The organism is Erwinia sp. CGal63 (genome assembly GCF_037026505.1).
Classification (GTDB): domain Bacteria; phylum Pseudomonadota; class Gammaproteobacteria; order Enterobacterales; family Enterobacteriaceae; genus Erwinia.
In genome coordinates this window covers 227215-284474 of the sequence record NZ_JAKUMN010000002.1, presented here as the reverse complement: position 1 = coordinate 284474, position 57260 = coordinate 227215, and the positions used below count along the sequence as shown (strand labels likewise).

The 57260-nt window shown below is 57.0% G+C and carries 55 protein-coding genes and 1 pseudogene (2 of these 56 only partly in view); 33 read left to right on the top strand and 23 right to left on the bottom strand.

Features of this window, described 5'->3' with window-relative positions; all coding sequences use genetic code 11:
• Positions 1-156: the 3' portion of a fimbrial protein gene (locus MKZ79_RS10080; protein WP_336141677.1), read on the top strand. 996 nt of this gene lie to the left of the window's left edge; only the last 156 of its 1152 coding nucleotides appear in the window; the start codon falls outside the window, past its left edge; its stop codon occupies positions 154-156.
• 51 nt (positions 157-207) lie between these two features.
• Positions 208-849 carry a helix-turn-helix domain-containing protein gene (locus MKZ79_RS10075; RefSeq protein WP_336141676.1) on the top strand — a complete coding sequence of 214 codons (642 nt, stop codon included), beginning with the start codon at positions 208-210 and terminating at the stop codon, positions 847-849.
• A 39-nt stretch (positions 850-888) separates the two neighbouring features.
• On the opposite strand, the gene MKZ79_RS10070 is transcribed toward MKZ79_RS10075, so the two are convergent.
• The 5 genes from MKZ79_RS10070 to MKZ79_RS10050 form a co-directional block, all read right to left on the bottom strand.
• Complete coding sequence (locus tag MKZ79_RS10070) at positions 889-1989, bottom strand: NADH:flavin oxidoreductase/NADH oxidase (protein ID WP_336141673.1); 1101 nt, start codon at positions 1987-1989, stop codon at positions 889-891.
• Between the two features lie 159 nt (positions 1990-2148).
• Positions 2149-2862: a fimbrial protein gene (locus tag MKZ79_RS10065; RefSeq protein WP_336141672.1), complete on the bottom strand. Its 714-nt coding sequence runs from the start codon at positions 2860-2862 to the stop codon at positions 2149-2151.
• A gap of 290 nt (positions 2863-3152) precedes the next feature.
• Entirely contained in the window at positions 3153-5708 is a 2556-nt protein-coding gene (locus MKZ79_RS10060) for a fimbria/pilus outer membrane usher protein (RefSeq protein WP_336141671.1), read from the bottom strand.
• 15 nt (positions 5709-5723) lie between these two features.
• Positions 5724-6416: a fimbrial biogenesis chaperone gene (locus tag MKZ79_RS10055; protein WP_336141670.1), complete on the bottom strand. Its 693-nt coding sequence runs from the start codon at positions 6414-6416 to the stop codon at positions 5724-5726.
• A 57-nt stretch (positions 6417-6473) separates the two neighbouring features.
• Positions 6474-7040: a fimbrial protein gene (locus MKZ79_RS10050; protein WP_336141668.1), complete on the bottom strand. Its 567-nt coding sequence runs from the start codon at positions 7038-7040 to the stop codon at positions 6474-6476.
• 673 nt (positions 7041-7713) lie between these two features.
• Here MKZ79_RS10050 and mrdA point away from each other — a divergent pair.
• The 5 genes from mrdA (at position 7714) to MKZ79_RS10025 (ending at position 12868) form a co-directional block, all read left to right on the top strand.
• Positions 7714-9609: a penicillin-binding protein 2 gene (mrdA, locus tag MKZ79_RS10045; protein ID WP_336141666.1), complete on the top strand. Its 1896-nt coding sequence runs from the start codon at positions 7714-7716 to the stop codon at positions 9607-9609.
• A 104-nt stretch (positions 9610-9713) separates the two neighbouring features.
• Positions 9714-10004: a SelT/SelW/SelH family protein gene (locus MKZ79_RS10040; protein ID WP_442897144.1), complete on the top strand. Its 291-nt coding sequence runs from the start codon at positions 9714-9716 to the stop codon at positions 10002-10004.
• A 192-nt stretch (positions 10005-10196) separates the two neighbouring features.
• A complete protein-coding gene (locus MKZ79_RS10035; protein WP_336141665.1) occupies positions 10197-11414 on the top strand; it encodes an MFS transporter in 1218 nt (405 codons plus the stop codon).
• Positions 11415-11571: 157 nt separating this feature from the next.
• Positions 11572-12420 carry a DUF3289 family protein gene (locus MKZ79_RS10030; protein ID WP_336141664.1) on the top strand — a complete coding sequence of 283 codons (849 nt, stop codon included), beginning with the start codon at positions 11572-11574 and terminating at the stop codon, positions 12418-12420.
• A complete protein-coding gene (locus tag MKZ79_RS10025; protein WP_336141663.1) occupies positions 12404-12868 on the top strand; it encodes a DUF943 family protein in 465 nt (154 codons plus the stop codon). Before MKZ79_RS10030 ends, MKZ79_RS10025 begins: the two co-directional genes overlap by 17 nt.
• Positions 12869-12897: 29 nt before the next feature.
• Here the strand turns inward: MKZ79_RS10025 and MKZ79_RS10020 are convergent, their stop codons facing one another.
• Positions 12898-14073: an MFS transporter gene (locus MKZ79_RS10020; RefSeq protein WP_336141662.1), complete on the bottom strand. Its 1176-nt coding sequence runs from the start codon at positions 14071-14073 to the stop codon at positions 12898-12900.
• Between the two features lie 107 nt (positions 14074-14180).
• Between MKZ79_RS10020 and MKZ79_RS10015 the strand changes: the two genes are divergently transcribed.
• Positions 14181-15146, top strand: coding sequence for an AraC family transcriptional regulator (locus MKZ79_RS10015; RefSeq protein WP_336141660.1), 966 nt, complete (start codon positions 14181-14183; stop codon positions 15144-15146).
• Here MKZ79_RS10015 and MKZ79_RS10010 read toward each other — a convergent pair.
• Positions 15137-15886: a molybdate ABC transporter permease subunit gene (locus MKZ79_RS10010; protein ID WP_336141659.1), complete on the bottom strand. Its 750-nt coding sequence runs from the start codon at positions 15884-15886 to the stop codon at positions 15137-15139. The genes MKZ79_RS10015 and MKZ79_RS10010 overlap by 10 nt on opposite strands.
• Position 15887: 1 nt before the next feature.
• A complete protein-coding gene (locus tag MKZ79_RS10005; RefSeq protein WP_336141658.1) occupies positions 15888-16826 on the bottom strand; it encodes an extracellular solute-binding protein in 939 nt (312 codons plus the stop codon).
• 371 nt (positions 16827-17197) lie between these two features.
• Here MKZ79_RS10005 and MKZ79_RS10000 point away from each other — a divergent pair, with 371 nt between their 5' ends.
• From MKZ79_RS10000 to pqqF, 9 genes are all read left to right on the top strand, one after another.
• A complete protein-coding gene (locus MKZ79_RS10000; RefSeq protein WP_336141657.1) occupies positions 17198-17458 on the top strand; it encodes a hypothetical protein in 261 nt (86 codons plus the stop codon).
• Between the two features lie 151 nt (positions 17459-17609).
• Complete coding sequence (locus MKZ79_RS09995; RefSeq protein ID WP_336141656.1) at positions 17610-18398, top strand: alpha/beta fold hydrolase; 789 nt, start codon at positions 17610-17612, stop codon at positions 18396-18398.
• 199 nt (positions 18399-18597) lie between these two features.
• Entirely contained in the window at positions 18598-19638 is a 1041-nt protein-coding gene (locus MKZ79_RS09990) for a dipeptidase (RefSeq protein ID WP_336141655.1), read from the top strand.
• Positions 19639-19801: 163 nt separating this feature from the next.
• Positions 19802-19873, top strand: coding sequence for a pyrroloquinoline quinone precursor peptide PqqA (gene pqqA, locus MKZ79_RS09985; RefSeq protein WP_071789594.1), 72 nt, complete (start codon positions 19802-19804; stop codon positions 19871-19873).
• A gap of 51 nt (positions 19874-19924) precedes the next feature.
• Positions 19925-20836, top strand: coding sequence for a pyrroloquinoline quinone biosynthesis protein PqqB (gene pqqB, locus MKZ79_RS09980; RefSeq protein ID WP_336141654.1), 912 nt, complete (start codon positions 19925-19927; stop codon positions 20834-20836).
• Positions 20837-20843: 7 nt separating this feature from the next.
• A complete protein-coding gene (gene pqqC, locus MKZ79_RS09975) occupies positions 20844-21596 on the top strand; it encodes a pyrroloquinoline-quinone synthase PqqC (RefSeq protein ID WP_336141652.1) in 753 nt (250 codons plus the stop codon).
• Positions 21596-21880 carry a pyrroloquinoline quinone biosynthesis peptide chaperone PqqD gene (gene pqqD / locus MKZ79_RS09970; protein ID WP_336141651.1) on the top strand — a complete coding sequence of 95 codons (285 nt, stop codon included), beginning with the start codon at positions 21596-21598 and terminating at the stop codon, positions 21878-21880. The genes pqqC and pqqD overlap by 1 nt, the downstream gene beginning before the upstream one ends.
• On the top strand, positions 21867-23000 hold the full coding sequence (gene pqqE / locus MKZ79_RS09965) for a pyrroloquinoline quinone biosynthesis protein PqqE (RefSeq protein ID WP_336141650.1): 1134 nt from the start codon (positions 21867-21869) through the stop codon (positions 22998-23000). The genes pqqD and pqqE overlap by 14 nt, the downstream gene beginning before the upstream one ends.
• Positions 22997-25321: a pyrroloquinoline quinone biosynthesis protein PqqF gene (gene pqqF / locus MKZ79_RS09960; protein ID WP_336141649.1), complete on the top strand. Its 2325-nt coding sequence runs from the start codon at positions 22997-22999 to the stop codon at positions 25319-25321. Before pqqE ends, pqqF begins: the two co-directional genes overlap by 4 nt.
• Positions 25322-25386: 65 nt before the next feature.
• Here the strand turns inward: pqqF and MKZ79_RS09955 are convergent, their stop codons facing one another.
• Entirely contained in the window at positions 25387-25629 is a 243-nt protein-coding gene (locus MKZ79_RS09955) for a helix-turn-helix domain-containing protein (RefSeq protein ID WP_336141648.1), read from the bottom strand.
• 487 nt (positions 25630-26116) lie between these two features.
• Between MKZ79_RS09955 and ftnA the strand changes: the two genes are divergently transcribed.
• Positions 26117-26623 carry a non-heme ferritin gene (gene ftnA / locus MKZ79_RS09950; RefSeq protein ID WP_336141647.1) on the top strand — a complete coding sequence of 169 codons (507 nt, stop codon included), beginning with the start codon at positions 26117-26119 and terminating at the stop codon, positions 26621-26623.
• Between the two features lie 33 nt (positions 26624-26656).
• On the opposite strand, the gene MKZ79_RS09945 is transcribed toward ftnA, so the two are convergent.
• The 3 genes from MKZ79_RS09945 to MKZ79_RS09935 all read right to left on the bottom strand — a co-directional run bounded on the left by MKZ79_RS09945 (position 26657) and on the right by MKZ79_RS09935 (position 29162).
• The gene (locus MKZ79_RS09945) at positions 26657-27148 is read right to left on the bottom strand and encodes a GNAT family N-acetyltransferase (RefSeq protein WP_336141646.1); all 492 of its coding nucleotides are present in this window, start codon (positions 27146-27148) and stop codon (positions 26657-26659) included.
• 15 nt (positions 27149-27163) lie between these two features.
• Positions 27164-27598, bottom strand: a complete 435-nt coding sequence (locus tag MKZ79_RS09940; RefSeq protein ID WP_336141645.1) for an SRPBCC family protein — start codon at positions 27596-27598, stop codon at positions 27164-27166.
• 661 nt (positions 27599-28259) lie between these two features.
• On the bottom strand, positions 28260-29162 hold the full coding sequence (locus MKZ79_RS09935; protein WP_336141644.1) for a LysR family transcriptional regulator: 903 nt from the start codon (positions 29160-29162) through the stop codon (positions 28260-28262).
• Positions 29163-29288: 126 nt separating this feature from the next.
• Here MKZ79_RS09935 and MKZ79_RS09930 point away from each other — a divergent pair, with 126 nt between their 5' ends.
• The 3 genes from MKZ79_RS09930 to MKZ79_RS09920 all read left to right on the top strand — a co-directional run bounded on the left by MKZ79_RS09930 (position 29289) and on the right by MKZ79_RS09920 (position 32966).
• Positions 29289-30602 carry a M20 family metallo-hydrolase gene (locus tag MKZ79_RS09930; protein ID WP_336141643.1) on the top strand — a complete coding sequence of 438 codons (1314 nt, stop codon included), beginning with the start codon at positions 29289-29291 and terminating at the stop codon, positions 30600-30602.
• 152 nt (positions 30603-30754) lie between these two features.
• Positions 30755-32281: a p-aminobenzoyl-glutamate transporter gene (gene abgT, locus MKZ79_RS09925; protein WP_336141641.1), complete on the top strand. Its 1527-nt coding sequence runs from the start codon at positions 30755-30757 to the stop codon at positions 32279-32281.
• Positions 32282-32447: 166 nt separating this feature from the next.
• Complete coding sequence (locus MKZ79_RS09920; protein ID WP_336141640.1) at positions 32448-32966, top strand: hypothetical protein; 519 nt, start codon at positions 32448-32450, stop codon at positions 32964-32966.
• A 48-nt stretch (positions 32967-33014) separates the two neighbouring features.
• Here MKZ79_RS09920 and MKZ79_RS09915 read toward each other — a convergent pair whose 3' ends face one another.
• The 3 genes from MKZ79_RS09915 to MKZ79_RS09905 all read right to left on the bottom strand — a co-directional run bounded on the left by MKZ79_RS09915 (position 33015) and on the right by MKZ79_RS09905 (position 36766).
• Positions 33015-34286, bottom strand: coding sequence for an acid phosphatase (locus MKZ79_RS09915; protein ID WP_336141638.1), 1272 nt, complete (start codon positions 34284-34286; stop codon positions 33015-33017).
• Between the two features lie 133 nt (positions 34287-34419).
• Positions 34420-35646 carry a cupin domain-containing protein gene (locus tag MKZ79_RS09910; RefSeq protein WP_336141636.1) on the bottom strand — a complete coding sequence of 409 codons (1227 nt, stop codon included), beginning with the start codon at positions 35644-35646 and terminating at the stop codon, positions 34420-34422.
• A 535-nt stretch (positions 35647-36181) separates the two neighbouring features.
• A complete protein-coding gene (locus MKZ79_RS09905; RefSeq protein ID WP_336141634.1) occupies positions 36182-36766 on the bottom strand; it encodes a hypothetical protein in 585 nt (194 codons plus the stop codon).
• Between the two features lie 339 nt (positions 36767-37105).
• Between MKZ79_RS09905 and MKZ79_RS09900 the strand changes: the two are divergent.
• Positions 37106-37421, top strand: a pseudogene (locus MKZ79_RS09900) (winged helix-turn-helix domain-containing protein); the annotation flags it as partial.
• A 194-nt stretch (positions 37422-37615) separates the two neighbouring features.
• Here MKZ79_RS09900 and MKZ79_RS09895 read toward each other — a convergent pair.
• Positions 37616-38572: a hypothetical protein gene (locus MKZ79_RS09895; protein ID WP_336141633.1), complete on the bottom strand. Its 957-nt coding sequence runs from the start codon at positions 38570-38572 to the stop codon at positions 37616-37618.
• A 552-nt stretch (positions 38573-39124) separates the two neighbouring features.
• Here MKZ79_RS09895 and MKZ79_RS09890 point away from each other — a divergent pair.
• A complete protein-coding gene (locus tag MKZ79_RS09890; RefSeq protein WP_336141632.1) occupies positions 39125-39607 on the top strand; it encodes a YlaC family protein in 483 nt (160 codons plus the stop codon).
• Between the two features lie 3 nt (positions 39608-39610).
• Here MKZ79_RS09890 and MKZ79_RS09885 read toward each other — a convergent pair whose 3' ends face one another.
• Together MKZ79_RS09885 and MKZ79_RS09880 are read right to left on the bottom strand one after the other, a co-directional pair.
• On the bottom strand, positions 39611-41038 hold the full coding sequence (locus MKZ79_RS09885) for an aminotransferase-like domain-containing protein (RefSeq protein WP_336141630.1): 1428 nt from the start codon (positions 41036-41038) through the stop codon (positions 39611-39613).
• A gap of 57 nt (positions 41039-41095) precedes the next feature.
• A complete protein-coding gene (locus MKZ79_RS09880; RefSeq protein ID WP_336141629.1) occupies positions 41096-43213 on the bottom strand; it encodes a putative bifunctional diguanylate cyclase/phosphodiesterase in 2118 nt (705 codons plus the stop codon).
• A gap of 540 nt (positions 43214-43753) precedes the next feature.
• Here MKZ79_RS09880 and MKZ79_RS09875 point away from each other — a divergent pair.
• From MKZ79_RS09875 to MKZ79_RS09845, 7 genes are all read left to right on the top strand, one after another.
• The gene (locus MKZ79_RS09875; RefSeq protein WP_336141627.1) at positions 43754-44320 is read left to right on the top strand and encodes a spore coat protein U domain-containing protein; all 567 of its coding nucleotides are present in this window, start codon (positions 43754-43756) and stop codon (positions 44318-44320) included.
• Between the two features lie 56 nt (positions 44321-44376).
• Entirely contained in the window at positions 44377-44874 is a 498-nt protein-coding gene (locus tag MKZ79_RS09870; RefSeq protein ID WP_442897145.1) for a Csu type fimbrial protein, read from the top strand.
• A gap of 18 nt (positions 44875-44892) precedes the next feature.
• Positions 44893-45600: a fimbrial biogenesis chaperone gene (locus MKZ79_RS09865; protein ID WP_336141625.1), complete on the top strand. Its 708-nt coding sequence runs from the start codon at positions 44893-44895 to the stop codon at positions 45598-45600.
• Positions 45601-45603: 3 nt separating this feature from the next.
• The gene (locus tag MKZ79_RS09860) at positions 45604-48006 is read left to right on the top strand and encodes a fimbria/pilus outer membrane usher protein (protein WP_336141623.1); all 2403 of its coding nucleotides are present in this window, start codon (positions 45604-45606) and stop codon (positions 48004-48006) included.
• Positions 48003-49004 (top strand): Csu type fimbrial protein, encoded by a 1002-nt coding sequence (locus MKZ79_RS09855; RefSeq protein ID WP_336141613.1) that lies wholly within the window; start codon positions 48003-48005, stop codon positions 49002-49004. Before MKZ79_RS09860 ends, MKZ79_RS09855 begins: the two co-directional genes overlap by 4 nt.
• A gap of 160 nt (positions 49005-49164) precedes the next feature.
• Positions 49165-50484, top strand: a complete 1320-nt coding sequence (locus tag MKZ79_RS09850) for an MFS transporter (protein WP_336141612.1) — start codon at positions 49165-49167, stop codon at positions 50482-50484.
• A gap of 110 nt (positions 50485-50594) precedes the next feature.
• Positions 50595-51233, top strand: coding sequence for a helix-turn-helix domain-containing protein (locus tag MKZ79_RS09845; RefSeq protein ID WP_336141609.1), 639 nt, complete (start codon positions 50595-50597; stop codon positions 51231-51233).
• A 10-nt stretch (positions 51234-51243) separates the two neighbouring features.
• Here the strand turns inward: MKZ79_RS09845 and MKZ79_RS09840 are convergent, their stop codons facing one another.
• From MKZ79_RS09840 to exbB, 4 genes are all read right to left on the bottom strand, one after another.
• Positions 51244-51810 carry an RES family NAD+ phosphorylase gene (locus MKZ79_RS09840; protein WP_336142176.1) on the bottom strand — a complete coding sequence of 189 codons (567 nt, stop codon included), beginning with the start codon at positions 51808-51810 and terminating at the stop codon, positions 51244-51246.
• A 9-nt stretch (positions 51811-51819) separates the two neighbouring features.
• Entirely contained in the window at positions 51820-51951 is a 132-nt protein-coding gene (locus tag MKZ79_RS09835) for a hypothetical protein (RefSeq protein ID WP_336141608.1), read from the bottom strand.
• A 115-nt stretch (positions 51952-52066) separates the two neighbouring features.
• Complete coding sequence (exbD, locus tag MKZ79_RS09830; protein WP_336141607.1) at positions 52067-52489, bottom strand: TonB system transport protein ExbD; 423 nt, start codon at positions 52487-52489, stop codon at positions 52067-52069.
• Positions 52490-52494: 5 nt separating this feature from the next.
• On the bottom strand, positions 52495-53226 hold the full coding sequence (exbB, locus tag MKZ79_RS09825) for a tol-pal system-associated acyl-CoA thioesterase (protein ID WP_336141604.1): 732 nt from the start codon (positions 53224-53226) through the stop codon (positions 52495-52497).
• A gap of 242 nt (positions 53227-53468) precedes the next feature.
• On the opposite strand from exbB, the gene metC reads away from it, so the two are divergent.
• Positions 53469-54668 (top strand): cystathionine beta-lyase, encoded by a 1200-nt coding sequence (gene metC / locus MKZ79_RS09820; protein ID WP_336141603.1) that lies wholly within the window; start codon positions 53469-53471, stop codon positions 54666-54668.
• Positions 54669-54758: 90 nt separating this feature from the next.
• On the top strand, positions 54759-55421 hold the full coding sequence (locus MKZ79_RS09815) for a DedA family protein (protein WP_336141602.1): 663 nt from the start codon (positions 54759-54761) through the stop codon (positions 55419-55421).
• Here MKZ79_RS09815 and MKZ79_RS09810 read toward each other — a convergent pair.
• Positions 55418-56329 (bottom strand): AraC family transcriptional regulator, encoded by a 912-nt coding sequence (locus MKZ79_RS09810; protein ID WP_336141600.1) that lies wholly within the window; start codon positions 56327-56329, stop codon positions 55418-55420. The genes MKZ79_RS09815 and MKZ79_RS09810 overlap by 4 nt on opposite strands.
• A 269-nt stretch (positions 56330-56598) precedes the next feature.
• Here MKZ79_RS09810 and dkgA point away from each other — a divergent pair, with 269 nt between their 5' ends.
• A protein-coding gene (gene dkgA, locus MKZ79_RS09805; RefSeq protein WP_336141598.1) for a 2,5-didehydrogluconate reductase DkgA crosses the window boundary here: on the top strand, positions 56599-57260 show its 5' portion. 163 nt of this gene lie beyond the right edge of the window; the window shows 662 of its 825 coding nt (coding positions 1-662); it begins with the start codon at positions 56599-56601; the stop codon falls past the right edge of the window.

The following is a 57260-nucleotide window of genomic DNA, read 5'->3' as shown; positions in this document are numbered from 1 at the left end:
CTGGTTGATTTCAGCAACAGTAAAAATTACGTGATGCAAAGCGATACGGCGACCACGCAGTCGATGCCGCTTATCGCTCGCTATATCCAAACTGACTCGGCCGTTACCGCAGGGAAAGCAGATGCGACCGTTACCTTTACCATCAGCTACTACTGAAAAAGGAGAAGTATTTTTCAGGCGTAACAGGGACAAAATAAAGAGGGAATTATGTGCATATATGTTATTTCTGACGATATCTATTTTGTGGCCGGATTGAAATATTTCCTGGCCGCAAACGGTATCGAAATGAGAGGATTCAGCTATGAAAGCTGGCTGAATGAATTTCAACCCGGCGACCTGACAAAAGAAGACACTGTAATTATCGACGTCAATTTCACCAACTGCCATACCAAACTCGGCATGGCAAAAAACATTGACTATTTCGGCATTAATATCGTATTTATTGTCGACCTGCCGTTGCAAAACGAGCATAAAGGCTTTCACCCTTACTGGCTTATTTCCAAGAAAAGTGCTTTTAAGAAATATATTCCGTTATTAAAAGCGACACCCAGTGATGAAGCATTGCACTATAACCAGCTATCAAGAAAGGAAACGCTTATTCTGAAGGAGCTTGCCTCCGGAAATTCCGCAATATTTATTTCGCGCAAGCTAAACATTTCCGTTAAAACCATCAGCTCGCACAAGCAGAACGCCGTGCGCAAACTGGGAATGGTGCATATGAACGATATGGCGCTGGTTTGTTATAAAGAGATCCTTAATCTCTATTCCGGCTTTAACAGCCGCTATCAGGGGGCGCGCAACGCGCCGTCATGGAGGAGCGCTTCGCCGCCCTGTTCCCGTTTGCAGTAAGAAAAAACAGGCAGGAGGCCGCAGACCTCCTGCTCCGGGTTATTCGCTTACGCGATAGCGCTCAAGCCAGTGCGCGTAAGGCGCCGGCAATACCCACGACGGCTGCTCTTTTTTCAGTGCGCGCGCGGCCTGATAGGACCAGTTAGGATTTGCCAGGTGCGCCTTGCCGACCATAACCAGATCCAGCTGGCCGTTCTCGATGGTTTCGTTGGCGATCGCCGGCGCGTCAATTCCCCAGGCGGAGGCCACCGGAATAGCCGCTTCGCGACGCACCCGCTCGGCGATCGGCGCCAGGAAAGCCGGGCCCCAGGGAATATTCGACTCCGGCGTGGAGAAACCGATGCTGACGCTCAGCAGATCGAGGCCGCCTTCGCGGAATTTTTTCGTCAGCGTGATCGCTTCTTCCAGCGTCTCCTCGTCCCGACCGTCATATTCAATCACGCCGAAACGCGCCGTCAGCGGCAGATTTTGCGGCCAAACCTCGCGTACGGCGGCCAGCGTTTCCAGCAGGAAGCGGCTGCGTCCTTCCAGGCTGCCGCCATACTCGTCCTGACGCTGGTTGGCGTGCACGGAGAAAAAGCTTTGCGCCAGGTAGCCATGAGCGAAATGCAGTTCCAGCCACTCAAAACCGGCATCGCGTGCGCGCTGCGCCGCCACGGCAAAATCGTTGCGGACGCGAGCGATCTCTTCCAGCGTCATTTCGTGCGGCACCTGAGGCAGATTAGCACCAAAAGCGGTAGCGGATGGCGACAGCGTTTCCCAGCCGCGCGGGTCGGTTTTGGCAATATGATCGTCGCCTTCCCATGGACGGTTGGCGCTGGCTTTACGGCCCGCGTGGGCAATCTGAATGCCCGGTACCGCGCCGGCGGCTTTGATGTCGCGCGCGATAATTGCCAGCTTCTCGGCCTGCTCGTCATTCCAGATGCCCAGGCAGCCGGGCGTGATGCGCCCTTCCGGCGCTACCGCCGTCGCTTCAACAATCACCAGTCCGGCACCGCCGCGCGCCAGGCTGGCGTAGTGCACGCGATGCCATTCATTGCTCAAGCCCTCTTCAGCGCTGTACTGGCACATAGGCGGCACGGCGATACGGTTACGTAGCGTCACGTCTTTTAACGTAAAGGGGGAAAATAGTCCTGACATAAAAACCTCTTGATTGAGTAAAACTGCCGGTTCACGTCCGGCCGCAAAGATGCTGTCAGGAAATTATTGCCTCGATAGCGGCTTTAGAGATAAGCGGTTGATGCTGGCGATGAACAAATGCGGCTACGGATGTTTACCCGCAGCCGTGTTTTACTTCGATTATTCATACCAGGTATAAAAGACCAGGGTAGAATTAGCCGCGCCGGGCTGTACGCTATCGGCGACCTGATAGTAACGCGCGCTAAAGGGAATGGTGGTGACGCCTTTCTGGAACGGCCAGGTCAGGTGTTCCGCATTGCCGTTGATTTTTTGGCCATTTAACAGCAGCTGTATGCCTACGCCGGAAGCCGCGCCTTCTTCATCGCTTAGCGCGATAACGCCGTTGTTTTTATCCGCATAACCGTAAGTAGGTTCCAGATCCAGCAGCACGTTGACGGCGTCGCCTTCACATTCAGAGAGCGTAATCGTAAAAGGCATCTCCGCTCCGACGCTGCCCACGCCTTTGAAAGTTTTGGTTGAAACGTTTCCCATATCGACAGCCTTATGCGTTTCCACCGAGCAACCGCCTTTGCTTAACTCTATATCGCCATGAAAGTAAATGCTGTAGAGATCGCCCATGATAGTGTTATCTGGATCGCCTTCAGAGAGATATATCGATTGTTCTATCTGGCCAACTTTCCCGTAATCAATATCACTACTTGTTTTTATGATATAAAAATTATCTGTGATGACGGCTGTGCCATTACGTTTTAATCCCCGCCTGGTACCATTAGCGTTCATGCCGGGAAAATAGTTTGACATGCAGCCCCAGGTTCCTGCAGAAGAGTTAAAATTTGTCCAGACAATTCCCAATCCTAATTCACTCAACCCCATATCAGTATCCAGAATAGCGCAGCTTATACCATCAACCTGCGCTGTTCTGCCTGTCCGGATCCAGTTTGGATGACTGACTCTTGATATTTGCTGGTTACGAACCTCATTGCCGCAGGTTATATTAACCGTATTGCTGACAATTTTAAGGATATCGCCTACCTGCGCGCCTGGCGGCACGAAAACGGTTTGCAGGTCAACGTCATAAGTCGATCTGTCCGAGGTACAAACGCTTTCCGCTTTCGCTCCCCACGGCGCCAGAAAAAGTCCCAGTACCGCGATAAAAATAATAGTTAATTTTTGCACGTCAGCTCCGCCATAATAATACCGTTATGCGCCACACCGTTATGCAGATTAAACGCTGTTTTGCATTGTTGATTGCCCGGCAGGGAAACCAGCAGATCGCTTTTTTCCGGTACGCCGGTCAAATACACCTGCCCTTTTTCATCCGCAATACCGCTGATTTCGCCAACGCTGACCACGGCGCCGAGCGGCAGCGGCCTGCCGTTATAGGTAATTTTAAGAAATGTTCGGTAGCCAATCCGGGTTTGATAATCCATTACCACCAGCGCTTCCCGCGTCGGCACGCTTTTTTGTACCGGATTGACTAAGTCGATTTCGTCGCTCAGCGTAGAGGTATCAAGCGCGATTTCATTTTCCTGATAGGCCGCCAGGGAAGGGACGATAGCGTAGCCTCTGCTGTCCGTGGCCGTGCCGCTACGGTTAGTGATGCCGACATTACTCGCGCCCGGCGCGCGCACCAGCGCATAGCCGCTTCCTTCCAGTAAAGGCTGCGAGAGCGTGACGCCATAAGGATGAGCCACTACAGCGCCCCGAGCGGCCCAGTTAACGCGCTGATTCTGCCCATAATAGTTGGTATAGCCGAGGCTGACGGTGGAGCTGGCGCCCTGCAAACTGGCAGACAGGGCCGTACTCTCATTTACTCTGCCGCCGCGCTGGCTGCGCGCCTGCGCGGCAGACCAGGAGAGGTTATGGCTTTGCGGCGCCGTGCCGGAGAGCGTGGTGGTCTGGCTGTTACCGGCAGCCCGGGACCAGGAGAGACGATTGTTCATATAGAGCGCGCTGGCGGACTGCGGCGTCAGCCACTTACCCAGTGGGATGGAGAAACTGGCCGAAACGACATTATCGGTTTTCCCGGTACGCCAGCTTTTATTCATACTCTGGCTGAGGTTGACCGTCACGCCGTCGAAATTTTTGCTCCAGCTGCTGGTCACTGAGCGTATTTTAGCGCCGTTATGGTGCCAGTAAGCCTGCTGCGAAGCCGATAGCGCGACGGCGCCAAGTCCGCCAATATTCTGGCTTAGCGTCAGCTGCGCCCTGTTTTTTAGCGAGTTGCGCAACGCCTGGCCGGGAAAGGCGTAGTAGTTGTTGGCTTCATCGAAAGTGTAGTAGCCGTCGGTATCGAAACGATAGCCCGCCAGCGTCATCGTGGTGTCGGTCGTCTCAATCTGTTTGCTATAGCGCAGCCGCCACGACTGGCCTTCGCTGCTGTCGCCGTTGCCAAAACGAGTGACGGCGTGGGTAACGTCCAGCGAGATCGCGCCCATGACGCCGAGCCCCTGGCCGATACCCGTCATCATCGACTGATAATCCTCTGCCACTATCAGGCCGCCATAAACAGAAGTGTTGTTCAGCAACCCGTAAATGGCCTCCATTTGCATAAACCGTTGCTGTACCGCACCAACGGTGCCGGCAGGGTTGCCATACTCGCCCGCGGTCACCGAATAGTTCACTCTGCCCTGGCGCAGGGAAACCAGCGGCGTGGCAAAGGGCTGAAGGCTTTTCCGCACCGAGCCGTCTTCCTCGCGAATGGTGATTTCCAGATCGCCGGAAGTGCCGGTGGCGTAAAGATCGTTAATAACGAAGTCGCCAGGCGGCACAAATGTCTGGTAAAGCAGATTGCCGTTTTGCCTGACCTCCACCGTGGCGTTGGTCATCGCGACGCCGCGAATGATCGGCGCGTAGCCCCGCTGGCTGAAAGGCAGCATCTCGTCCTGCGAAGTCAAGGCCAGCCCGCGAAAGCTGAAACTGTCGAAAACCAGCCCGGGACTGGCCGTTTCGCCGACCACCAGGCGCGCGCGCAGCGTACGAATATCTCGCTCCAGCCAGCTTTGCAGGCTTCTCCAGCTTGAAGTGCCGGAACCGGTTCTGCTGTAGTAGCTGTAATTGCGCAGCCGCCAGGGGCCGAGGTTTGCGCCGCTGCGCAAATTGAGGTATTGCGAGCTGAACTGCCCGCCCGCCGCGCCATGACGGCTTTTCACTTCCGAGCCGGACAGGTTATAGGAAGTAAAAAGCATAGGGACGCCTTCCTGCCACTTTTCCGGCGGAATATAGCCCTGCACCTGTTTATCCAGCGCCGCCTGGGGAAGAGTGAAATTCAGCTGACGACGATCGAAATGAAACTCCACGGTCGCCTGAGGAATATAAGCGGCGATATCGGTCAGTATCGCCTCTTCAGGCAGCTTTTGCAGCGCCGGGAACGCGTCAATTTTAATTCCCAGCTCTTTTAGCAGAGTGACAGGGATTTCCGGGCAAAGCGCTTCGCCGCAGGGAATAAAATCCAGCGTTTCCTCACCAATGTTGCGTTGATTCACGCTAAGCTGCACGCGATAACGGCCCGGCGGCTGGTTAGTCAGACGGGAAAGCAGCGCCAAATCCAGCCGGGATTTTTGTTCTTCGCTAAGATGTAAAGCGTCTACATTAAAATAGAGTTCCGCACGTGCGGGAAACAGGCTTGTAGCCAGCGTACAGGCGATAAGGCTAAAAACAAATGGCGTCGGACGAGGTCGATCGGATATGCCTCTGTACAAAAAACCTTTTACGACCATAACCTCAACCTGCTATCAGAACTGTTCTTTTCGCTCTGGCGTTATGCCGCCAAAATCATTAATAGTGCTGAAAGTGACATCGCGTATTTTTTCAACCGGCGCTTTAATCGTCCGGGAAGCGAAAGGCTTCAGCGTACCCGGCCTTTCCAGCGCCTGACCGTTGACTTTCATCCGCGTTAGCGTCACCACATAGGGCCCAGGATTCGTGAAATTAACGACGCCGACGCCCGGCGTGACTTTAAGCTGTCGCCAGGCTTCACCAGCGCTTTTTGCGTTTAGTCCCGTTGGCCGATAAATAAGTTTGATAATATTTTGCGTGGCGATAGTTAAGCGGTTTGGCGAGGCCTCTTTAGAAACGGCGGGAACCGCCCGCACATTCAGCAGGAAGAGACTTTCTCTGTCAGCCGGCAGTGAATTAACGCCGGTATAAACCACTCTGACCGTGCTGCTGCCCTGACGATCCAGCTTAAATAACGGCGGCGTGGTAATAAAAGGCACGTTGTCCTCTTTTTGTTCAAAGTCCGTTACCCACGCCTGAATAAGGTAAGGCACGCTTTCACCAGAATTATTAATCGGGACGCTGGCCTCTTTTTTTCCCTGCGAATAAATGAGTCGCGTAGCGCCCAGGGCCAAACCATTGGCGTGACTGACGGGCTGATACGCCAAAACCAGCGCGGTAGCCAGCATAGCGGAACCGAACGTTCGCATTTTACTTCTCCAGATAGCTTCGCCCCTTGTCAGGTAAGGGGCGTAAATCACGGGCGACTACGAATTGCTGTAATCAATAACGAAGGTGATGTCGGTATCGATATCACCAGTGGGCGCAGCGCCGCCCTCAGTAGGGGTGGTATAGGCGACCAGATAGGCGTTAAAGCGGCCGGAGGCGCCGTTGACATCCGCGCCCAGCGCGTCCAGGCCGGAGTTGGCGCCGCTCACGTTAGGCGAGTAAAAAGTGCCTGTCTTGCCGGCGTCTTCAAGACGAATGCCCACGCCCGCTACCGAAGTGGCGAACAGGTTGGTGTAGTTCTGAGTAGTTACGCCAGCGCCTTTAAAAGTGATGCCGGGCGCAGCGGACACTGCACAATCCGTCAGTTCAATAGCGAAAGGCGTGGCGGCCGAGCTTTTTCCTGCGGCGTTAAGCGTTTTGCTGCTTACATGGCCTAAATCTACCGTACCGTAGGTGGTGCCCGATCCGGCGACGCTGGAAACGGAACAGGCCGCCGCTGAAATAGTGCCGGTAAAATGGATCACGCCGTCATCGGCCTGAGCCAGACCAACACTGCCAATGCCAACAGAAATAAGCGCCAACGCCAGTAAATTTTTTTTCAACATATATACGCCCTGTAGGTGAGGTTAAAAATAAAACTATTCCTTTAGAAATCAGGAAAACTTTGTTATGAAATCGCGATAGTAAAAAGGCTATTCTCTGGTTACGTTCCCTTTAGTTATTAAAATGTTATTAACATGCTGGTATAGCTTGCTCTGCGTTTTTAAGGTATTTCTGACAACATTCAGGTCAGTGAAGTGGTATTGTCCTTCAGGACGAAAAAAAAGCAAAAGGTTAATAAATGTAAATGCCGGGATAATTAATTGCTAAAACCTATCAAGTAACACTATCTTTCTTTTTTCCTAATAAAAAAACGATAAAGTTTGTGATTTATTTTCTTTATTTTTCCTTTCATCAAAGTTAATTATGATAAATAAAATAACAATAAAAACTCTCATCTATAAAAAATTAACATTTCAGGGGGAATTATTTATCATCGTTTAATCTCTATTAAGTTTTACGACGACTGCCCTTCTGTCCTGAAACAATAATTGTTTCCAAAAATATTGAGTCTGCTTTTTTAACGTCCGCAAAATGACCAAAAATCACTCGCTTTTTTTGTTACAACTTCAATAAATGTCACACTTTAACCGCCAGAGACGCATCTTAAAGGTCGTGATTTGCGACGTAATCTCTATCATGGAGCGCGATAATGAGAAGCGATGCGATTGTCCGGTAATGAAATTCAAAGATTTTGCAGAAGAAGAGAAACTGTTTGTACGCAGGGCACTGGTGGCTTTCGGGATAGTCGTGGCCGGTTTTGTCATCCTGGGCATCAATCTCTGGCATCTGCAGATCAAGCAAAACCAGTACTATCAGACGCGATCCAACGAGAATGATATCAAGATGATCCCTGTCGCACCGACGCGCGGGATCATTTTCGATCGCAACGGCACGCCGCTGGTGAAAAACGTTACCTGGTACGATATCGAGATCCTGCCTTATAAAATCAAAGACATGAAGGCGTTACTGGCGGAACTGGCGCCGCTGGTCGATCTGACGGCGGAGGATATCGAAACCTTTAACCACACGCTGCACAGTGCCAGCCGCTATAAGCCGGTGGTGCTGAAAACCGAGCTCACGGCAGAAGAGATCGCGCGTTTTTCCGTTAACCAGTTCAAATTTACCGGCGTCGAGATCAATAGCTATCAGGATCGGCAATACCCTTATGGCGCGGATCTGGCGCATGTGGTGGGCTACGTCTCCAAAATCAATGACAGCGACTATAAAAGGCTCGATAAAGCCGGTCTTGGCGAGAACTATGCTGCCGACCATAATATCGGCAAACAGGGTATTGAAGGCTATTACGAATCGGTGCTGCACGGCAAAACCGGCTATCAGGAAGTGGAAGTAGATAATCATGGTCGGGTGATCCGCGTGCTGAAAGAGGTGCCGCCCATTGCCGGAAAAAATATTTATCTGACGCTCGATCTGCCTCTGCAGCAGTATGTGGAGTCGCAGCTGGTCGGTCAGCGGGCGGCGGTGATCATTGAGAACCCAAAAAATGGCGAGGTGCTGGCGATGGTTTCCAGCCCCAGCTACGATCCCAACCCTTTCGTAAAAGGGATCGGCTACAAAGCTTATAAAGCGCTGCTGGCCGACAAAAATTTGCCGCTGATCAACCGCGTGACCCAGGGACTTTATCCGCCCGCCTCCACCGTGAAGCCTTATATGGCGATGTCGGCGCTGCTGACCCACGTAATTACGCCGCAGACAACCTTTTACGGCGCGCCGACCTGGACGCTGCCGGGAACCCAGCGCAAATATCGCGACTGGAAAAAATCGGGTCACGGTATGCTGGACGTCACCCGCGCCATCGAAGAGTCGGCGGATACGTTCTTCTATCAGGTCGCGTTTATGATGGGCATCGACCGCATCCATACCATGCTGAGCCAGTTCGGCTACGGCAAATCCACCGGCATCGACCTGAACGAGGAGTACAACGGCCTGTTGCCCAGCCGCGAATGGAAGCAAAAAGTGCACAAGAAAGGCTGGTATCAGGGCGATACGGTTTCCGTCGGCATCGGCCAGGGCTACTGGATTGCCACACCGATCCAGATGGTCAAGGCGATGGCGACGCTGATCAACAATGGCCACGTTATTCAGCCTCATTTGATGTATGAGGAGAAACAGGGCGCGAACGTGAAGCGCTGGCAGCCGACGCTGCCCGCACAGCAGGTCGGCGATGCCAGTTCGCCCTATTGGGGAATTGTTCGTCGCGCGATGTTTGGCATGGCGAACGCCCCTAACGGCACCGGCTACAAATATTTCCATACCGCGCCTTACGGCATCGCGGCAAAAAGCGGTACTTCGCAGGTGTTCGGCCTCAAGCAGAATCAGACCTATAACGCGAAAATGATCCCGATCCGCCTGCGCGATCATATCTTCTATACCGCTTTTGCGCCTTTCGATAAGCCCAAAGTGGCGATAGCGCTGATTCTGGAAAACGGCGGCATCAACGGCGTGACGGCGGCGCCGCTGGTAAGAAATATTCTCGACCATATTTTCCTGCCGCCGGACGTCGCGCCGATGGCGCCGACTGCCGATCCGCAAAGCAACCTGAACGCGCAGTAGTCCGATGATCCAGGAGCACGAGACTCGCGGCGGCGGCCGGCGCGAGCTTGACAGAAACAGCCGCACGCCAGAAGATGATCGCCCTTTTCTGTTGGAGTCTTGCGGTGAAAGCACCTGCCATTACTATCCACTACTGTTCCCAATGCAACTGGCTGCTGCGTGCAGGCTGGATGGCGCAGGAACTGCTGCACACCTTCGGTGCCGACCTGGCTTCCGTGACGCTGGTGCCGGGCACCGGCGGCATCTATCAGATTACCGTCGACGGCCATCTGCTGTGGGATCGCAAAGCGGACGGCGGCTTTCCCGAGGTAAAAGAGCTGAAACAGCGGGTGCGTAACTACTGTTTCCCCGAACGGGATTTGGGGCATCTCGATCGAACAACTCGCCCTGAGTAACCGGCGCGGCGGTCGCTTTGTCGTCGCGCCGCCGAGTCACTCTTGTTTCCGCTTCCCGCTACGCGCTACACTCTGCGCCTTCCGAAGGCGTGTCGCCGTTCGGCTATAACAATAATGCTTACCTGCCCTGCCATCGCGCTCCTGCTACGCCCTGCGTACAGGTTTTCCTGTCTGTTCACCATAAGATTTTTTATGACTACTCTAAGCCCTGATTCTCCCGCGGCCCCTGCCGTTGGCCCGCTGCTGTTTGCCCTGGCGCTGGGCGCCTTCGCCATCGGCCTGAGCGAATTCGTTATTATGGGCCTGCTGCCGCAGGTCAGCGACGCCATGCATGTCAGCCTGGCGGCAGGCAGCCGTTTTATCAGCTATTACGCGCTGGGCGTCGTGATCGGCGCGCCGCTCTTTTCGCTGAGCACTGCAAAGCTGAGCCGCAAGCATCAGCTGATGATTTTTATTACGCTGTTTTTATGCGGCAACGTCAGCAGTATGCTGGCGGGCAACGCGCACGCGCTGATGCTTTCCCGTTTCCTCAGCGGTCTGCCGCACGGCGCTTTCCTGGGCGTGGCGGCGCTGGCCGCCGCTTCGCTGGTGGAAGAGAGCCGTCGCGGCCAGGCGGTCGGCAAGGTGATGCTGGGACTGACGCTGGCCTCGCTACTGGGCAATCCGGCGGCGACGCTGCTCGGCGAGCATCTGGACTGGCGCTGGGCTTTCGCCTGCGTTTCGCTGCTGTCGCTGGCCGATGCGCTGCTGATTTATAAACTCTATCCGCAGCAGCGCGAAGAGACGCAAAGCTCGCCGCTAAAGGAGATCCGCGGCCTGGCCAATATCCGCATCTGGCTGACGCTCGGCATCGCGGCGATCGGTTTCGGCGGCATGTTCGCGGTCATCAGCTATATCACGCCGATCCTGACGCTGGCCGCTCACCTCTCCACGCTCTGGCTGCCGGCGGTACTGTTTATGTTCGGTCTGGGCATGGTGCTGGGCAACCTGGCGGGCGGCAGACTGGCCGACGGCAAAATCATGCTGTCGATTTTCTGCATTCTGATCTGGAGCGTGCTGGTACTGTCGCTGTTCCCGCTAATGGTCTCCTCTGCCAGCGGCCTGATGCTGGGCGCTTTCCTGATCGGCACCAATCTCGCGCTCTGCGCACCGCTGCAGGTTCGGCTGATGCAGGTGGCCGGAAAAGCGCAGACGCTGGCCGCCACGCTGAATCACTCCGCCTTTAATATTGCTAACGCGCTGGGCGCGTTTCTGGGCGCCTGGGTGGTGCAGCAAGGTTATCCGATGACGCAGACCGCCAGCTATGGCGCGATCCTGCCGCTGCTGGGCATGGCGATTTTTGCTCTCGCCCTGCTGAAAGAGGCGGCCGATCGTAAAAACGGCGCGTTGGGCTCTACCGATCTGATCTAAAGCACAGGACAACGCCTGTTGTGGACAAAACAGAGGCGTCGCTCCTGGACAGCGGAACCACGGGCCAGCTAATTCTTAAATTTTCAGCGGCAGATGTCGGCGAACGTAGGATTGGCGTAGTATTAACCGCTGATAAAATACGCAAGGATGCGAAACGATGTCGACATTACAGTTGCCCTGCACGCTTTTCCGCAGTCAGAACCGCATGGATGATTATGGCGCCAGCGATATGCGCTGCGGCGATCTCACCGAACCCCAACTGAAAACGCAGTTTCATCTGGTGGATGTCTCCGCCAGAGCCAATCCCTGGACGCTGGCGAAAGTTACCGCCTTTAACCAGCCGCAGTCGATGTTTTATGGCTCACGCGGTGAAGGCGAAAAAATTCCCCGTGAGCGCTGCGCCGCTATTTTATTTGATGAACTTCGTCATTTATCACGAGGCTTCGCCTGGTACGGTCCTTACCGCCCTCTGATTAGCGAGATGATTACCCATTTCCAGTATGGCGACGGCCAGCCGTTTTACCATCCGTTGCTGAATAGCGCGCTGAAGAGACAGATAGTGGAGGATAAAACAGATGACAGTAGTCTGTTAGCAATAAAAGACACATTGACGGAAAATATGCTGTGGGAAAAATCGAGCTATCCAGCACAGAATAAAATGGACATAACCAAGGCTATCCTTGATGGCAGAGTGCCTAAATTTTGTCGACTTCAGGATAATGTTAACGGAATGGGCATTACCGTTCACGATATTTGGGCAACGCAAATTACTCTAAAATCCCTGCATATCGAACACGACTGCTATCGTGCACTGATACATTATAAATGTCAGGACCATTTTGGCCTGGATGAGGCAGACATATTAAAAACGAAGTTCAATTTATTTCGCTTTTTCCGTATCTGGTTTGTTCTGCAAAGATATAACAAGTTCGGCTTCAGGCCGTTTCTGACCAATATGGAAGCCACCATAGAGATTAGCGGAAACAAGAATGGCGGTAAAAAATAAAACATTTATTCAGGCACTTACGCTAGTTGCAGCCGTTGCTCTGGGCTATCTGCTCTGGCTTTCATGGCGTCCCGTTGAGATTGTCGCCGTGCATCAAAGAGACCACTTCAGCGATGTACTGGTAAAAAGCTTTCCCGTTACCGATCGTGGAAAAATAACGTGGTGGCTAGAAAACAAAGAGAGACTGAAAGCCAGCTATCATATTCCAAAACCGGCATCTTATGGAGGCTATACCATCACTTTTTGGCTATTCGGTGAAGGCTATAAAGAGCGGGGAAAGTATGACAGGCTCTGTTTTGATGATATGCAGAGGGAGAAAAACTGTATTGAAAAAGAGGCTGTTTTCGCTGTTCGTCATTACAACAGTAAAAAAACCTATTTTATTGTTTTTGATGGCAGATATTTATTAAAAGATAACGGCGAAATAGTTGAAGTCCCGCGTGATTAAAAAGCCGGGCATTGCGCCCGGCTCCTTGTCTATATGCGGTCGGTCGCAGGCGTTTTTACCCGCAGCGCCAGCATAATCGTCAGCGTCGCCAGCAGCAGCGCCATCGCGCTGCCCATAAATACGCCTTTCGCGCCGGTGACGTTAAAGATCATGCCGCCAGCCGCCGCACCTATGGTGATCGCCAGCTGGATCGCCGCCACCAGCAGGCCGCCGCCGCTTTCCGCCTCTTCCGGCATGGTGCGGGTGATCCAGGTTGACCAGGCGACAGGCACGGCGCCGAACGCCATTCCCCACAGCGCCACCAGCAGCGCATCCAGCATCGGCGCGGAACCTGAGGCAACCAGCGCCACGCCCATCAGTCCCATCGCCAGCGGCATCCCGATCAGCGTCAGGTGCAAATTACGCTCCAGCAGCAGGCCAGCCAGCAGCGTGCCGGCAAAGTTCGCCACGCCAAAGCCCAGCAGGATCGCGGAGAGGCCGTTGACGTCCACGCCGGTGACGCTCTCCAGGAAAGGCCGCAGGTAGGTAAAGAAGGCGAAGTGGCCGGAGAAGACCAGAATTATCGCCAGCAGCGCGGTCTGCATACCCGGACGCTTAATCAATGTCAGGATCGAGCTATTTTTACTGAGCGGATTCGGTGGCATTTTCGGCAAGGCTGCCAGCTGCCAGCTCAGCGCCAGCACGCCGATCGCCGCGGCGGCGACAAAGACGTTGCGCCAGCCGATCAGATGGCCGAAATAGCTGCCCATCGGCGCGGCGACGATAGTGGCGACCGAAACGCCGCTGAAGACGATGGAGAGCGCGCGCGGCACCATCGCTTCCGGCACCAGCCGCATCGCGGTGGCCGCCGCCAGCGTCCAGAAGCCGCCGATGGCGATGCCCAGGATCACGCGTCCCGCCAGGATAAAGGTCAGGTTCGGCGCAAAAGCCGCCAGCAGATTAGAGACGATCAGCATCACGGAAAAAATCAGCATCACGCCGCGGCGATCCAGTTTGCTGGTCAGAGAAGCGCTAAAAAAGCTGGTTAACAGCGCGAATATCGCCGTGATGGTGACGGCCTGGCCGGTCATGCCTTCCGTGACGTTTAAGCTCGCCGCCATCGGCGTCAGCAGGCTGGCGGGCAGAAACTCTGCGGTCACCAGGCCGAAAACGCCCAGCGCCATAGAGAAAACCGCGCCCCACTGCGGCTTGATGGATGTTGTCATAAATGAGTCTCTTTAAAAGTTCGATACGATAAGGTTAAAAGGCTGGTGCCGGATAATCTATGATGTAAAATCCGTGATTATTGATTATTCGTCCGGAGAGCAGCGCAATGTCTTCAGAAGGTCACGATCTCACCAGCGAGCTACTGTACGGTATGCGCCTGCTGGGGCTGCAGTATCGGCGTATTGAACTGGCCGCGCCGTTCGGCGTAGGCTTTGTCAAAGCGGCAGGACGCGCGCAGTTTCACTTTGTCAGCCGCGGGCCGGTGCTGCTGCGAACGCAAAATGGCCAGCTGCGCACGCTCAACACGGGCGATGCGCTGCTGTTGCCGCACGGCAGCGATCATGTGCTGCTCTCTTCGCCGGATGTCGCCTGCAAGGATATCCGCGCTTTTAACACCACGCCGGTCTGCGGCAATGTCTGCTGTATTAAAGATTGCGAACAGGTGCCAGCGGCAGAAACCGCGCTGATTTTCAGCGGCTGCATGGAGTTCGATCTCGGCGGCATGCAGATGCTCATCGGCTCCATGCCGGAAGTGCTGCTGGCGGATACGCTGATCCACAAATATCCCGAAGTACAGCCGATGCTGGAGGCGATGGAGCGGGAATCGTTGGGGAAAAGAGCGGGCTACGCGGGCATTCTGGCACGGCTGGCGGACGTGGTGGCGGCCTTGATCGTGCGCGGCTGGGTAGAGTCGGGCTGCGGCGCGGCGGGCGGCTGGCTGGAGGCGCTGCGCGATCCTAAATTAGGCAAGGCGCTGGTAGCGCTACATCGCGACCCCGGTAAAAACTGGACGGTGGCGCAGCTGGCGGCGGAGATGGGCAGCTCGCGCTCGGTGTTCGCCGAACGCTTTCTGGCAGTGACCGGCATGACGCCGGTGCGCTATCTGACCAGCCTGCGTATGCAGCTGGCCGCGCAGTGGATCGGTCGCGATGGCGAAAGCATCGAAAGCGTCGCCTGGCGACTCGGCTATGGCTCGCTGGCCGCCTTTAGTCGCGCTTTTAAACGTACTACCGGCACCACGCCAGGCGCGTTACGATCGGAAGAGAGTCGCCGCGCCGCGATTCAGGCCTGATCCTTCGTCCGCGCCCGTACGGCCAACCACAGCGGCAGAGGCAGCGTGGCGGCCAGCAGCGCCCACAGCAGCGTGTAAACGGACTCGACGCCATCGTTTTGCAGGTTGATAAAGAGTTTGACCGGAATGCCCTGCGGAAAGTAGCTGAACACCAGCACGATGCCGAATTCGCCGACTATCCTGACCCAGGCGAGCGCGAGCGCCGCCGCCAGCCCGCGGGAAGCCTGCGGCAGCGTCAGCCGCCAGAAAACCTGCCAGGCGGACGCGCCCAGCGTTTCTCCGACCTCTTCGATGTCGCGCGGTACCGCTTCAAAAGCGGAGCGCGCCGTCAGCACAAACCAGGGTAATCCCGCGTAGATCTGCGCCAGCACAAAAGCCCCGGAATTGTTGTTCAGCGCCAGCCCCACTTTCGCCAGCGCCTCGCCGATTGAGCCGTATGGCCCGTAAGCGGAGATAAGCAAAATCCCCAACGCCAGCGGCGGCGTCAGCAGCGGAACAAGCACGGCGATCTCCACCGGTCTACGCCAGCGCGAGCGGCTGCGCGCCAGCCAGAATGCCAGCGGTATACCGGCCAGCACGATCAAAGGCAGCGCGACGGCGCTCATCAGCAGCGAAACGCCGATCGCCTGACCGTCGCCGTAAGCCAGATGAAAGTCGCCCCAGGGCGTAATCAGCGCCAGCGTAACAAAGGGGATTATCAGCAGCGCGACTGCGGGTATCCCGAGCCAGAACGAGCGCAAATTAAATCGCGCCGCCTTTCGGCTGGCCGTAACCGTTCTGCTTAAAGAGCTGCTGTCCCTGTTCGCTCTGCATAAACTGCACAAACTTTTGCGCCAGTTCAGGATGCGGCGCGTTTTTCAGTACGGCGGCATAAAACACCAGCGGCTGCGGGTGCAGCGTTTTTTGCTGGCCTTTGGCGTCGACAATGGTGAAGCTGACCTTGCTATACCATGAGTCGTTCAGAGTGGGATTGCTCAGGTTGATTTCGTCAGGCAGCGTGATAAAAGGCAAACCGGCGGAACGGGTCGCGCTCTCATAGCCGGAAGCCGCATCCACCTGGCCCGCTTCTAGTCGGGAGAGCAGCCCGCCTTCGGCAAACACCTGCTGTGGATTCTGCGTTTCGCCCAGCACGTTTTTACTCAGCGTCGGCTGCTGGTAGTAGCGTCCGGCGAGCATCATAGTAAAGATAATGTTTTGTCCCTGCGGATCGGTAACGGGATCGGTGCGGCCAAAACGCAGCGACGGCGTCTGCAGCACTTTCCACCACGGCTGCGCGTCCGCTTTACCTTCCCGAATAGCGTCAAAGACCTGAGCGTACTTCCCTTTTGGGTTGTAAGCGATCACCATGCTGGTGCTGGCGACCGGCAGTGCTTTGTCCACCAGCCCGGCTTTTTGCAGCACCTCGATTGGGCCTGGCGTAATGGAGACAAAAACGTCCGCCACCACTTTTTTGGACGCCAGCAGATTCGCCATGCCATAAGCGCCCTGGCCCTGTCCCTGATAGTTAACCTGCTGCGCTTTGGCGAAGGCCGGGCCAAGCGCTTTGTCCATCACTACGCCCATCGATCCGGCATAGGTGACACGAAAATCATCGGCCGCGTGGGCGACGGCGGCGTGCCCGGCCAGCAGCAGTAAAGCGCCCGCCAGGCGAGCAGAAAAGAAACGGTTAACAACAGGCATCTTAAGCAGTATCCGTTATATAAATAGTCATATTACGATAGGCTTTTTTGGCAAGCAGTCAATCAACATAGCCTAAACATCAGCATAACAATGTCCGACGCGCAACGCATGTGCGAAAAATAAGCTTTCCTGTTTTATGGCAGCGCCACGGCCTGTTGTCCGTTCACTAAGGGAAAATATGAAATAAATTTAAAAAAAATAAAATTGATCTATTCATATCCATTCAAAAGCCACCAATTAAATTAATATACTTTCTTCTTTATAAAATTATAATTCTCCTGCCACGTTTTGTTAAAGCGACTTTATTAGCGAAAGAAACAGGATCAACCTGTCCTCGTGGCGCAATGCATACTATAAAATGGAGAAAGGTTATGCGTATTTTATCATCTTTTGAATGCTTTTCCATTGGCGGAGCCGGAACAGAAAAGCTGAACCTTGATACGATCAAAGCGATGTTGGCGGACAACTACTCTTTGGGCACGATCGCGATGATTGGCCTGAGAACCGCAACGGAAGAGGTGAAACCGAGCTGGGGCAATAATGTCGCAGGCGATGCCGGTTATTTTAACACCTCGGAAGGAAAAGTAACTCGCTGGTTCTTTGACGGCAGCGGTTATCATATCGAGGGTTAACGGCCCACACCAGGGTAAAGCATCCAGGGCGATGTTATCACCGCCCTGATTTATTATCGTTCGTTTTAATAAAATAACGACAAAGCAAGCGCGAAAAAAGACAGGCTAATAATGATCAACCTAAGATAACTATTTAACACGGAGACTGACCATGCATAGCAATAAGCTCTCTTATTCAGTGACCGGCGCAGGTTTTCCTGTTCTGCTTGGACACAGCTACTTTTTCGATCGCACGATGTGGGCGCCGCAGGTGGCCGCGCTTTCCGCGCATTTTACCGTTGTCGCACCCGATCTGTGGGGACACGGCGCGTCGCCTGCGCTGCCTGTCGGTTCGATGACGCTGGCCGATCTGGCGCACGATCATCTGCAGTTGATGAACGAGCTGGGCTATCAAGAGTTTGCGCTGGTCGGGCTTTCCGTCGGTGGGATGTGGGGCGCGGAGCTGGCGAGCCAGGCGCCCGACCGGGTGAAAGCGCTGGTCTTGATGGACACGTTTACCGGCGCAGAGCCGGAGGCGCAAAAGCAGCAGTACTTTTCCATGCTGGATAGCGCGGCGCAGCTCGGCGCAATCCCGGCACCGGTTATCGACTATGCTGCGGCCCAGTTCTATTCCGACGAGGTGGACGCGGCGCGGCTCGAAGAGCTGAAAACGCAGATGCGCGCGCTGACGGCGGAGCGGCTGCGCGAAAGTATCGTGCCGTTGGGTAAAATGATCTTCGGCCGCAGCGACAGGCTCGCGGTGTTAAAAGATATCCGCTGTCCCGCGCTGGTGATAACCGGCGAAAATGACAAGCCGCGTCCGGTCAGCGAAGGGAAACTAATGGCGGATTTGCTGCAGTGTCGTCATCTTACCGTGCCCGGCGCCGGCCATATCAGCACGCTGGAAAATCCGGACTTCGTCAACCGCGAGCTGCTGGCCTTCTTGCGCGGCGTGCTTTAACCGCAGGGGGCGCCGCTGTCGGCGGCCTGCTTCCCTTACCGCCGCAAAAGCGGACACATCATCTTACCTCGCCAGCGATTGCTTACATTTTTACCCTGCTTCGCCGTGCGCCCGCGCGCGCCAACCGCATTTTTCAGCGGATCCGGCATCGCCGTTTAGGGTATCATTTATTTAACAATGAACCTGCTGATTCATAACAATGCCGATGACTGCTCCCCTTCAACCCGTTTTTGACGGCCATAACGATCTTTTACTGCGCCTGTGGATGCAGGAAAAAGGCGATCCTGTCGTTGAGTTCCTGCACGGCGAAATGAGCGGTCATCTGGATATGGCGCGCATTCGTCAGGGCGGCTTCGCGGGCGGACTGTTTGCCGTATTCGTGCCGCCTGCGCAGCATATGAAGCAGAGTAAAGCGACATACCGGGAAGAAGATCACGATCCGCTGGCGATTACCGAAGCGCAGATCGCTCTGCTGCAGCAGATTGCCGATCGCTCCAATGGCCTGGCGCAGATCTGCCGTACCGCAGGCGAGATCGAGCACTGCATCGATCGGGGCGTGCTGGCGATGGTGCTGCATATCGAGGGCGCGGAAGCGCTGGACGAGGAGTGTAGCCAGCTTGACGGCTGGATCGCAGCCGGGTTGCGCAGCATCGGGCCGCTGTGGAATCTACAGAACCGCTTCGGCGTCGGCGTCACCGGCGGCTTTCCCGGCTCGCCGGACAGTGGCGAAGGCCTGACGTCGGTCGGCATTAATCTGCTGCGCCTGTGCAACCGGAAAAAACTGCTGATCGACCTGTCGCATATGAATGAGAAATCATTCTGGCAGGTAGCGGAAACCAGCGACGCGCCGCTGGTCGCCACCCATTCCAATGTCCACGCGATTTGCCCGCAGCCGCGCAACCTCACCGCTGACCAGCTGGAAGCGATCGCGCAGAGCGACGGTTTTGTCGGCGTAAACTTCGGCAACGCCTTTCTGCGCGCCGACGGCAAGCGGGATAGCGATACGCCGCTGACGCAGATGGTGCGTCATCTGGACGCGCTGCTGGAAAAGCTTGGCGAAGATCGCGTTGGCCTGGGTTCCGACTTTGACGGCATCAGCGTGCCCGACGAACTGGGCGATGTCGCTGGCCTGCCAAAACTCACGGCGGCAATGGCTCAGGCGGGCTATTCGTCTGAGCTGATCGATAAGATTTGCCGACGCAACTGGCTGCGGGTGCTGAAGAAAACCTGGGGAGCGTAAAGGCGCGCTTTCGTTTTGCTGCTAATCCCTGCGGCTTACAGGGTTGATATCGCTTTGACAGAGGTGCAACATTTGCGCCGCCAAAAAGTCGAGATTTGACAATAAGCCGATTACCTGCCGAACTTAACGGGCAGATTTTTCTAACACCATAAGGAGCTCCGCTATGTGGACTAAACCAACATTTGTTGATTTACGCTTAGGCCTGGAAGTGACGCTGTACATCTCCAACCGCTAAGCCCCTATGCCCACGTCACGTGGGCATTTCCTCTTTTTTTCTGGTCTACACATGCAAATTAACGTTCTTGGCTCTGCGGCCGGCGGCGGTTTTCCCCAGTGGAACTGCAACTGCCGAAACTGTCAGGGCGTGCGCGACGGCACGGTAAAAACCTCGCCGCGCACCCAATCTTCCATCGCCCTTAGCGACGACGGTATCGACTTTGTGCTGTGCAACGCCTCGCCGGATATCGCGCAGCAGATCGCCGCCACGCCCGCGCTGCATAAAAAAGACGTGCTGCGCGGTACCGCTATCGGCTCGATTATTCTGACCGACAGCCAGATTGACCATACCACCGGTTTGCTGAGCCTGCGCGAAGGCTGCCCGCATCAGGTCTGGTGCACGCCGGAAGTGCACGACGACCTGACCACCGGCTTTCCGCTCTTTACCATGCTGTCACACTGGAACGGCGGCCTGCAGCACCACGCCATTCAGCCCGGCGAACCTTTCTCTGTGGCGGTCTGCCCGGCGCTGAGATTCACCGCTATTCCGCTGCTCAGCAACGCACCGCCCTACTCGCAGTATCGCGGCAGACCGCTGCCCGGCCACAATGTCGCGCTGTTTATCGAAGATACCCGCAGCGGTAAAACGCTGATGTATGCGCCCGGCCTGGGCGAACCGGACAGCGAGCTATTGGGCTGGTTGCGGAAAGCGGACTGTCTGCTGATTGACGGCACGCTATGGCAGGATAATGAGCTGGCCAATACCGGCGTAGGCCGCAACACCGGCAAGGATATGGGCCATCTGGCGCTGGCCGAGGAGCAGGGGCTGATCGCGCTGCTGGCTTCGCTGCCCGCCGAGCGCAAAATCCTTATTCATATCAATAATACCAATCCCATTCTGGACGAAGAGTCGCCCGAACGTCAGGCGCTGGCGCAGCACGGCATTGAAGTCAGCTGGGACGGTATGCGGATCGATTTGTGAGAACATCATGAAAGAAACTCCCATGACGCGCGAAGCGTTCGAGCAGGCGCTGCGCGCCAAAGGCGCTTATTACCATATTCACCATCCTTACCATATCGCCATGCATCAGGGCCGGGCGACGCGCGAGCAGATCCAGGGCTGGGTGGCGAACCGCTTTTATTATCAAACCAGCATTCCGCTGAAAGACGCCGCGATTATGGCGAACTGCCCTGATCCGCAGACGCGGCGCAAGTGGGTGCAGCGTATTCTCGACCATGACGGCCATGAAGGCAGCGAAGGCGGCATTGAAGCCTGGCTGCGTCTCGGCGAAGCGGTCGGCCTGACGCGCGACACGCTGCTTTCCGAAAAATTAGTGCTGCCGGGCGTGCGCTTCGCCGTGGATGCCTATGTTAATTTCGCTCGCCGTGCGGTCTGGCAGGAAGCGGCGTGCAGCTCGCTGACCGAGCTGTTCGCACCGGAAATTCACCAGTCACGCCTGGACAGCTGGCCGCAGCACTATCAGTGGATCGAGGCCGAAGGCTATGACTATTTCCGTGGTCGCCTGGGCCAGGCCAGACGCGATGTCGAGCACGGGCTGGCGCTGGCGCTTGACTACTTCACCACCGCAGAGCAGCAGCAGCGTATGCTGTCGATCCTGCAGTTCAAGCTGGATATCCTCTGGAGTATGCTCGACGCCATGAGCATGGCCTATGAGCTACATCGTCCGCCTTACCATACCGTCACCGACCAGATCGCCTGGCATCACGAGAGGCTGCTGTAATGAATATCAACGACCAGCAGGTGCCGCTGTTTCGCCGCGGCTACCGCCTGCAGTGGGAGCCGACCCAGGACTGCCACGTGATCCTTTATCCGGAAGGCATGGCGAAGCTGAACGAGAGCGCCACCGCCATTCTGCAGCTGGTGGACGGCAAACGCCCGCTGGCGGCGCTGATCGCCGAGCTGAACGCTCGTTTTCCCGACGCGGGCGGCGTGGACGAGGATGTGAAAACGTTCTTTATTCAGGCTGTCGAACAGAAGTGGATTATTTTTCGTGAACTCGCTTAAGCCTAATCCGCCGCTGTGGCTGCTGGCGGAGCTGACCTATCGCTGTCCGCTGCAGTGTCCTTACTGCTCCAACCCGCTCGATTTCGCTAAGCAGGAGCAGGAGCTGACCACAGCGCAGTGGATAGAAGTCTTTAAACAGGCGCGCGAGATGGGCGCCGTACAGCTGGGCTTCTCCGGCGGCGAGCCGCTGGTGCGCAAAGATCTGCCGGAGCTGATCCGGGCGGCGCGCGATCTCGGCTTTTACACCAATTTGATCACTTCCGGTATCGGCCTGACCGAGAAGAAGATCGACGCCTTCGCCGAAGCGGGTCTGGATCATATTCAGATCAGCTTCCAGGCCAGTGACGAAACGCTGAACGCCGCGCTGGCGGGATCGCAAAAAGCCTTTCAGCAGAAGCTGGCGATGGCGAAAGCGGTCAAGGCGCACGGCTATCCGATGGTGCTCAACTTTGTGCTGCATCGCCACAATATCGACCAGATCGATCGCATTATCGAGCTGGCGATCGAGCTGGAAGCGGATGACGTGGAGCTGGCGACCTGTCAGTTTTACGGCTGGGCGCAGCTGAACCGCGAAGGCCTGTTGCCGACCCGCGAGCAGATCGCCAGCGCCGAAGCCGTGGTGCAGCGCTACCGCGAAAAGATGAAGGACAACAGCAACTTCGCCAATCTGCTGTTCGTGACGCCCGACTATTACGAAGAGCGTCCGAAAGGCTGTATGGGCGGCTGGGGCGCGATTTTCCTGAGCGTGACGCCGGAAGGCATGGCGCTGCCGTGCCACAGCGCGCGTCAGCTGCCGATTGAGTTTCCTTCGGTGCTGGAAAACACGCTACAGGAGATCTGGTACGACTCGTTCGGCTTCAATAAGTACCGCGGCTTTGACTGGATGCCGGAACCCTGCCGCTCCTGCGACGAAAAAGAGAAGGATTTCGGCGGCTGCCGCTGTCAGGCCTTTATGTTGACCGGCAACGCGGACAACGCCGATCCCGTCTGCGCCAAATCGCCGCATCACGGCCAGATCCTGGCGGCGCGCGAGCAGGCCAACTGCAGCAACATCCAAATCAGCCAGCTCCAGTTCCGCAACCGCACTAACTCGCAGCTGATCTTTAAAACCTCGCCGTGAACGATCCCGCCTCTTTCTGCGTGGTCAATGGCCTGCGGATCACGCTGATCCACGAGCCGGAAGCCGAGCGGGCAGCGGCGCTGTTCCGGCTGTCGGCGGGCAGCTTCGACGAGCCGCCCGCCTGGCCAGGCCTGGCGCATCTGCTGGAACACGTGCTCTTTGCGGGCAGCGAGGGTTTTCAGCAGCAGCAGCGGCTGATGGCCTGGGCGCCCGTCAACGGCGCACGTCTGAACGCCACCACGCTGGCGCACCATACCGCCTGGTTTGTGGAGATAGCGCCCGAGCGGCTTTCTGCGGCTCTGGAGAGGCTGACGGATATGCTGGCGCGACCGCTGCTGACGACGGAAGCGATTACGGCGGAGTCGGCGGCGATTGAAGCCGAATATCAGATGCTGCAAAGCCACGGCCCGACGCTGGGCGAAGCGGCGCTGAGCCGGGCGTTCGCCGCGCCGCATCCGCTGCACGATTTTCATGTCGGCAGCCTTCATCATTTTGGCGATGACGCGGTTGCGTTACGGCAAGCGCTACAGGCTTATCACCAGCGCTTTTTCCATACTGGCAATCTTGAGCTCTGGCTGAGCGGGCCGCAGCCGCTGACGACGCTGAAGGCGCTGGCGGAGAAAGCGGCGTCGGCTTTTCCCTGCGCCGCCGCGACGCCTGCTGATGTGCCGCTTTTACAGTTCGCCTCGCAGCGCGCCTTCGTGCTGCAAAGCGCCGCCGACCAGCAACTCCAGCTAAGCTTTCTGCTGGACGCAGGCGATCCCGCCAGCCTGACGCTGCTGCGCGAACTCTTGCTTGATAAGGCGCAGGACAGCCTGCTGGCGACGCTGCGCGAGCGCCAACTGTGCGACGATATTTCACTGCTGGTGCCTTATCGCGGGCCGCGGCAATCGGTGCTGAGCGTGATGTTTCAGAGTCCGCGTCTGGCACAGTGCGCCGTTATCGAAGCGCTGTTCCGCCGCTGGCTGGCGCGGCTGCCCGAGCTGACGCTGGCGCAGCTGAGCCATTACGCCACTCTGACGCAGCGCCGCTTTAGTCAGCTCTCCGCGCTGGATCGTCTGCGCGAGCTGGCGCTGGGCTTTGCGCCGGCAAAAGCGACCACGGCGCTGCCTCTCCCGCAAGGGCTGAGTCGGCTATGGGTATCGCCTGCGGCCAGCGCGCCCGTAACTCAGGCACAGGGTTTCCCGCTGCGGCTAACCGCCATCGACTGGCCGCAGCCGCCCGCGCAGCCGCTGCCCGCCATGCGTTTTTACTCGCCCTCTTCCGCGCCTGCCGCGCCGCCAGCGCCGATTGCGCCGCCCTGTCCGCTACAGCGTTTTAAGGCTGCGGGCGAACCCGCGTTACTGCTCAGCGTGCAGCCCGGCCAGACACTTTGCCGCCGTACGGCGGCAACCTTCGAAGCCGCGCTGCAGCCCGCGATGGGCGCAGCGCTTCACGGCGGTGGCGAGCTGGTTTTTTCACGACAGGATGGCCAGTGGCTGCTGCGGCTTAGCGGCAATGGCGCCCTGATAGCCTCCACGCTGGATCGCGCGCTGGCGGCGCTGGTTGCGCCCTCAGCTTCTTCACTGGCCTACGGCGAACGCCTTTTCGACAGGGCGCGGCAAGCTGACGATATCGCCATTCGCTGCCTGCTGGCGCATCTGCCCGATCTGCTGGTTGACGCCTCTTCGTCGACACCATGCTGGCAGGCGACGTTTTACGGCGGTACGGATAAAGAGGCGGCAACGCTGGCGCGATCGCTGAGCAGGCTGCCTGGCGTTATCGAACCGCCAAAACCGCTGCCGACCATCTCGCCTGCGCAATCGCATTTTGTCTACGCAACGACAAGCCAGGACGGCGCGGCGCTGGTTTTCTGCCCGCTAACGGAGGCCAGCAGCGCCTGCTTCACCCACTGGCAGCTGCTGGCAATGCTGTTTGAACCGCATTTTTTTCAGCAGCTGCGGATTGAGGCCAATATTGGCTATGTGGTGAGCTGCCGTTTTCATCAGACCGCCGGACAGGCGGGCCTACTGTTCGCGCTGCAGTCACCTTCTTTGCGCGCCGCTGAGCTGTTTCGCCACATTGAGCGCTTTATCGCCGGGATGGCGGAAACGGTAGCGGGCTTCTCCGCTGCAGCCTTAGAAAAGAGCCTGCTTGCCCTGCAGCATAATGCGCCGCCGGCCGTGCCGAAAACCCCACAGCAGATTACCGCTCACTGGCGCTATCAGCAGCTGCGGCTTGCCGCCAGCGCCGTTGAGCCTTCATCTGAAGGGCTGCAACTGGCTTATCGACAGCTGACAGGCGATCGCTCTTGCTGGTGGTTTTTGAGCAACGACACTTAAACGCTGCAAAGAAACCGCCAGCAGAAAGCCATGCTGCGCCGGGAAGAAAGCGGTTGGCCAGCGCTTCAGACCTGTCCGGGGTATTTACCCGGCCTGGTCAGATGCTGATAGCGCGTCGGCCAGATTTTTTCGGGTTTTTCGCCCAGCGCATCGGCGATCAGCTTTTCGCCTTTCGGCCAGGGACGTCGCAGCGCGTTCGCCAGCGTTGAAGACGCCAGTCCCGCTTCCCGGGAAAGCGCGGACAGATTTGTGCCTCGTTTTTTTAATGCAGCGATAATGTCTGCGGTATGCCAGTCCTTCTGCTCCATCATTCATCCTTTTATAGAGTAAAACCGGAAAAATTCACCTGCGGCCGCCTGGGTTATCACGTCATCTATCAAATGCGCGCGTCAAATAATAGTGCTCTGCGCCCGCTAACGCGAGGGAAAATTTTCGCTTTGACGCCAGGTGGCGACGTCAGGTCAGCGGCAAGGTAAATAGATAATCGCTCCCGATAATATACTCTTTACGATAACAAAATCGTCCTGTTTTTATCGGCAACTTTTCGCTTGATGATTTGCTTAACATGGTTCAGTAAGTCAGGCCATTTAGTCATAACAGGTCGCCTGCGCGCCAAAAAAGGCAACACGAATAATTATCAAAACCATTACAACGATAAAAAAGTGATAATAATTATCACTCGTCTTTTTTTAAGCGGGAAATATAAAAACAGGCTTATATTCTGTTTTTATTCCGCCGCTTACCGTGCATAATGCAGCCAATATATTATTCCGCCTGTAAATATCTGGAGCCGCTATGCTGACTGCCGAAATGACCGCTCGCCTGAACGATCAGTTAAACCTGGAGTTCTTTTCCGCCAACCTCTATTTACAGATGAGCGCCTGGTGCGCCGATAAGGGCTTTGAGGGCGCCGCCGCTTTTCTGCGCGAACATTCGCGGGAAGAGATGGAGCATATGCAGCGCCTGTTTAACTACCTGAGCGATACCGGCGCGATGCCGGTGCTGGGCAGCATTGCGGCGCCGCCGGTGACCTTTGAGTCGCTGAACAAAGTGCTGGAGCAGGCCTACGAGCATGAGCAGCTTATCACCGCCAAAATCAACGAGCTGGCGCACGCGGCGATGACCTCACAGGATTACTCCACCTTTAATTTCCTGCAGTGGTACGTTGCCGAACAGCATGAGGAAGAGAAGCTGTTTAAATCGGTGCTGGACAAGCTGGCGCTGGTGGGCGACAGCGGCAAAGGGCTGTTCTTTGTAGATAAAGATTTAATGCAGATGAGCGTCTCAGGCGAAAATGCCTGAAGATGGGGGGCGAAGCCGTTCGCCCCTTTTTAGCTATAGCGCCAGATGATAGAACTTCGTATCTACCTTCATCACCGGAAAAGCCGCCGGTAGCGCCGCTTCCGCCACGTTAACGAAACCGTTCTTCTCGTAAAAGCGGTGTGCCGCCAGAAATTTTGCGGTGGTGCCCAGCCAGATATCGCTAAGCTGCCGCTCGCGAGCGTGTGCGATTAGCGTCTGTAACAGACGACCGGCCACGCCGTTTTCCCGGCCTCGCCACGCTTCCGCCACAAACATTTTACGCAGCGCCGCCTGACCGTCACCAATATCCTTCAGGCCGATACAGCCCACCACGCGATCGTCCGCCAGCGCCAGCCAGAAGTCGCCGGAACCCTGCTGGTAAAAATTTTCGATATCGCTGAGATCCGGCTGCTGCTCTGCCGTAATCACGATACCGAACTCCTGATTCTGGATCGGCAGGATCAGATCCTTCACGCCAGTTTGATAGCAAGGCTGATAGCGCTGCACGGTCAACTGCGTCGTCATGGCGAAGCTCCCTGTTCAGCCCAGCCGTTGCGCGATATTTTGCAGACAGGTGGCGAAGACGCCTTCGCTGACGTTTTGCGCCACTTCCTTCTCGTCATGGCCGGCGGCGACTTTAAAATCCGCCCACCATTCCGCCAGCGTGGTGCCGTCCGTTTTCGGCGAAAGTTTGACTACCGCGACATAATCCGTCACCGGCATGATGCCGTCCAGAATAGCGTAGTGCAGCTCCCAGCTGGCTTTATCCAGCTTTACCAGGCGCTCGCGTACCGTACCGTCGGGCAGCGTCAGCTTTCTTACTACGCCAACCTTGCTTTCGCTGGCACCCTCTTCCAGCTCGCTGGCGGTGATTGCCGGATGGATCTTCGGCAGACCGTTGAAATCGGCGACCAGCGGCCAGATTTGTTCTGGCGTGGCGGTAATGATACGGCTGGCATAGGCAGTGTGTGACATAACAATCCCCTGAACATTATGGAAATTTAACTTTAGCATGGAATACGGAGCGCTTTTATCCGTTGCTGCGGCCGACGCAAAAAAAGCGGGTCATGTTGACCCGCTTGCGTTCAGCGCCTTAACGCCGTTCAGCTCAAGGGTCAACCAGCCCTGTAATTCCGCATCGCCGGTATTGAACGATCCCGGTCAGACACTTTTTCGGTCGGCTGGCACAGAATACGGCGTCTGCCAGAATTCGCTGTTTTCAGGCAGGAAGATGTCGACGTTGCCTGGTTTGTTAAAACGACAATGCAGCCGCAGCGTCCGAAGGCCTGAACAAACGTTTTTTTCTCAGTGCGCGGCAGCGGAAAAGTTTGTTGAATTACCATTTTTTCAGAAAACATAGTTGGCCCCGATAAAATAATATCGTGCTCCAGTCTAAAAAGCGCAGCTGGCTGGAGCCGCCACTATGTGGAAAACGGAGGAAAAAATTTAAGGATAAAGACTAAATCTTTACAGGCAGTTAATTAACCGCCTGCGGTGAGTGATTAACTTTAGCCATGCAGGGATAATTTATTCAAACTATGACAGGAAAGGCTCGCCTGCAGCCCGTACGGCTTACCCATATTAATAACCAAAGCCTGTATGCCGTTGCGTTAATATTTATTGGCTGGACAATATTTTATTCCGTCTGGCTATGCTGTCGAAAGAGTCTGGCGAGCTGCGCGCCCATCGGCGTCAGCGCAGTATCTTTACGACGGATCAGGCAGAAAGTCGCCTTAGGCATTTTTTCCTTCAGCTTTAACGCCACCAGCCGATCCCCCACCAGCGCGTCGCTAAAAAAGTCCTGCGAGAGGATGCTGACGAAATCGCTCTGCGCCAGCAGGCTGGCGCAGGCCATAAAGGTTTCGCAGGTAATCGTAATGGCGGGCGGCGGCCCGCTTTCGGCAAAAAGATCCTGTAACAGCCGGTAGTAGCTGCTGTTGGGTGAAGGCATCGTCCAGCTGCAGTGCCGCAGCGCTTCCAGCGACGTCGCCTGCGCCAGCGGATGCCCCTTGCGCGCCACCACACAGTAGTCGCGCTCCATCAGCTTTTCGTAGCTCAGTTCGTTGTCCTGATGACCCGGACACCAGGTATTAACGGTGAAATCGAGTTCGCCCTGGCGCAGCGCCGGCAGCATGGTCGTCAGCTGCCCTTCCAGGATGCGTACCTTGACGTTGGGGAAGCTCTGATGGAATTGGGTTATCACCTTCGGCATCAGCGTGCGGGCGATGCTGCCGCCAACGCCGATGTTTACCGAGCCGCCCGCGTGGCCCAGCCGCTGCTGAATTTCCTCCTGCGCGACCCGCAGCTCCTCCAGCACGAGGCTGGCATGACGAAAAAAATCCCTGCCGACTTCCGTCAGCTGCACGCCCTGCCGCTGACGAATAAACAGCTGAGCGCCCAGCGCTTCTTCCAGTTCCTGCACCGATTTAGAGAGCGCAGGCTGCGACAGCTTCGCTGCACGGCTCGCCGCGCGGATGCTGCCCTGGCGCGTGACCTCTACAAATGCACGAAGCTGGTGCAGCTTAATGGGTGCGGGCATATGAGGCTCCTCGTTAGCGATAACCATTCCCTATCAGCCAAAAGATATTGTCATCTTCTGCGCATCGGAACCACTGTGTAGAGTCAAAAATCAGCATTTTTTGTACTGCTATTTAAGGAATCAGGAATGGAGCAAGCCGTAACCGATTTTGTTAAAGAGATTTCTCCCCGCCTGCAGAGCTGGCGCCGCGATCTGCATAAGTTTGCCGAATCCGGCTGGCTGGAATTCCGCACCGCTACGCTGGTGGCTGAAGAGCTGCATCGCCTGGGCTGGTCGCTGCAGCTTGGTAAAGAGGTGATCAAGGCAGAGGCGCGGATGGGCGTTCCTCCGGCGGAAGTGCTGGCGCAGCACGAAGAGCGCGCGCTGGCTCAGGGCGCGCTGCCGCAGTGGCTGCCGTACTTTTCCGGCGGTTTCTGCGGCATCGTCGCCACGCTGAAGACCGGACGTCCGGGGCCGGTTATGGCGTTTCGCGTCGATATGGATGCGCTGGACGTGGTGGAGATGCAGGCACAGGAGCATCGTCCCTTCGCCGAAGGTTTCGCCTCCTGCAACGAAGGCATGATGCACGCCTGTGGCCATGACGGGCATACCGCGATCGGGCTGGGCGTGGCACAGGTGCTGAAGCAGTTCGAGTCAAAGCTGTGCGGCACCGTCAAACTGATTTTCCAGCCGGCGGAAGAAGGTACGCGCGGCGCGAAGTCAATGGTGGAAGCGGGCGTGCTGGATGACGTCGACTTCTTTACCGCCATTCATATCGGCACCGGCGTGGCCGCCGGCGAGCTGGTGTGCGGCAGCAATACCTTTCTGGCGACCACCAAAATGGATATCGCCTTTCGCGGCGTCGCCGCGCACGCGGGTGCCCGCCCGGAAGAGGGCAAGAACGCGCTGCTGGCCGCGGCGCAGGCGACGCTGGCGCTGCATAACCTGCCGCAGCACAGCGGCGGCAGTTCGCGCATCAACGTCGGCGTGCTTCAGGCCGGAACCGGACGCAACGTGGTCGCGGATCGCGCGCTGCTGAAGGTGGAAACCCGTGGCGCCACTAACGAAATCAACGACTTTATCTATCAGCAGGCGCTGCAGGTCGTGGCGGGCGCGGCGGCCATGTATGGCGTGCAGCATGAGGTGAAACTGATGGGCGCGGCGCGCAGCTGCGAGCCGACGCGGCCCTGGGTGGAGTATATCCGTCAGCAGGCTGCGCAGATCCCCGAGCTGACCTCGCTGGTGGAGAGTCGCGGCCAGGCCGCCGGCTCCGAAGATGCGACCTATATGATGGAGCGGGTGAAAACGCGCGGCGGCCAGGCCTCCTATATCATTTTCGGCACCGAGCTCAGCGCCGGGCATCACAATGAGAAGTTTGACTTTGACGAAGCGGTAATGGTGACGGCGGTCAAAACGCTCGCCGCGCTGGCTTTTAATATCAACAGCTTCAGCCGCCGCTAAACAGGCGGGACGAACAGAGGTGATAGCGCCGTGCCCGTAAAACGGCACGCTTTTTGCACCACAACGCTGACGGCTACGCTGCGGCGTTTTCCGAGGCTGGGCCCGATCCCAGCCCGACAATAAAAAAATGCCAACACAACAGAGGGTAAAATATGAGTGATGCAGCCGCGCCGGGGAAAAGCCCCGGCAAACTGTTCAGCTGGGTTGAGCGCGTCGGCAACAAGGTGCCCAATCCTTTTCTGCTGTTTGTTTATCTGATTGTGGTTTTGATGATCGCCACCGCCGTGCTGTCGTGGCTGGAGGTGTCGGTAATCAATCCTGCCAACGGCGAGGTTATCCGGGTTAAAAACCTGCTGAGCGTCGAAGGGCTGCAGTGGATCCTGCCCGGCATTATTAAAAACTTTAGCGGCTTTACGCCGTTGGGATCGATTCTGGCGCTGATGATCGGCGCGGGACTGGCGGAGAAAGTCGGTCTGCTGCAGGCGCTGATGCACAAGATGGCCTCTTTCGTCAGCGCTCGCTACGCCAGCTATATGGTGCTGTTTATCGCCTTTTTCAGCCATATCTCATCCGACGCCGCGCTGGTGGTGACGCCGCCGCTGGGCGCGCTGATGTTTATCGCCGTCGGGCGCCATCCGGTGGCCGGGCTGCTGGCGGCGATTGCGGGCGTCGCTTCCGGCTTTACCGCTAATTTGCTGATCGTCACCACCGACGTGCTGCTTTCCGGCATCAGCACCGAGGCGGCGAAGGCGGTCAGCGAAACCCTTCACGTCAGCGTGCTGGATAACTGGTTTTTTATGGCCACTTCGGTGATCGTGTTAACGCTGGCGGGCGGTTTGCTGACCGATAAGTTTATTGAACCGCGCCTGCCGGCCTGGCGCGGCGAGCCGCAGGATGGCCTGACAAAGCTAACGCCGCTGCAAAATCGCGGGCTGCGCATCAGCGGCATCGCCTCGCTGGTGTTTATCCTGCTGGTGGCGCTGCTGGTGGTACCGGAAGGCGCGCCGCTGCGCCATCCGCAAACGGGCGCGGTTATCCCTTCGCCTTTTATTCAGGGCATAGTGCCGCTGATTATTCTGTTTTTCTTCGTTGCCGGTATCGCCTACGGCGTAGCGACAAAGCAGATCCGGCGTCCCAACGATATTCCCCAGCTGCTGATCGAGCCGATGAAAAACATGGCCGGCTTTATCGTAATGGTCTTTCCGCTGGCGCAGTTCGTCGCTTTTTTTAACTGGAGCAATATGGGCAAGTTTATGGCCGTAGGGCTGACGGACCTGCTGGAAAAAGCGGAAATGACCGGCGCGCCCGCCTTTGTCGGCCTGATGTTTCTTTCGGCCCTGCTCTGCATGTTTATCGCCAGCGGCTCCGCTATCTGGTCGATACTGGCGCCTATTTTCGTGCCGATGTTTATGCTGCTGGGCTTTCATCCGGCCTTTGCGCAGATGATTTTCCGCATCGCGGATTCCGCCGTGCTGCCGCTGGCGCCGATGTCGCCCTTTCTGCCGCTGTTTCTGAGTTTTTTGCAGCGCTACCGGAAAGACGCGCAGCTTGGCACCTATTACGTGCTGATAGCGCCTTACCCGCTGCTGTTTTTCAGCGTCTGGATCCTGCTGCTGCTGGTCTGGTACGCGCTCGGACTGCCGATTGGGCCGGGCGTCTGGCCGACGCTGCCGCAGTAAGCCGCGCAGGATGCGTGGAAGGTGAAAAACATTGATTTAAATCAACAGGAAAGGGAGAAACGCCAGCCGACTCTCCCGCCATCGTTTATATTTCCTCGCGGTTTAATCACCCTGGCCAGGGAAAGGAACAGCCGGGCCGTGCGGCCCGACTCACAGGAGAAACAGAATGAAGCGAAAAATCAGCACGCTGGCGATCGGTCTTGCCGTCGCCGCGCTGCTTACGGGCTGCGAGCAGAAACAGACGCAGGCGGTGAAATTTATCAATCCTGAAAAGGTGATGCAGGAGGCCGGGCTAACGGAACAGCTGAAGGCCCGCCTGAAAGCGGTCGACGAACAGCTGCAGCAGGGACTAAAAATGGCGCAGGAAAACGGCGCTAAATTGCCGGAAGAGAAGCGACGCAGCGCGCTGCTCGCCGACCAGCAACTGCTTAACCTGGAGTGGCAGCACGCCCAGCGTCAGGCTAACAGCGTGGCGCTGAAGGCGATAGGAGAAGCAGCCGATAAATATCGTCAGGAACATCAGCTGCTGGCGATCCTGCCTGAACAGGCCGCGCTGGCTACCGCGCCCGAATCCGATATCAGTGAGGAGCTGGCGAAGCAGCTGAAAGGAAAAACGCTCGACTTCGGCGCGCTGCCGCAAATCGGCGTGAAGGACGAGAAGCAAACGGAAACCGGCGCCAAATAACGGCGCCGCGCAGAAAACAACAAAGGGCGAAAATATCGCCCTTTTTCTTTAGCGTTGACGCATCCCGACCGCTGCTGACAGATCCAGCCGCTGCCAGAAGTTCTGCTCCGGCGTGGTGCCGGAAAGCGGATAGCCGCCAGCGATAGCGCTGGAAACCATCAGCTGGCGGCGCTGCTGCGCGCTCAGATGCGGCAGCGGCCCTTCCAGCAGAACCTCCGCCCCTTCCGGCACCGTAACCGCGCTCTTTTTCACCCTCTCCTGCGGCAGCTGGTAAGTCATGGCGAAATGAGCGAACTGTCGCATCTGCGGCGCGGCGTAAGGATCGGCCTCGCCCGCTGGTTTCGCGCACTCGGCCAGCGTGGTGCCGCACTCTTTTTCCAGCGCGCCGCGCAGCTGCTGTTTCGCTTCATCGAAAAGACGCTGATAGTTGGCATCGTTAAGATAGTGCGCCACATTGCGCTGCGCCACCATCCGCGAACCAATCAAATCAATGGGATAATGCACGCCCAGCACCATTCGCGAGTAGCCGTAGCGCGCGGCGCGATCCACCAGCGGCACGAAGCGTTCCGGCACCATTTCGCCCAGCAGCAGCGCGTCGGTCCAGGCGGTATTGGTATGTCCGCTCGGGAAAGAGCCTTCGTTTGCCTGGTAAGGCTGGTTGTCTTTTACCACCGAGGTGTCCGGCACGGCGTGAAGGGTGTTGCCCGGCATCAGGAAAGGACGCGGATAGTTAAAATGCGCCTTAGCCGCACCGGTGCTGACCTCGCTGGCTTTGATTAACGCCGCCGCCTTGCCGATTTCACCTTTGTTATAGGCGTTCAGGAAAGCCTGGCCCAGCTTCGGCCCCAACGCGTCGGCCAGAAAGAAAAGATGGTTTTGCCCTTCCGCGTCGATAACCGCCTGGCGGCGCTGGCCGTCGGTGGCATTAAGGTTGGCCTGTTCCACCACCTGCATACTGGCATCCAGCGTGCTTTTCGGCAGCGTGCTGAACGCGCTCAGCAGCGCAATACCCGCCTGCTGGTTGGCTTTTTTATCGAAGTCGTAACCGCTCGCCTTCAGCCAGGCCTTATCCGCCAGTTTGTCGCTCTGCGCGGTTTTATCCAGCTGCGCCCGCGTCAGCTTAGCGGCATCGCCTTTCAGCGCGTCGATCAGCGACTGCTGGATCTGCCCTTCAAAAGCCACAAACCGTGCATCGCCGCTGGCAGGCGTAGTGGTGTCGAGAGTAGCCTGAATTTTTTCCGGAATAGCGGGCGCGTTTTTTGCCTGGGCGAAGTGGGCGAGCAGCAGCGTTGTAGCCAGCAGAGAGTAACGAAAGCGCATAAAAGTTCCTTAAATTAAGTCAGTTAGCTTTACTGGCGCTTATGCTGGAAGAGATTGATGACAGGAAAGTGACAACTTATATTTTGAAACGAATTGACGTTCGCCGCGTCCCTGCGGCCTGCTGAAGGGTGACTTAGCCGCCCACCACCGGCTTTTTGGTTTTATCCAGCGCCTGCATAAAGACATCGTCCAGATGCAGATGCTGCCGCACCAGTTCAGGCGGCGTCGAGGCCAGCCACTGGTTCAGCGAGATATCGGCATAGTGGTCGCTTTTGAACAGCTCCAGAAAACGCAGCGGCTTATCGCCAGTGTTTTCAACGTAGTGCCCCATCGCGAAAGGCACATAGCCGACGTCACCGGCCCGGAAATCAAAGGTGCGAGCCTGCCCCGAAGAGGCAAACACGCCCATCCGTCCTTCGCCTTCCAGATAGTACTGCCACTCATCGGTATTAGGATGCCAGTGCAGTTCGCGCATCGCGCCGGGCTGAAGCTCCACCAGCGCCGCCGCGATGGTTTTGGAAACTTTAAACACCGACGAATCGGTAATCCGCACCGTGCCGCCTTTCAGCGTTATCGGCTGCTGCGCCAGCATACGGTGGCTGAAAGCCGTATCTGAGCGAGTAGCGCCCGCAATAGCGTCTTTCTGCAGATCGCCCGGCGGCGTGGCCGCAAAGATATATTCATCGGCTGGCGCAGGCAGCTTGCTGAAGGTTTCTACCGGCACGCCAAAGTTTTTCGCCAGCACTTCCGGCGGCACGTGCTTAAACCAGTCGCTGAGCAGAAAGGTGCTGTCCTCGTCGAAACCGCCATTGTCGAAGGCCAGCAGAAACTCGCAGCCGTCGGGGCCGAGTCCCTGGATAGAGTGCGGCACGCCGGGCGGAAAGTACCAGAGATCGCCCACGCCGACGTCGTCCACAAACCAGTGGCCGTCCACATCCAGCGCGGTGATGCGCGCCTTGCCGTAAAGCATATACGCCCATTCGCCCTCTTTATGCCAGTGCAGCTCGCGAATACCGCCGCTGTTCAGGCGCATATTGACGCCTGCGATGCTCTTAGAGACGCCCAGCTCGCGCTCGGTGATCTGTCGCGTCCAGCCGCCGCTGCCTTTGCGCACGTGCGAATCGCTGTAGGAAAAACGCAAATTTGGCAGGGTGCCGCTGTCGGTCGGCGGCGGGTTGACGATATCGGGATTTTGCTGCGCGCGCTGCGGATCCTGCGGCCCGGGATCGCTGCCGCCCATCTGTCCGCTCCAGGGCTGAGCCGCGACGGTGCGGTCGTGGGCGTGCACGGAACCGGCTGCCAACGCCACGGTACCGCCAGCGGCGAAGGTCATAAAGCTACGACGTGTAATGGGGTTCATCTCTGCTTCCTTGTGTAGTGATAAGACGCGCCGGTGAAATACCGTCGCGAACTTAAAGCTAGCTACACAAACCTCAACCAATCCTCATCGAAACCAATCTTAAAAACGCTGAAATGTAAGCAAAAAAAGATTAAAAACTTTTATTGATAGTTCAGTTTAATTTATAGAAAACAGGCTACCGCAGGCGAAAAGGTGACGTTACAGAATTGTTAATGTGATTTAGCAGCGGCAATTGCTGCCGGCGGCGTTCATTCATCAATTATTTTTATCAAAAAGGGACAGGACGCTGAAACATAAGGTTACGCGGCTACGCAGTCAGAAAAATATCATGCCGGGATTATCACGTCGCGTTTCGCTGCATTGTGCAGATGTTTGATGCGCGGTCTGACAACGCTTTGCCAGTGAAAGTGCTTCTGCTGCGTCGAGGGCCAGGACGGCGACAGCGCGCCTGGCCAGCTGCCAGTACGCTTTGCGCGGTGCCGTCAGGTAAAGATTTTGCTGCCGGTCAGGCACTGTTTCGCCCGGCAGGGAAAATTCAGGATTGCAGCGGATGCCAGATCTCGGTTACCGCGCCTTCTCCGCCGCTAACCGGATCGCGTTGCGGCATCGGCACGCGCTTAATGGCGTCCAGTGAAGTTTCGTAATGCTCCAAATCGCTGCGTCGCGTTACCGGCTCCATGCCTTTAGGGTAGGCGCCAACGGCGAAGAAGTCCTCGCTGGCCGCCAGCTGCTGATGGCCAACGCCCGCCGGGATAAGAATAGCGTCGCCCGCGTGGACGGTCACTGCCCTGCCCGTTTCGCCGCCAAACAGAATTTGCGCCCAGCCCGCGCCAATGCCCAGCAGCTCATGAGTGTTTGGATGATAATGCGTATAGGCGTAAACAGGATAGCGCCAGCGCGGCGTCCAGCCATGACGCGAGAACGTCTCTTCGAACCAGGCGGCAATATCTTCGACGTCATTAGGCGCCGTGCGCGGATAGATAATCAGCGGCAGCGGATTATTTGGCACGCCGCTGGCTGGCTGAAAAGTCATATACTGCGGATTATTCGACATGCCAGCCGAAAAAGTGCCGGCTGCAAAAGACATCATTGCAAGCAGGTTACCAGCATGGGTTAGCATAAGATGCCTCCGGGGATCTGTGTGTTAATCAATTGTGGCATCTGGCGGCAAAGTTGCAATCGCCATGAAAGGCTTTTGATCACATAACGTCTTAATTTCTCTCTACTTAACTCAAATCACCTTTTGCTGTACCCCGGGTTCTGTCTGGCGGGCGATCCCAGGCACCGTCGTTAGCCTTTTCCGTGCGTCTGAAGTCGCTGTTAAGAGCATAACGTTTTTTAAAATAGCGGAAGTCAAAATTAAACGGCAGCTTAATCATGCAGGCGACACGTGAGCTTTATTAACGGAAAAATGGGAAAATCGTTTTCCCTTCTCCCGATAAACATGGATGGTTGCCTTATGGATTCGCGCTACCTTATTCATTGCTGGCTGATTGATACGGCATCGGGCTCGCTGTGCCATCAGGCCACCGCCGAACAACGCAGGCTGGGTGAATATCAGTTAAAATTATTGATAGCGCTGGCGGAACGCGCCGGAAAAATAGTGACGCGGGAAGAGCTGACCGCGCTGGTGTGGGAACGCCGGGTAATAGGTAATAACAGCCTGCCTAATGCTATTCATGCCCTGCGCATCGCCCTGAACGACGATGGAAAACAGCAGCGGATTATCAAAACCATCCCCCGAAAAGGCTATATCCTGGAAGCGGAATATTGCCGGCACCTGTCGCCTGAAGAGTACGCCAGTCTGACCGCAAGCGATAATCCTACTCCCGCTGTCACCAAAGAATTCAGACCGGAGCGCGCGCCGCAGCAGCTAAAACGTCCGCCTTCCGGACGCTTCTGGCGCTGGCTCTGCCTGATGCAGGGAGTCGCACTGTTCACGCTTGCCGCTTTTCTCTGCCGTTAATTTTTAAAAAACCGGCGACAAAAAAGCTTTTTTCTCTTCAGGAGAGCCCGCGAACGTTTTTACCCGCGCGGCGTACAAACTGGCGGCCAGCAGCGCGCTGACGCTTTCTTTGCCGTAATCCGGCGGCAGCACCAGCAGCAGCAGATTCAGGCTGAGCAGACGCTGACAGAGGCGAGCAAAATTATTTTCCCATTCGGCCGGAGAACTGCCGGGAAAAATCGTATGGCAGAGTTCGTAAAAGAGATAGTTGCCAAGAATTTTGCGCTGTTCCTCTCTGCGCAGGCCGCTTGCCTTTTGCAGTTTTGTCCAGCTTTGCCGCAGCTCCGCTTCATTCATGCGCCTTATCTCTTCCCATTTTGGCAGCCGGGCGTCGCCAGCGGCCAGCGCCGACAGCGGCAGCTTATGCAGGCTGCTTAAGGCAGCTGACGGATAGCCCGTTCCCTGCGGCTGACGGATAAAGTCGTCTATCAGTCGCTGACGAGCGTCCGGCTGTAGCCATGTTTCCAGCAGCGCCTCACGCTGCGACGGCACAAGGCGTCCGGCTTCACGAATAAAGCGGCCCAGTACATAGAGCAGCAGCACGGGATTGTCCTGAAAAACGGCGAACAGGCGCAGGCAGCGCTGGTTCATCCACAGGCTTTCCGCCGGCAGTGCCGGTAAATGTTCCGCCGCGTCTTCGCTAAAGGCGATGGTGCATGAAGCTGTCAGGCAGAGGATTTCCGCCGCGGCGCGACGGCAGCTGATGTCCGCACTGTGGCGTACGTGGTTTTTCCATCGGAATTGCAGCAGCGGCGAGGCGCTGTCGCAACCCGGACAGCTGCAGCGGTGAATATTTTGCCGCAGGCGCGTAACGTAGTCTGGCGTCCAGACCGTGGCCGTTACGCCTTCAGTTATTGCAGTAAAAGAGCCGTTAACCGGGCTTTCATTTCTCTTATCATCGTCAGCGGAATTATTTTTCATATTTGTAATACCGCCAGGCGGAGAGAAGGAAACCAAATAAATTAACAGAATTATAATAATCTTCTATTTTTAACATATTAATCTTTCCCTGATTTAACTTATGCCTTATTTATTAAATAATTAATAAAATACGCAGAAAACAATTAACCCAGCGCTTTATCTGTTGTTATTCAAGTACAAACATATAACAAGCCTGCGGCTATAGCAAAGCGGCTCATCACCTATTCTAATGCTATTAACGTGAAATTAAAATAAACAGAAGCTGTATCACGCGGCGAAAGAACGTTAATTATTACCAGCCTGAACTGATTAATTATTATGGCTAACGCCTGTAAAAATAACTGCGAGAATGCTTATTTCTCGATAGTTCTGCTATAAAGCCGTCATTTATTGGTCAGAAATTCGTAGGCATCGCCTGCCGTGACGGGCGCTAAAACGTTAGCCGACAGCGTGGCTTCCGCCTGACTGTTATAGATTTATTGATGTTAACTGTGTCTGCCTTTCCTGAACCGGATGTGATTTACTGACGCCTGTACCAAGAGGAGGTTCAGAGTGGAAGACGTTAAACAGATCCTGCTGCGCGAAATCGATACGCTTAACCGTGAAGAACAGCGCGATAACCGACCGCGTTTCAGCTTCAATTTCCTGAAAAGCCATCCCGGCCTGTGGGCATCGATGTATGTTTGCTACGCCCTGACCGTCGCGCTGATTTTTACCACGGAATTTCTGGGCTGGCCCGCGTTCTGGGGCGCCACCTTCTTTGTGCTGCTGATGAGCGGCCTGATGCTGCTGGATGTTAATCCGCGCTACCGCTTTGAGGATATCGATACGCTCGACCTGCGCGTCTGCTACAACGGCGAATGGTATTACGTGCGTACCCTGTCCGAACAGGCGATTCAGGATATTCTGGCCAGCAGTCAGGTGCCGGACAACGTTAAACAGGGCATCCAAAAACTGCTGCAGCTGAAAGGCGAAGTGGATTTTTACGACGTCTACCATCTGACCTGGGGCCAGCAGCGCGCTTCCTCCGTCTGATTGTCAGGGCCAGCGCTGGCCCTGAAGCATTTCCGCTATCAGCCTGCCCAACGTCGCTGCCGCCGCTTCCTGCGCTTCACCCCATTCCCATGCCGTATTGAACCGAAAATAGTTGGCGTACTGTTCGCTGGTGGAGAACATTTTTCCCGGCGCGATGCTGATCTTTTCCTGCAGCGCACGATAATAAAGCTCGGTAGTGTTGACCGCTTCCGGCAGCTCTATCCATAAGAAGTAGCCACCCTGAGAGTCGTTGATTTTCGCGCTGGCGGGCAGATGTCGCCGCAGCGACTGTCGCGCCAGGCTTTTGCGCTGGGCCAGCCGCTGACGCAGCTTGCGCAGATGGACGTCGTAGCTGCGGCTGCCAAGATAGTCGACCAGCGCCAGCTGCATCGGCGCGCTGGTGGAGATTGTGCTCATCAGCTGCAGACGCTGAATGCGCTGCGCATGTTTGCCTGCGGCCACCCAGCCCACGCGAAAGCCGGCCACCAGGTTTTTGGAAAAGGAAGAACAGTGCAGCACGCTGCCCTGGGTTTCAAACGCCTTCGCCGGCAGCGGCTTCTCGCTGCCGAACCAGAGCTCGCTGTAAACGTCGTCTTCGATCAGCGTCACCTGGTGCGCCTCCAGTAGCGCCACCAGCGCCTGTTTTTTCTCGCGGCTCAGCGTGCAGCCCAGCGGATTTTGCTGATTGGACATCATCCAGCACGCCCTGACCGGCAGCTTCGCCAGCGTGGCAGCCAGCTCTTCCAGATCGATGCCGTGCTGCGGATGCGAGGCGATGGCCACCGCCTTAAGCTGCAGCCGCTCGATCGCCTGCAGCGCGCCGTAAAAACAGGGGTTTTCCACCACCACCCAGTCGCCTGGCTCGGTGACCGCCTGCAGGCTCAGGTTCAGCGCCTCCATCGCGCCATTGGTGATAACGATCTCCTCCGGCGAAACCTGAATGCCCTGCAGCGCGTAGCGTTTTGAGAGCGTTTTACGCAGCGCCTCGTTGCCTGGCGGCAGGTTGTTCAACGCATCCGCAGGCTTCAGCGAGTGCGAGACGGAAGCGAGCGAGCGCATCAGCTGACGCTGCGGAAAGAGTTCAGGATCGGGAAAGGCGGAACCGAACGGCATAATGCCCGGATCGCGGCAGGCCTGCAGCACCTCGAAGATAAAGTCGTTGATATCGACCGACTCCGTAAGCTGCACTTTCTGATGGCTGGCGGGCTGGCTGAGGAACTCCGCGCGCGGCGCGACATAGTAGCCTGACTGCGGACGAGAGAGGATCCAGCCCTGGCTCTCCAGCACCTGATAGGCGTGCATTACCGTCATCAGGCTCATGCCGCTCTGCGCCACCTGCTCGCGCAGCGAGGGAAGTTTTTCGCCAGGCAGCCAGATCTCGCTGAGGATCTGCTGCTGGATTTGCTCGATTAACTGAAGATATTTTGCCAAAACTGTTACAGGCCCGCGCTCAGGATTGAGCAACTATTATAGTTAGCCGCGGCGCGATTAAACAGCTTTTGAAACGTTGATTTTCTCCGATTCGGCCACGCGATTGGATTCATGGTTGCCCGCATAGAGCTTGAGCTGCGGCACCTGTTCAGCGGGAACCGGTTTGCCCAGCAGGTAGCCCTGCAGCGAGTTGCAGCCCAGGCTGGTCAGGAAAGCCTGCTGCTCCTCTGTCTCCACGCCTTCCGCCACCACTTTCAGCTTTAACGTCTGCGCCAGCGCCACAATGGCGGTGACGATAGTGGCGTCTTCGTTCTGCGTTTGCAGCTCATTGACAAAGGCGCGATCGATTTTCAGCTCGCTGGCCGGCAGGCGTTTCAGATAAAGCAGGCTGGAGTAGCCAGTGCCGAAGTCGTCAATCGAGGCTTTAACGCCCAGTTCGGTTAGCTCGGTCAGGATACGCACGCTTTCATCAGGATCGCGCATGGCGGTGGTTTCAGTGACTTCCAGCGTCAGCAGCTCCGGCGGGATCTGGTGCGTCTTCAGCGCGTTGACCACGGTTTCCACCAGCCCGGCCTGCTCAAACTGCAACGACGACAGGTTGACCGCCACCGACCATTGCGTATTGCCCATTTTGTGCCAGACGCTCAGTTGGCGGCAGGCTTCGTTGATAACCCAGTTGCCGATGCTGACGATTAGCCCGGTTTTTTCCGCCAGCGGCAGAAAGATGTCCGGCGTCAGCAGACCGCGCTGCGGATGCTGCCAGCGGATCAGCGCTTCAAAGCCGACGATAGGCCCCTGCGGCGCGCAGAATTTCGGCTGATAGAAAAGGCGCAGCTCGTTGTGCTCCTGCGCCAGCCAGAGATCGTTGATCAGCTGCAGCTGGTTTTGCGCGATGGTGTTCATCGACGGCTGGAAAAAGCTGTAATCGTTGCGGCCGTTGTTTTTAGTGTGGTACATGGCGGCGTCGGCGTTGAACATCAGTTCGCGCTCGTCGTTGCCGTCGCCCGGATAGACCGCAATGCCGATGCTCAGCGAAACTACCAGTTCATAGCGGGAAATCAGAAAAGGTTCATCGATGGCTTTGACCAGCATATCGGCCACGGCGGCGGCGTCGTTCGGTTCGCCGATCTCCAGCAGCAGCACAAACTCATCACCGCCCAGCCGCGCCAGCGTGTGGTGTCCCGTCAGCAGGTTTTTCATACGCTCAGTGACCGCCACCAGCAGATTGTCGCCGACGTGATGGCCGAAAGCGTCGTTTACCGCCTTAAAACCATCCAGATCCATAAACATCAGGGCGAACGAGGTTTCTTCCCGCACGGCTTTATTCAGCGCCTGATCCAGACGATCTTCCAGCAGAATACGGTTAGGCAGGCGGGTTAAGTTATCGTGCAGCGCCAGCTGGGCCAGCTCGCGGTTCGCTTCCGCCAGCGAAGAGGCCAGCATCGAGGTTCTGGCCTGCAGGCGAGCATCCAGGGTAGAAACCACCAGCGTAATTCCCAGGATAGAGAGTGTCACCACTACTACCAGCACCGCCAGCCAGCTGCTATTGACGCCCATCTGCGTAGCGTGACTGCCCATCGGAAAGTTGGCTGCCGCCATGCCGCTGTAGTGCATACCGGCGATAGCCGCGCCCATAATCAGCGCGGCGCCGGCGCGCAGCAGCGCGAGGTGCCCTTCGCCCTGACGCAGCTTAAACGCCAGCCACAGTGCCGCTGTGGAAGCCACCAGCGCAATGGCTACCGATAGCGCTATCCAGCGCCAGTCCCAGGCAATGCCGGGCTCAAACATCAGCGCGGCCATGCCGATATAGTGCATCGCCACCACGCCGCTGGCCATCGCCAGCGCGCCCACCATCAGGCGGATAAGCGTCAGCTCGCCGTAGCAGACGATCCACAGCGCAAAGACCGAAGCCGCTATCGCCACAAACATGGAAACCAGCGTGAGCAAAGGATCGTAGCTCATTACCATCGCCAGATTCATTGCCAGCATGCCGATGAAATGCATGGACCAGATGCCAATGCCCATCGCAAAACCGCCGCCAACCAGCCAGACGCGAGCCGCTTTTCCCGTGGACGTCGCTACTCTGCCCGCCATATCCAGCGCGGTGTAGGAGGCCAGAAAGGCAACAAATATAGAGACGATAACCAACAGCTGGTCGTAAGAGCTCATAAGCATATGCAAATCTCTGAAGCAAAAGCCAGTTGTCTGGCACCGGGTAATGGAGTAATCAAGCTGGTAAAGCGTTTTCAATAATTACGGTATCGGCTAAAGAGTAGCCGACTTTACCCCTGCCAATATAAAGAGGCCTGAGCGTGCGGCAATAGCGGGATAAAACCGCCTATCCCATTATAATTTAAAGGGTTTATCAATTTTGCTTTTTTGCCCGACGACCTTAGCATCCGCTTTTTTCTTTGCCCAGAGAAAGCCAGGATAATTCCTGATTATTTTTCATCAGGCCGTTCTGTTCCGTGGCAAAAGACCCGTTCGTTTCTTTTTCAATCCATTAGCGTTATTTTTGCGTTTCGCTTAGCTCTGCCCGACAGGCTGTTCTATAGTGTTAAACATAACAGAAATTAGCCTTTTCGGCTGGCGCCGCGGTATTTAGCCCCGGCAGCGATTATCCGCGTCGCGTTTCACCTGCATCGCGACTTTTTTATGACAGTTTCACACCGGGCGAAAAAGTACTTCCATTGGTCTGATCGGTAAGGAATGATTATGAAAATGAAGCTTTTTCTGCTGGGCTGCGGCTTGGGACTTGGCGTGGCCTCTTCCGGCTTTGCCGCTACCACGACGGGAACCATCAATGCTACGCTGGTCCTGACCACCGGCTGCCTGGTCAACGGCCAGACTGCGACGACCGGCGTCAACTTCGGTACCTTAGACTTCGGCAGCAGCGCCGCGACGTTCAATACCCTGAACGCGACGCTGGTCGGCGCGCTGGGTAACGGCATCTTTGTACGCTGCACCACAGGGCAGACCTATAACGTGCAGCTCACCAGCAGCAACGCCGCGCCCGCCACCGTTTTTGGCGAAGTCACTGCGCAGCCGCGCTATCTGGTTCTGGGCAGCAACAATACGCAGGGCATCGCTTATACCTTGTATAACTCCACCGCCTACACCACGCCCATCGCCAATAATACCAATCTGACCAGTACCGGCACCGCCGATCCGACCAATGGCGATAACTATCCTATTTATGGTCGTATCACCGGCGGCGGCTTTAACGCGGCTATCCCGGCAGGAACCTATACCGATACGATTAGCGTCGCCGTGAACTACTGACAGACGGCGGCAGGGAGCGCATCGTGCCGGGACAGGCAAAACGAGTCGAGAGCCTGCTGAGCAGGCTCTGTTACGCTGCCTTTTTCGCCGCCGCACCGGCGTGGGCGCTGCCGACGCAGACTTTTCAGGTGACGGCGTCGATTGTCAACGGCTGCGTGATTTCCGGCACCAACACGGGCGTGTTCGGCACGCTGAACTTCGGCACTCAGCCCGGCGTCGGCTCGGTTTCCGCCAGCGCCAGCTATGTGCAGAGTTCGACGATCACCCTGGCCTGCACGCCGGGCACCACGCTGAATATGAGCATTAACGGCGGCGCCAACTATTCCAGCAGCCGTAATCTAAAAATCGCCAATAACACCGATTTGGTGGCCTATTCGCTCTACACCAGCGCCACCCACAGCGCGGCAAGCGCGATCCCGGTCAACCAGAACGTGGCGCTGACCTATAGCAACGCCAATAACATTACGCTGCCCATCTATGGCCTGCTGCAGATGAACGGGGTACGCCGGGCCGGGACTTACAGCGACACGCTGACGGTGACGCTGAGTTGGTAAACAGGGAGAAAGCAATAAATGAAGACGCTACCTATTTTTACGCTGTTGGCTGGTCTGGCCGTCAGCGCGGCCTGGGCGGGAAACTCGGTGCTGATCTGGCCAATCGATCCCAAAATCCCCAGCGGCGATAAAGCGACCGAACTGTGGCTGGAGAACCGCGGCGCGGCCACCACGCTGATGCAGGTCAGGGTATTCAGCTGGCGGCAGCAGGATGGCCATGACCAGTATCAGACGCAGCAGTCAGTGGTAGCCAGTCCGCCGCTGGTGCGGATAGAGCCCGGTAAGAAACAGCTGGTGAGGCTGATTAACCAGACGCTGCCGCCTGCGGGCGAAGAGCTGGCGTACCGCGTGCTGCTGGATGAGATCCCCACGCCGCAGCAACCCGGCGAGAACCAGGCGGGCCTCAATTTCCAGATGCGCTACTCCGTGCCGCTGTTTACCTACGGCGAAGGGCTTTCCGCCGAGACGGCCCGACCCGTTCTCAGCTGGCGGATCGTAAACCTTGAGGGCAAGCCGGCGCTGCGCATTACCAATAGCGGCAGCGGGCATGCGCGGCTAAGCAAGGTGTCGCTGGGCGGACGATCGTTGTCGAACAGCCTGTTCGGCTACGTGCTGGCGCGCTCTGACAACACCTTTCCGCTGAACTTTCCGGCTTCAGACCGCGCCGAGCTGAGCGCGGAGCTGGATAATAATCAGACCTGGCGCAGCGGCAGCTCGGCGCGCTAGCCGATGAACGGGCGATTCGCGTCATCGGGACGCCATACTCTGGCCCTCTGCCTGTTCGGTCTGCTGCCTCTGGCCGGTCGTGCGGAAACCTGGTCCTCTTTGCCGCCGCCGCCGCAAAGCGCGTCGGGATCGCAGAATCAGCAATATATGCTGGAACTGGTGATCAACGAGCAGGAGAACGGCCAGATCGTGCCGGTCGAGTTCCGGGACAACCACTATTTCTTACGCGCGGGCGATTTGCAGCGGGCCGGCATTCCTTCGGCGCTGATTACCTCGTCTATGATGGACGTTTCCGCCATGCCGCAGGTAAAAGCCGATTACGACCAGATCCGTCAGCGCATTCTGCTGACGGTGCCGCCAGGCTGGCTGCCGCGCCAGACGCTTAACGACCAGCAGCAGAACGGCCCGCGCTATCCCGGCAGAACCTCGACAGGCGCGCTGTTTAATTACGATCTTTACACCAGCCGCACTTCCGGGAGCGGCAGTCGCCTTTCCGCTTTCAACGAGTTTCGCCTGTTCGGCACGCTGGGGCAGTTCTCTACCAACGGCGTCTGGCAGCAGCAGCTTTCGGGCCAGACCGCGCAGAACGAAGGCTATTTGCGTTACGATACTTACTGGAGCAACCAGAACGAGACTCGCTCGCTGAGCTGGCGCGCAGGCGATCTGATCACCGACGCGCTGTCGTGGAGCAGCAGCGTGCGGCTGGGCGGCATCCAGATTGCGCGCGATTTCTCCGTACGTCCCGATTTAGTGACCTATCCTCTGCCCTCTTTTTCCGGCCAGGCAGCGGTACCTTCCACCGTGGATCTCTTTGTCAACGGCTACAAAAACAGCACCAATAACGTGCAGCCTGGGCCCTGGTCGATGACCAATATGCCGTTCGTTAACGGCGCGGGCGAAGCTGTGGTGGTGACAACCGACGCCGCAGGCAGGCGTGTCTCCACCACAATGCCTTTTTATGTCTCCAGCAATCTGCTGAAGCCTGGCCTCTCTGACTTCGCCTTCTCCGCCGGCGCGCTGCGCAATAATTACGGCATCAAAAGCTTTGATTACGGTTCCGCCGCCGCCAGCGGCTCTTATCGCTACGGCGTCAGCGACTGGCTGACGCTGGAAAGCCATGTCGAAGGCGCCAACACGCTGGCGCTGGGCGGCGCGGGCGGACAGATCAGGATCGGGTCTCTGGGCGTGATCAACGCGGCGCTGGCGCAGAGCCAAATGGACGGCGACCACGGCAATCAATACAGCTGGGGTTATCAGTACAACAACAGCCGTTTTAATATCGGCACGCAGCATATTATCCGCTCGGCAACGTTCGGTAATCTGGCGCTCTACGGCGATCGCAACAGCGGCGTGGCGGGTACGGAATTTACGCTCAGCCGCCGCAGCGCCCAGTACAGCGCCAGCGTCGCGCTCGACCGCTTCGGCAGCCTGGGCGCGGCCTTTATCGATATCACCAGCGGCAGCGGCGACCGCACCCAGCTGTGGAATCTCTCCTGGAGTAAAAATATCTGGGGCAGCAGCAGCCTCTATGTTGCCGCCAGCCGCGACCAGCGCCAGGGCGAGTGGTCAGGCACGATTTCGCTGGTGATCCCGTTCAGCGAACGCGGCAACGCCAGCCTGAGCCTGGACCGGGATCAGCAGGGAACCACCTCGCAGCGCGTAACGGTTTCGCGCTCGATGCCTACCGACGGCGGCCTGGCTTACGACGCCTCCTGGGCCAACCAGAGCAGCGGCGGCGACTACAAGCAGGGAAGCCTGAGCTGGCGCAATCAGAAGATAGAGACGTCGGCAGGCTTCTACGGCGACGGCGACTACACCACTGAATGGGCTGACGTCACCGGCTCGCTGGTGTTGATGGACGGCAGCTATTTTGCCGCCAACCAGGTTAACGACGCCTTTGTGGTGGTGAAAACTGACTACCCCAATATCAACGTGCGCTATGAGAATCAGCTGATGGGTAAGACGGATGCCGGCGGCTATCTGCTGGTGCCGGGCATCAGCTCTTACTATCCGGCTAAATATGATATCGATACGCTGGATCTGCCGGCGGATATGACCGCTGCCAGCGTCGAACAGCGCTTTGCGGTTAAGCGCGACAGCGGCTATCTGCTGCATTTCCCCATTGAACCGCTGCGCGCCGCCAACGTGATCCTGCATGACCAGAACGGCGAACCGCTGCCCGTTTCCACTCAGGTGATCCGTCCGGGCGCCGCGACGGAGTATGTGGGCTGGGACGGCCTCGTCTGGATGGAGAATCTGCGCGAAGCCAATCCCTTCCGCGCCGAAACGCCGGACGGTCGCCACTGCGAGGCCGAGCTGAACGTGCCAGGTGGTCGTCCGCGCTCTCTGCAAACCTATGGGCCGCTGACCTGCGCCCTTTCCGCTGCTTCAGGAACTTCACCATGACTCTGCGATCGCTAAGGCCGATTTTCTGTTCGGCGTTGCTGTTACTGCTGCTGTTCGGTTCATTCGCCGCCCGCGCGGCCTGTACGCTGCCGGCCTCCACGGCGACTTTCGGCAGCGTCAGCTCTTTTACGGTGAACACGACCATCAGCAACACCACGGCCAGCGTTAACGTCAACTGCGGGTCGGGCAGCGTCTTGTCGCTGCTTGCCAGCGACTATGTTCGTCTGCAGCTCGCCAGCGCCACTTTTACCAGCAGCACGCGCGGCGCGCTGAAAACCTCCAGCGCCGGCACAGACCTGATTCCGCTACGCGTATGCAGCGATTCGGCCTGCGCCACGGAGATGCTAATCGGCGGCACTACGGTCAACTATAGCCAGGCGCAGCTGCTTAATCTGCTGGGAGTGGGCGGCGGCCAGAACTTCGCTATTCCGCTCTATCTGCGCACGCTTACCGGCCAGGTGGTCGCCGCCGGAACCTATACGGTCACGCTAAATATTCTGGTGAGCTATAACATCTGCACCGGCCTGGGGGCGCTGGGCGCCTGCCTGCTGGGCAGTCAGCAAACCGGCTCCGGCACCGTGCCCATCACCACCACGCTGGTGGTGACCAACGACTGCACCACCATCACCGCGCCCAATATCAGCTTTGGCAGCGCGCCGCTGGTCGGCAGCTTTAACGCCGTTTCGCAGTCGATCAATGTGATCTGCACCAAAGGCAGCACCTATACGGTAGGGCTGAGCAACGGCAGCCACGCGGTCGGCACGCAGCGGTATATGACCAGCGGCAGCAATCAGCTGGCTTATGAGATCTACAAGAACGCTACTACCTCGCGCTGGGGGCCGACCGGCACAGAGCGCGTCGCCAGCACCTCCGCCAACGGCATTACCAGTGATGGCCTGACCCGCACCTTTAACTATACGGCCAGGATTTTGACCACGCAGACGACGCCGCCAGCGGGCAACTACAGCGACAGCGTGGTGGTGGATTTATCTTTCTGAACAGACAAATTGACTCTGACGCCAGCGGATTGCCCTTTAAAACTGCATTGTTAATTATTTGTTACCAAAGGAACCCAATTGCAACGCTCAACGGTGAGATCCATCACATTAAACTGGCTGTGCGCAGGCTAAAAGAGAAGAAAAATGTAAAGGAAAGGTTATGACATCTCTATTTTCTCACCCTGCGAAACAACGGAGCAGCGCGCGAACCATTTTTAACGTGACCAGCGGCAACTTTCTGGAAATGTATGACTTTATGGTGTTTGGCTACTACGCCACCGCCATCGCCAAAACCTTTTTCCCCGGCGATAACCCATTCGCCTCGCTGATGTTGACGCTGATGACCTTTGGCGCCGGTTTCCTGATGCGGCCGCTGGGCGCTATCGTGCTCGGCTCCTATATCGACCATCACGGGCGGCGTAAAGGGCTGCTGCTGACGCTGGGCCTGATGGCGATCGGTACGCTGACTATCGCCGTTGTGCCGGGCTACGCTACGCTGGGCGCCGCGGCCCCGATCCTGATCCTGCTGGGCCGTCTGCTGCAGGGCTTTTCGGCAGGCGTGGAGCTGGGCGGCGTTTCCGTTTACCTCAGCGAAATAGCGCCGAAAAACCGCAAGGGCTTTTTCGTCAGCTGGCAGTCGGGCAGCCAGCAGATTGCCGTAATCTTCGCCGCGCTGCTCGGCCTGGGGCTGAACCATCTGCTGGCGAAAGATCAGGTCACCGACTGGGGCTGGCGCATTCCGTTTTTTGTCGGCTGCATGATCGTGCCATTCCTGTTCTGGGTACGGAGAATGCTGGAGGAAACTGAAGCATTCAGCCAGCGCAAAGTTCATCCAACTATGCGACAGATTGTGCGCGGCGTCGCCAGCAACTGGGCGCTGGTGCTGGCCGGCATGCTGATGGTGGTAACCACTACCGTGATGTTTTATATGATCACCGCCTTTACGCCGACCTTCGGCAAGACGGTGCTGATGATGAGCGACAAACAGAGCTTTCTGGTGACGCTGTGCGTCGGCCTCTCCAACCTGATCTGGCTGCCGATTATGGGCGCGGTTTCCGATCGTTTTGGTCGCCGCCCGCTGCTGATCCTGTTTACCGTCCTGATGATCGCCACCGCCTGGCCGGTGCTGCACTGGCTGGTGGGATCGCCAACCTTCTCGCATCTGCTGGAGGCGGAGCTTTGGCTGTCGTTTCTCTACGCCAGCTATAACGGCGCAATGGTGGTTTACCTGACGGAAATTATGCCTGCCGAAGTGCGCGCGACCGGTTTTTCGCTGGCCTACAGCCTGGCTACCGCGCTGTTTGGCGGCTTTACGCCAGCGATCTCCAGCTATCTGATCCATGCTACCGGCGACAAGGCGATGCCGGGCGTCTGGCTGACTTTTGCCGCCGTCTGCGGCCTGATCGGCACCATGATTATTAAACGTCTGGTTCGCCAGTACCAGGCCCGGCAGAGCGCTGAACCCCTGGTTCAGATGTAATTTTCCGGCCGCAGCTCGCTGCGGCCGTCAATTCTCGCAAGAACTCCCCGCCCCTCTTTTGACGAGTTGTCAAATTAAGGATAAAATACTCGTCAAATGGGAGGTCGCTGATGAGCATAATTATTGATGGAAACCTGGACGCCGTACGCAGCCTGAATGAATTTCAACAAAACCTTTTGCGGAGAATTCATAACATCGGGCTGGCTCTGATGCCGGAGTTCGCAGATAAAGCGCAGGCGATGGAAGCGGTCAGCCTGGACGACAGGGCCCTGATGCAGCGTCTCTATGCCACTTTGCTTGAGCAAAACATTCGGGTATCCGAAAGTGAACGGCAGAAAACGAGGCGTCGTAAAGAAAATCTGGAAAAGTTTTATGCTCAGCTCGAAGAGATGGGCGGCACAATGAAGGTAAATGACGTGGCAGCTATTTTGGGCATTTCACGTCAGGGCGTTCACGCGCGACTAAAGAAAAACAGGCTGCTGGCTTTTAAACAAAACGGCGACTTTATCTTCCCACGTTTTCAGTTTGCGGAAAAAGGCCTGCTGCCGGGTTTCGCGGAAGTCATGGAGGCTTTCGGCCCCGGACTGCATCCAATGATGATTCTCAACGCACTAAGATCGCCTGTCGATATCAAAGGCAACGGCGTCTGGCAAACGCCTGTTGAGATCATGCAAAACGGCGCTAATCCGGAAGCGCTGAAAATACTCGTTCGCAACGCGGCTTTACTTAGCCAGCAGGCAGGAAGCTAATCAGGCCTGGTTAATCCGGCTCCGGCACAATGGCAAAATTCAGCAGCCGTTCAAGCATGTCGTCGCCTTTCATCCAGCGAAGCTTCCAGCCTGGCGGGAACAGCTGAGTGTCATATTCCCTGTAATTTCTTATCGTTACTCTGCCTTGCGAAACATCTTTGAATGCATGGGCGCTTTCTGGATTTTTCCAGAAGGCGTAGCACTTCTTATAGCGGCAGTGCCTGCTGGAATAAGCGATGCCGGCATGGTTATTCTTAAGACAAAAAAGTTGCGACATCAGCCACTGTGGAAAGTCGTAATTCTCATTTTCCAGGCTGTCTAAAGGGATGTGCAATAGCTCGCATAATCTGACTACATCAATGACCTTCACCGTCCTTATCACCTTTACGGCACAGATATAGTGCTGATCTAAGGCAGATTCAGGCCAGGATATTGTGCCGGCAAAATGAAACATTCGGCCGTAGCTTTCAGCCATGGCGGTTAAAGCCGAATCAGCGGCGTACCAGACGGCAATCTTGCCGCCGGGCGGATTAAAACGACCGCATTTCTCACTACTCTCAGGCGCAGAAAAGTGGATCGCGCTTTGCTATTTTTGCCATTGATGGCGCTTTAAAATCGAGCCTTTACGTAACTCAAGCTCGGGAATGCTAAACCCGGAACCGGTCAGCGCAGCCATCGCTTTCGCTGCCGCTTCGGGCCGGAAAGTCCATTTTCGCATAATCGCCTCTCCTCCTTTCAGGAGAGGTTATCCCATTTTCACGCTGAAAAGCTTAAGGCAAAAAAAATCCGCAGCGGCCGCTGCGGATTTTTTTATGGTCGGAGAGAAAAGCCGGTTACTTCGCGGCGGTTTCCATGCCCATCAGGCCAATTTTCAGGTAGCCCGCCTGGCGCAGCTTATCCATCACGCTCATCAGGGTTTCATAGTCCACCGACTTGTCCGCCTGGAAAAAGATGGTGGTTTCTTTATCGCCGTGAGTCTGGTTTTCCAGCGAGGCCAGCAGCGTCTCAGGCGTCACCGCGTCGTTGCCGATATAGAGCTGCTTATCCGCTTTAATCGAGAGATAAACCGGCTTTTCCGGACGCGGCTGAGGCGCGCTGGTGGAGGCAGGCAGGTTAACGCGCACGTCAACGGTAGCCAGCGGCGCGGCGACCATAAAGATAATCAGCAGCACCAGCATCACGTCGATAAACGGCGTGACGTTGATTTCATGCATTTCGCCGTTGCTGTCGAGGTCTTCATTTAATCGCATAGCCATCGCACTTACCCTACCCGCAGTTTCTGCGTCTGCGCCGGCGCATGGCGACCGCTGGCGGCCAGATCCAGATCGCGGCTCTGCAGCAGCATAATCTGCGCGGCGACGTCGCCCAGCGTGGCCTTGTAGTTAGCGATCATACGGGCGAAAACGTTGTAGATCACTACCGCCGGGATTGCGGCGACCAGACCGATAGCGGTCGCCAGCAGCGCTTCCGCAATGCCGGGCGCTACCACGGCCAGGTTGGTGGTCTGCGTCTGCGCGATACCGATAAAGCTGTTCATAATGCCCCAGACGGTGCCGAACAGGCCGACAAATGGCGCGATGGCGCCGATAGTGGCGAGAAAGCCGTTGCCGCGGCCCGCATGGCGGCTGAAGAAGGCGACGCGGCGCTCCAGACGAAACGAGGTGCGATCTTTAATGCCGTCGTTGTCTTCTGAATCAGCCGAGAGCTCCAGCTCGTTTTCGGCCTCTTTCAACAGCTGCGTTGTCAGGCTGTTGGCGTCAAAAGCGGCACAGGTCTGCGCGGCTTCCTGCAGGGAACGCGCGCCAGCCAGCGCCTGCTGTTCGCGCTTCAGGCGGCGTTTGGCCGAGCTGAGTTCCGCGCTCTTGCTGAAGAAAATAGCCCAGGTGACCACCGAGGCCAGCAGCAGACCGATCATTACCACTTTTACTACGATGTCTGCATGATGATACATGCCCCAGACGGAGAGGTCCGTCTGCATCAAATCATTCGTCACGGCGTTTCTCCAACGTCAGTTACCGATAGCGAAAATGCAGTGCGGATCATACCAAATCAAATCCGAATTGATAGTAGTTATCATTACTATTTACCCTTTAAGCGCCACTTTTTACATTTTTTCTCAGTCTCCCCCTGACGATCGGGATTTTTCCTGAAACTTCCTCACTCAGAGGCGAGGTGAATTTCGCCCTGGCGGCTGCCGTGTTAACGTTAAGCGAGATCCTTTAACCGAGCAGACCGATGACCAGCAAAAATATTGAAACGGCGTTGATTAGCGCCGGCCGCCGCAAACGTTATACCCAGGGTTCCGTCAACAGCGTTATTCAGCGCGCCTCTTCACTGGTATTTGATAGCGTAGCCGAGAAAAAGCGCGCCACGGCGGGACGCGCCGAAGGCGAGCTCTTTTATGGCCGCCGCGGCACGCTGACCCATTTCGCCCTGCAGGAAGCCATGACCGAGCTGGAAGGCGGCGCGGGCTGCGTGCTCTATCCCTGCGGCGCGGCGGCAGTGGCCAACGCCATTCTGTCGTTTGTTTCGGCAGGCGATAACGTGCTGATGGCGGGTTCGGTTTACGAGCCGACTCAGGATTTCTGCAGCAAAATTCTGCGCAAAATGAATGTCTCCACCACCTGGTTCGCCCATACCGCGGGCGCGGAGATCGCCGAGCTGATTCAGCCGGAAACCAAAGTGGTTTTTCTGGAATCGCCCGCCTCCATCACGATGGAAGTCCAGGATATTCCCGCTATCGTGGCCGCCGTGCGCGCTAAAGCGCCGGAAGCGGTGATCATGATCGACAATACCTGGGCCGCAGGCATTCTGTTCCGCGCGCTGGATTTCGGCATCGATATCTCTATCCAGGCCGGCACCAAATACCTGATTGGTCATTCTGATGCGATGATCGGCACCGCCGTCGCCAACGAGCGCTGCTGGGCGCAGCTGCGTGAGAACTCCTATTTGATGGGACAGATGGTGGACGCGGATACCGCTTATATGGCCAGCCGCGGCCTGCGCACGCTGGCGGTTCGACTGCGCCAGCATGAAGAGAGCGCCCTGCGCGTCGCCCAGTGGCTGAGCGCTCGTCCTGAAGTCGCCGTGGTTAACCATCCGGCGCTGCCGCAGTGTAAAGGTCATGCGTTCTGGCAGCGCGATTTCACCGGCAGCAGCGGCCTGTTCTCTTTTGTGCTGAAAGCGCGCCTGAGCGATAGCCAGCTGGCGGACTATCTCGACCATTTTGAACATTTCAGCATGGCCTACTCCTGGGGCGGCTTTGAGTCGCTGATCCTGGCAAACCAGCCCGACGAACTGGCGGCGATCCGTCCGGCTGGCGGCGTTGATTTTAGCGGCACGCTGGTACGTTTACATATCGGTCTGGAAAACGTTGAGGATCTGCTTGCCGATCTCGCCGCCGGCTTCGCGCGGCTGAGCGTTGAAAAAAGCTAAACAAAATCGCAACAGCCAGAGCCCGATCAACGCTGCGATGGCTTATTTACGAGTACACTAATGCTATTGACGCGGTAAACAGGATAAAAGATGGCGGTACTCCATGAGATTGTGCAGGCGCTTTGGCATCAGGACTTCGCCGCCCTGGCCAATCCCGATGTAATCTGGATCGTTTACGGAATTATGTTTCTTACGCTGCTGCTGGAAAACGGCCTGCTGCCCGCCGCCTTTTTGCCCGGCGACAGCTTGCTGCTGCTGGCCGGCGCGATGATCGCCAAAGGCGTGATGGGATTTGTGCCTACGATTGCGATTCTGACGCTGGCGGCCAGCCTGGGCTGCTGGCTGAGCTATCTGCAGGGGCGCTGGCTGGGCAATACAAAGCTGGTCAGAAGTTGGCTGATGCATCTGCCGGCGCAGTATCATCAGCGGGCCTGGAGCCTGTTTCACCGGCACGGCCTGATGGCGCTGCTGATTGGACGTTTTCTGGCCTTTGTGCGCACGCTGCTGCCTACGATGGCGGGCATCTCCGGCCTGACGCATACCCGCTTTCAGTTTTTTAACTGGGTTAGCGGCCTGCTGTGGGTCGGCATTCTGGTTTCGCTGGGCTACGCGATAAGCCAGGTGCCCTTTATCAAGCGTCACGAGGATCAGGTGATGTCCATCCTGATGATCCTGCCGCTGGTGCTGCTCTGTATCGGGCTAATCGGCAGTCTGGCGCTGCTCTTTAAGCGTAAAAAGGCTGAGGGCCGTTAACCGGCCCTTTGTTCCGCTTCTGCCTGACGCAGCCTGCCAATCTCCTCTCCCGGCGTGACGCCGAAATAGCGTTTGAACTCGCGCGAAAACTGCGAGGCGCTTTCATACCCTACCCGCAGCGCCGCCGCGCTGGCTTTCAGCCCTTCATGCAGCATCAGCATTCGCGCCTGATGCAGCCGGTAGCTTTTCAGATACTGGAGCGGCGAGGTGCTGGTGACCGCCTTGAAGTTATGGTGGAAGGCGGAAACGCTCATATTAACTTCCGCCGCCAGCAGCTCGACGCTCAGGTTTTCCGTGTAGTGGCGCTCAATGCGCCGCAGCGCGCGGGCTATCTGGCTGAACTGCGTCTGGCGGCTGACCAGCGCCAGCAGCGCGCCGCCGCATGGCCCCAGCAGCACATGGTAAAGCATCTCTCTGACTATCTGCGGCCCCAGCACGCGCGCGTCACGCGGGTCCGCCATCGCGTCCAGCAGACGCTCTGCGGCGCAGAGCATGGGTTCGGTCAGCGGCGACGAGTGGATGCCGCGCGTTAGCGGCGGCGGATGAAAGCTGTCGTCATCGCCGATATCGATCAGCAGATCCTGCAGCTTAACCGGATCGACATTCAGCAACAGCCCGGCCAGCGGCGCTTCCGGCGTGGCGAAGGTTTCGCACTCCACCGACAGCGGCACGGTGAGCATCAGGTATTCCGTGGCGTCGTAGTGGAAAACGTTATTGCCCAGATAGCCGGTTTTTCTGCCCTGAAAAAGGATCACGATACCGGAAGAGTAAAGCACCGGCGTACGGCCGCTGGGCTGGCTGGCGTAGATAAGCCGGATATCGGGCAGCAGCGTCTGCACGTCCGGTTTTGTCGCGATCAGCTGCACCACCTGACGGGCAAGCCGGGCGCATAACGTATTGCGATCCATGATATTCACCTGTAAGCAACTTTGTCGGCATCATGCCGTAGCCTGTCGCCATCGTCCAGCCACCCGGAGAAACAGGCAAGAAGAAAGCAGAAACGGGCATTGAGCGCCCCGGATGCGCTTGCCAGGATGAGAAGCAGTGACGGCGATCGCCCTTTTATCGGCATCGCGCTCATTAATCCGAATTGCGCGAAGGGTCGCTAATCTCAACTAAACTTAACGTCACTTACCGGCGCAGAGGCGTCGGCACAATCGCTGCAAAGGAGAGAACAATGGCAGATCAACCTGTAATCAAGCTTCACGACGGCAATATGATGCCCCAGCTCGGTCTGGGCGTCTGGCAGGCGAGCATTGACGAAGCGCGTCAGGCGGCGCTTAAAGCGCTGGAAGTGGGCTATCGTTCTATCGATACCGCCGCTATCTATAAGAACGAAGAGGGTATCGGCCAGGCCTTGCAGGAGACGCAGGTCGCGCGCGACGATATCTTTGTCACCACTAAATTGTGGAACGACGATCAGCTGAACGCGCCGCAGGCGCTGGAAACCAGCCTGAAAAAGCTGCAGCTGGAGCAGGTGGATCTCTATCTGATGCACTGGCCATGCCCGGCGAAAGATAACTATGTTGAAGCCTGGAAAGCGATGATCGAACTGCAAAAACAGGGTCTGACCAAAAGCATCGGCGTCTGTAATTTCCAGGAAGCGCACTTAAAGCGGCTGATGGATGAAACGGGCGTGCGCCCGGTCATTAACCAGGTCGAGCTGCACCCGATGCTGCAACAGCGCACGCTTCACGCGTGGAACGCTATGCATCAGATCCAGACCGAATCCTGGAGTCCGCTGGCTCAGGGCGGCAAAGGCGTGTTCGATCAGGCGGTGATCAAAGAGCTGGCGAAAAAATATGGCAAAACGCCGGCGCAGATCGTGATCCGCTGGCA

Bases quoted from the DNA above. Each gene is read 5' to 3' on its own strand.
- MKZ79_RS10020 (WP_336141662.1), bottom strand. From the start codon at position 14,073: ATGACAACATCCATCAAGCCGCAGTGGGGCGCGGTTTTCTCTATGGCG.
- MKZ79_RS09850 (WP_336141612.1), top strand. From the start codon at position 49,165: ATGACATCTCTATTTTCTCACCCTGCGAAACAACGGAGCAGCGCGCGA.
- MKZ79_RS10030 (WP_336141664.1), top strand. From the start codon at position 11,572: ATGTCGACATTACAGTTGCCCTGCACGCTTTTCCGCAGTCAGAACCGC.
- MKZ79_RS10005 (WP_336141658.1), bottom strand. From the start codon at position 16,826: ATGCCTGTTGTTAACCGTTTCTTTTCTGCTCGCCTGGCGGGCGCTTTA.
- MKZ79_RS09940 (WP_336141645.1), bottom strand. From the start codon at position 27,598: ATGTCACACACTGCCTATGCCAGCCGTATCATTACCGCCACGCCAGAA.
- MKZ79_RS09880 (WP_336141629.1), bottom strand. From the start codon at position 43,213: ATGCTTATGAGCTCTTACGACCAGCTGTTGGTTATCGTCTCTATATTT.
- MKZ79_RS09990 (WP_336141655.1), top strand. From the start codon at position 18,598: ATGCCGATGACTGCTCCCCTTCAACCCGTTTTTGACGGCCATAACGAT.
- MKZ79_RS09995 (WP_336141656.1), top strand. From the start codon at position 17,610: ATGCATAGCAATAAGCTCTCTTATTCAGTGACCGGCGCAGGTTTTCCT.
- exbD (WP_336141607.1), bottom strand. From the start codon at position 52,489: ATGGCTATGCGATTAAATGAAGACCTCGACAGCAACGGCGAAATGCAT.
- MKZ79_RS09875 (WP_336141627.1), top strand. From the start codon at position 43,754: ATGAAAATGAAGCTTTTTCTGCTGGGCTGCGGCTTGGGACTTGGCGTG.
- MKZ79_RS10015 (WP_336141660.1), top strand. From the start codon at position 14,181: ATGTCTTCAGAAGGTCACGATCTCACCAGCGAGCTACTGTACGGTATG.
- MKZ79_RS09895 (WP_336141633.1), bottom strand. From the start codon at position 38,572: ATGAAAAATAATTCCGCTGACGATGATAAGAGAAATGAAAGCCCGGTT.
- MKZ79_RS10035 (WP_336141665.1), top strand. From the start codon at position 10,197: ATGACTACTCTAAGCCCTGATTCTCCCGCGGCCCCTGCCGTTGGCCCG.
- MKZ79_RS09815 (WP_336141602.1), top strand. From the start codon at position 54,759: ATGGCGGTACTCCATGAGATTGTGCAGGCGCTTTGGCATCAGGACTTC.
- abgT (WP_336141641.1), top strand. From the start codon at position 30,755: ATGAGTGATGCAGCCGCGCCGGGGAAAAGCCCCGGCAAACTGTTCAGC.
- pqqB (WP_336141654.1), top strand. From the start codon at position 19,925: ATGCAAATTAACGTTCTTGGCTCTGCGGCCGGCGGCGGTTTTCCCCAG.
- MKZ79_RS09860 (WP_336141623.1), top strand. From the start codon at position 45,604: ATGAACGGGCGATTCGCGTCATCGGGACGCCATACTCTGGCCCTCTGC.
- MKZ79_RS09930 (WP_336141643.1), top strand. From the start codon at position 29,289: ATGGAGCAAGCCGTAACCGATTTTGTTAAAGAGATTTCTCCCCGCCTG.
- MKZ79_RS10055 (WP_336141670.1), bottom strand. From the start codon at position 6,416: ATGCGAACGTTCGGTTCCGCTATGCTGGCTACCGCGCTGGTTTTGGCG.
- MKZ79_RS09865 (WP_336141625.1), top strand. From the start codon at position 44,893: ATGAAGACGCTACCTATTTTTACGCTGTTGGCTGGTCTGGCCGTCAGC.
- MKZ79_RS09905 (WP_336141634.1), bottom strand. From the start codon at position 36,766: ATGCTAACCCATGCTGGTAACCTGCTTGCAATGATGTCTTTTGCAGCC.
- MKZ79_RS10060 (WP_336141671.1), bottom strand. From the start codon at position 5,708: ATGGTCGTAAAAGGTTTTTTGTACAGAGGCATATCCGATCGACCTCGT.
- MKZ79_RS10050 (WP_336141668.1), bottom strand. From the start codon at position 7,040: ATGTTGAAAAAAAATTTACTGGCGTTGGCGCTTATTTCTGTTGGCATT.
- MKZ79_RS10070 (WP_336141673.1), bottom strand. From the start codon at position 1,989: ATGTCAGGACTATTTTCCCCCTTTACGTTAAAAGACGTGACGCTACGT.
- pqqD (WP_336141651.1), top strand. From the start codon at position 21,596: ATGAATATCAACGACCAGCAGGTGCCGCTGTTTCGCCGCGGCTACCGC.
- pqqC (WP_336141652.1), top strand. From the start codon at position 20,844: ATGAAAGAAACTCCCATGACGCGCGAAGCGTTCGAGCAGGCGCTGCGC.
- MKZ79_RS09935 (WP_336141644.1), bottom strand. From the start codon at position 29,162: ATGCCCGCACCCATTAAGCTGCACCAGCTTCGTGCATTTGTAGAGGTC.
- MKZ79_RS09945 (WP_336141646.1), bottom strand. From the start codon at position 27,148: ATGACGACGCAGTTGACCGTGCAGCGCTATCAGCCTTGCTATCAAACT.
- MKZ79_RS09810 (WP_336141600.1), bottom strand. From the start codon at position 56,329: ATGGATCGCAATACGTTATGCGCCCGGCTTGCCCGTCAGGTGGTGCAG.
- MKZ79_RS09910 (WP_336141636.1), bottom strand. From the start codon at position 35,646: ATGAACCCCATTACACGTCGTAGCTTTATGACCTTCGCCGCTGGCGGT.
- MKZ79_RS09835 (WP_336141608.1), bottom strand. From the start codon at position 51,951: ATGCGAAAATGGACTTTCCGGCCCGAAGCGGCAGCGAAAGCGATGGCT.
- metC (WP_336141603.1), top strand. From the start codon at position 53,469: ATGACCAGCAAAAATATTGAAACGGCGTTGATTAGCGCCGGCCGCCGC.
- mrdA (WP_336141666.1), top strand. From the start codon at position 7,714: ATGAAATTCAAAGATTTTGCAGAAGAAGAGAAACTGTTTGTACGCAGG.
- MKZ79_RS09845 (WP_336141609.1), top strand. From the start codon at position 50,595: ATGAGCATAATTATTGATGGAAACCTGGACGCCGTACGCAGCCTGAAT.
- ftnA (WP_336141647.1), top strand. From the start codon at position 26,117: ATGCTGACTGCCGAAATGACCGCTCGCCTGAACGATCAGTTAAACCTG.
- MKZ79_RS10025 (WP_336141663.1), top strand. From the start codon at position 12,404: ATGGCGGTAAAAAATAAAACATTTATTCAGGCACTTACGCTAGTTGCA.
- MKZ79_RS09955 (WP_336141648.1), bottom strand. From the start codon at position 25,629: ATGGAGCAGAAGGACTGGCATACCGCAGACATTATCGCTGCATTAAAA.
- MKZ79_RS09920 (WP_336141640.1), top strand. From the start codon at position 32,448: ATGAAGCGAAAAATCAGCACGCTGGCGATCGGTCTTGCCGTCGCCGCG.
- MKZ79_RS09915 (WP_336141638.1), bottom strand. From the start codon at position 34,286: ATGCGCTTTCGTTACTCTCTGCTGGCTACAACGCTGCTGCTCGCCCAC.
- MKZ79_RS10065 (WP_336141672.1), bottom strand. From the start codon at position 2,862: ATGGGGTTGAGTGAATTAGGATTGGGAATTGTCTGGACAAATTTTAAC.
- MKZ79_RS09855 (WP_336141613.1), top strand. From the start codon at position 48,003: ATGACTCTGCGATCGCTAAGGCCGATTTTCTGTTCGGCGTTGCTGTTA.
- MKZ79_RS10000 (WP_336141657.1), top strand. From the start codon at position 17,198: ATGCGTATTTTATCATCTTTTGAATGCTTTTCCATTGGCGGAGCCGGA.
- MKZ79_RS10075 (WP_336141676.1), top strand. From the start codon at position 208: ATGTGCATATATGTTATTTCTGACGATATCTATTTTGTGGCCGGATTG.